Source organism: Actinocorallia aurea, from assembly GCF_054783995.1.
On sequence record NZ_BAAGPQ010000022.1, the window covers coordinates 1 to 57,472 of the forward strand.

General features: G+C 70.9%; 46 protein-coding genes, 1 other RNA gene and 1 pseudogene (1 of these 48 cut by a window edge). 28 read left to right on the forward strand and 20 right to left on the reverse strand.

The window, feature by feature from the left end; translation table 11 throughout:
* A partial coding sequence (locus ACYVOM_RS25630; protein ID WP_460306051.1) for a DNA polymerase Y family protein occupies nt 1–1,529 on the forward strand: 1,529 nt, incomplete at its 5' end.
* Between the two features lie 108 nt (nt 1,530–1,637).
* Nucleotides 1,638–4,880, forward strand: a complete 3,243-nt coding sequence (locus ACYVOM_RS25635; RefSeq protein ID WP_460306052.1) for an error-prone DNA polymerase — start codon at nt 1,638–1,640, stop codon at nt 4,878–4,880.
* 198 nt (nt 4,881–5,078) lie between these two features.
* Here the strand turns inward: ACYVOM_RS25635 and ACYVOM_RS25640 are convergent.
* From ACYVOM_RS25640 to ACYVOM_RS25650, 3 genes and pseudogenes are all read right to left on the reverse strand, one after another.
* Nucleotides 5,079–5,582, reverse strand: a pseudogene (locus ACYVOM_RS25640) (family 16 glycosylhydrolase); the annotation flags it as partial.
* Between the two features lie 775 nt (nt 5,583–6,357).
* The gene (locus ACYVOM_RS25645; RefSeq protein WP_460306053.1) at nt 6,358–7,962 is read right to left on the reverse strand and encodes a carbohydrate-binding protein; all 1,605 of its coding nucleotides are present in this window, start codon (nt 7,960–7,962) and stop codon (nt 6,358–6,360) included.
* A gap of 396 nt (nt 7,963–8,358) precedes the next feature.
* Nucleotides 8,359–8,877: a CAP domain-containing protein gene (locus tag ACYVOM_RS25650; protein WP_460306054.1), complete on the reverse strand. Its 519-nt coding sequence runs from the start codon at nt 8,875–8,877 to the stop codon at nt 8,359–8,361.
* Nucleotides 8,878–9,063: 186 nt separating this feature from the next.
* Here ACYVOM_RS25650 and hrpA point away from each other — a divergent pair, with 186 nt between their 5' ends.
* The 5 genes from hrpA to ACYVOM_RS25675 all read left to right on the forward strand — a co-directional run bounded on the left by hrpA (nt 9,064) and on the right by ACYVOM_RS25675 (nt 21,021).
* Entirely contained in the window at nt 9,064–12,888 is a 3,825-nt protein-coding gene (gene hrpA, locus ACYVOM_RS25655) for an ATP-dependent RNA helicase HrpA (protein ID WP_460306055.1), read from the forward strand.
* Between the two features lie 7 nt (nt 12,889–12,895).
* A complete protein-coding gene (locus ACYVOM_RS25660; RefSeq protein WP_460306056.1) occupies nt 12,896–14,467 on the forward strand; it encodes an ankyrin repeat domain-containing protein in 1,572 nt (523 codons plus the stop codon).
* 158 nt (nt 14,468–14,625) lie between these two features.
* Entirely contained in the window at nt 14,626–17,472 is a 2,847-nt protein-coding gene (locus tag ACYVOM_RS25665; protein ID WP_460306057.1) for a helix-turn-helix transcriptional regulator, read from the forward strand.
* A gap of 125 nt (nt 17,473–17,597) precedes the next feature.
* The gene (locus ACYVOM_RS25670) at nt 17,598–18,680 is read left to right on the forward strand and encodes an alpha/beta fold hydrolase (protein WP_460306058.1); all 1,083 of its coding nucleotides are present in this window, start codon (nt 17,598–17,600) and stop codon (nt 18,678–18,680) included.
* Nucleotides 18,681–18,684: 4 nt separating this feature from the next.
* Entirely contained in the window at nt 18,685–21,021 is a 2,337-nt protein-coding gene (locus ACYVOM_RS25675) for a GMC oxidoreductase (RefSeq protein ID WP_460306059.1), read from the forward strand.
* A gap of 4 nt (nt 21,022–21,025) precedes the next feature.
* On the opposite strand, the gene ACYVOM_RS25680 is transcribed toward ACYVOM_RS25675, so the two are convergent.
* Nucleotides 21,026–22,156: a hypothetical protein gene (locus tag ACYVOM_RS25680; protein ID WP_460306060.1), complete on the reverse strand. Its 1,131-nt coding sequence runs from the start codon at nt 22,154–22,156 to the stop codon at nt 21,026–21,028.
* A gap of 33 nt (nt 22,157–22,189) precedes the next feature.
* Complete coding sequence (locus ACYVOM_RS25685; RefSeq protein ID WP_460306061.1) at nt 22,190–23,938, reverse strand: RelA/SpoT family protein; 1,749 nt, start codon at nt 23,936–23,938, stop codon at nt 22,190–22,192.
* Nucleotides 23,939–24,244: 306 nt separating this feature from the next.
* On the opposite strand from ACYVOM_RS25685, the gene ACYVOM_RS25690 reads away from it, so the two are divergent.
* Complete coding sequence (locus ACYVOM_RS25690; protein ID WP_460306172.1) at nt 24,245–25,342, forward strand: alpha/beta fold hydrolase; 1,098 nt, start codon at nt 24,245–24,247, stop codon at nt 25,340–25,342.
* A 96-nt stretch (nt 25,343–25,438) separates the two neighbouring features.
* On the opposite strand, the gene ACYVOM_RS25695 is transcribed toward ACYVOM_RS25690, so the two are convergent.
* Entirely contained in the window at nt 25,439–25,816 is a 378-nt protein-coding gene (locus ACYVOM_RS25695; protein ID WP_460306062.1) for a DUF6191 domain-containing protein, read from the reverse strand.
* A 149-nt stretch (nt 25,817–25,965) separates the two neighbouring features.
* Here ACYVOM_RS25695 and ACYVOM_RS25700 point away from each other — a divergent pair, with 149 nt between their 5' ends.
* The 4 genes from ACYVOM_RS25700 to ACYVOM_RS25715 all read left to right on the forward strand — a co-directional run bounded on the left by ACYVOM_RS25700 (nt 25,966) and on the right by ACYVOM_RS25715 (nt 29,045).
* Nucleotides 25,966–26,769: a Nif3-like dinuclear metal center hexameric protein gene (locus tag ACYVOM_RS25700; protein WP_460306063.1), complete on the forward strand. Its 804-nt coding sequence runs from the start codon at nt 25,966–25,968 to the stop codon at nt 26,767–26,769.
* Entirely contained in the window at nt 26,766–27,509 is a 744-nt protein-coding gene (locus ACYVOM_RS25705; protein ID WP_460306064.1) for a zinc ribbon domain-containing protein, read from the forward strand. Before ACYVOM_RS25700 ends, ACYVOM_RS25705 begins: the two co-directional genes overlap by 4 nt.
* Nucleotides 27,506–28,624, forward strand: a complete 1,119-nt coding sequence (locus ACYVOM_RS25710; protein ID WP_460306065.1) for a bifunctional RNase H/acid phosphatase — start codon at nt 27,506–27,508, stop codon at nt 28,622–28,624. The genes ACYVOM_RS25705 and ACYVOM_RS25710 overlap by 4 nt, the downstream gene beginning before the upstream one ends.
* Before the next feature lie 97 nt (nt 28,625–28,721).
* Nucleotides 28,722–29,045, forward strand: a complete 324-nt coding sequence (locus ACYVOM_RS25715; protein ID WP_460306066.1) for a hypothetical protein — start codon at nt 28,722–28,724, stop codon at nt 29,043–29,045.
* Here ACYVOM_RS25715 and ACYVOM_RS25720 read toward each other — a convergent pair.
* The 3 genes from ACYVOM_RS25720 to ACYVOM_RS25730 are packed head-to-tail and all read right to left on the reverse strand — an operon-like array spanning nt 29,032 to nt 33,391.
* Nucleotides 29,032–32,742, reverse strand: coding sequence for a Scr1 family TA system antitoxin-like transcriptional regulator (locus tag ACYVOM_RS25720; RefSeq protein WP_460306067.1), 3,711 nt, complete (start codon nt 32,740–32,742; stop codon nt 29,032–29,034). The two genes, ACYVOM_RS25715 and ACYVOM_RS25720, sit on opposite strands and share 14 nt — an antisense overlap.
* Nucleotides 32,733–33,002, reverse strand: coding sequence for a helix-turn-helix domain-containing protein (locus ACYVOM_RS25725; protein ID WP_460306068.1), 270 nt, complete (start codon nt 33,000–33,002; stop codon nt 32,733–32,735). The genes ACYVOM_RS25720 and ACYVOM_RS25725 overlap by 10 nt, the downstream gene beginning before the upstream one ends.
* Nucleotides 33,003–33,022: 20 nt before the next feature.
* Nucleotides 33,023–33,391, reverse strand: coding sequence for a hypothetical protein (locus ACYVOM_RS25730; RefSeq protein ID WP_460306069.1), 369 nt, complete (start codon nt 33,389–33,391; stop codon nt 33,023–33,025).
* Nucleotides 33,392–33,873: 482 nt separating this feature from the next.
* Between ACYVOM_RS25730 and ACYVOM_RS25735 the strand changes: the two genes are divergently transcribed.
* The 4 genes from ACYVOM_RS25735 to ACYVOM_RS25750 all read left to right on the forward strand — a co-directional run bounded on the left by ACYVOM_RS25735 (nt 33,874) and on the right by ACYVOM_RS25750 (nt 37,577).
* Complete coding sequence (locus ACYVOM_RS25735) at nt 33,874–34,386, forward strand: RNA polymerase sigma factor (protein WP_460306070.1); 513 nt, start codon at nt 33,874–33,876, stop codon at nt 34,384–34,386.
* Nucleotides 34,383–34,970, forward strand: coding sequence for a permease-like cell division protein FtsX (locus ACYVOM_RS25740; RefSeq protein ID WP_460306071.1), 588 nt, complete (start codon nt 34,383–34,385; stop codon nt 34,968–34,970). Before ACYVOM_RS25735 ends, ACYVOM_RS25740 begins: the two co-directional genes overlap by 4 nt.
* Nucleotides 34,971–35,679: 709 nt before the next feature.
* Nucleotides 35,680–36,588 carry a transporter substrate-binding domain-containing protein gene (locus ACYVOM_RS25745; protein WP_460306072.1) on the forward strand — a complete coding sequence of 303 codons (909 nt, stop codon included), beginning with the start codon at nt 35,680–35,682 and terminating at the stop codon, nt 36,586–36,588.
* The gene (locus ACYVOM_RS25750) at nt 36,585–37,577 is read left to right on the forward strand and encodes a hypothetical protein (protein WP_460306073.1); all 993 of its coding nucleotides are present in this window, start codon (nt 36,585–36,587) and stop codon (nt 37,575–37,577) included. Before ACYVOM_RS25745 ends, ACYVOM_RS25750 begins: the two co-directional genes overlap by 4 nt.
* A 95-nt stretch (nt 37,578–37,672) precedes the next feature.
* Here the strand turns inward: ACYVOM_RS25750 and ACYVOM_RS25755 are convergent, their stop codons facing one another.
* From ACYVOM_RS25755 to ACYVOM_RS25765, 3 genes are all read right to left on the reverse strand, one after another.
* Nucleotides 37,673–38,131, reverse strand: a complete 459-nt coding sequence (locus ACYVOM_RS25755; protein WP_460306074.1) for a DUF3592 domain-containing protein — start codon at nt 38,129–38,131, stop codon at nt 37,673–37,675.
* 1,103 nt (nt 38,132–39,234) lie between these two features.
* Nucleotides 39,235–39,543, reverse strand: a complete 309-nt coding sequence (locus tag ACYVOM_RS25760; protein ID WP_460306075.1) for a 4a-hydroxytetrahydrobiopterin dehydratase — start codon at nt 39,541–39,543, stop codon at nt 39,235–39,237.
* Nucleotides 39,543–40,715, reverse strand: a complete 1,173-nt coding sequence (locus tag ACYVOM_RS25765) for a helix-turn-helix domain-containing protein (RefSeq protein WP_460306076.1) — start codon at nt 40,713–40,715, stop codon at nt 39,543–39,545. Before ACYVOM_RS25765 ends, ACYVOM_RS25760 begins: the two co-directional genes overlap by 1 nt.
* Nucleotides 40,716–40,843: 128 nt before the next feature.
* Between ACYVOM_RS25765 and ACYVOM_RS25770 the strand changes: the two genes are divergently transcribed.
* From ACYVOM_RS25770 to ACYVOM_RS25785, 4 genes are all read left to right on the forward strand, one after another.
* Entirely contained in the window at nt 40,844–41,155 is a 312-nt protein-coding gene (locus tag ACYVOM_RS25770; protein WP_460306077.1) for a hypothetical protein, read from the forward strand.
* On the forward strand, nt 41,134–41,418 hold the full coding sequence (locus tag ACYVOM_RS25775; RefSeq protein ID WP_460306078.1) for a hypothetical protein: 285 nt from the start codon (nt 41,134–41,136) through the stop codon (nt 41,416–41,418). The genes ACYVOM_RS25770 and ACYVOM_RS25775 overlap by 22 nt, the downstream gene beginning before the upstream one ends.
* Complete coding sequence (locus ACYVOM_RS25780; RefSeq protein WP_460306079.1) at nt 41,415–41,804, forward strand: hypothetical protein; 390 nt, start codon at nt 41,415–41,417, stop codon at nt 41,802–41,804. Before ACYVOM_RS25775 ends, ACYVOM_RS25780 begins: the two co-directional genes overlap by 4 nt.
* A 217-nt stretch (nt 41,805–42,021) precedes the next feature.
* A complete protein-coding gene (locus ACYVOM_RS25785; RefSeq protein WP_460306080.1) occupies nt 42,022–42,492 on the forward strand; it encodes a hypothetical protein in 471 nt (156 codons plus the stop codon).
* A gap of 137 nt (nt 42,493–42,629) precedes the next feature.
* Here the strand turns inward: ACYVOM_RS25785 and ACYVOM_RS25790 are convergent, their stop codons facing one another.
* Nucleotides 42,630–42,881, reverse strand: a complete 252-nt coding sequence (locus tag ACYVOM_RS25790; protein ID WP_460306081.1) for a hypothetical protein — start codon at nt 42,879–42,881, stop codon at nt 42,630–42,632.
* A complete protein-coding gene (locus ACYVOM_RS25795; protein ID WP_460306082.1) occupies nt 42,878–43,075 on the reverse strand; it encodes an HNH endonuclease in 198 nt (65 codons plus the stop codon). The genes ACYVOM_RS25790 and ACYVOM_RS25795 overlap by 4 nt, the downstream gene beginning before the upstream one ends.
* 1,055 nt (nt 43,076–44,130) lie before the next feature.
* Between ACYVOM_RS25795 and ACYVOM_RS25800 the strand changes: the two genes are divergently transcribed.
* The 3 genes from ACYVOM_RS25800 to ACYVOM_RS25810 all read left to right on the forward strand — a co-directional run bounded on the left by ACYVOM_RS25800 (nt 44,131) and on the right by ACYVOM_RS25810 (nt 46,907).
* Nucleotides 44,131–44,727 (forward strand): hypothetical protein, encoded by a 597-nt coding sequence (locus ACYVOM_RS25800; protein WP_460306083.1) that lies wholly within the window; start codon nt 44,131–44,133, stop codon nt 44,725–44,727.
* Nucleotides 44,728–44,802: 75 nt separating this feature from the next.
* Nucleotides 44,803–46,155, forward strand: coding sequence for a hypothetical protein (locus tag ACYVOM_RS25805; RefSeq protein WP_460306084.1), 1,353 nt, complete (start codon nt 44,803–44,805; stop codon nt 46,153–46,155).
* Nucleotides 46,156–46,244: 89 nt separating this feature from the next.
* Nucleotides 46,245–46,907, forward strand: a complete 663-nt coding sequence (locus ACYVOM_RS25810) for an HAD family hydrolase (protein ID WP_460306085.1) — start codon at nt 46,245–46,247, stop codon at nt 46,905–46,907.
* Here the strand turns inward: ACYVOM_RS25810 and ACYVOM_RS25815 are convergent.
* Nucleotides 46,888–48,156: a serine/threonine-protein kinase gene (locus ACYVOM_RS25815; protein WP_460306086.1), complete on the reverse strand. Its 1,269-nt coding sequence runs from the start codon at nt 48,154–48,156 to the stop codon at nt 46,888–46,890. The genes ACYVOM_RS25810 and ACYVOM_RS25815 overlap by 20 nt on opposite strands.
* A 264-nt stretch (nt 48,157–48,420) precedes the next feature.
* Here ACYVOM_RS25815 and ACYVOM_RS25820 point away from each other — a divergent pair, with 264 nt between their 5' ends.
* Together ACYVOM_RS25820 and ACYVOM_RS25825 are read left to right on the forward strand one after the other, a co-directional pair.
* Nucleotides 48,421–48,684, forward strand: coding sequence for a hypothetical protein (locus ACYVOM_RS25820; protein WP_460306087.1), 264 nt, complete (start codon nt 48,421–48,423; stop codon nt 48,682–48,684).
* Nucleotides 48,677–48,979 carry a hypothetical protein gene (locus tag ACYVOM_RS25825; RefSeq protein ID WP_460306088.1) on the forward strand — a complete coding sequence of 101 codons (303 nt, stop codon included), beginning with the start codon at nt 48,677–48,679 and terminating at the stop codon, nt 48,977–48,979. The genes ACYVOM_RS25820 and ACYVOM_RS25825 overlap by 8 nt, the downstream gene beginning before the upstream one ends.
* A gap of 143 nt (nt 48,980–49,122) precedes the next feature.
* Here the strand turns inward: ACYVOM_RS25825 and rnpB are convergent.
* The 4 genes from rnpB to ACYVOM_RS25845 form a co-directional block, all read right to left on the reverse strand.
* An RNA gene (gene rnpB / locus ACYVOM_RS25830) (RNase P RNA component class A) lies at nt 49,123–49,509 on the reverse strand.
* A gap of 57 nt (nt 49,510–49,566) precedes the next feature.
* Nucleotides 49,567–49,800 (reverse strand): type II toxin-antitoxin system HicA family toxin, encoded by a 234-nt coding sequence (locus ACYVOM_RS25835; protein WP_460306089.1) that lies wholly within the window; start codon nt 49,798–49,800, stop codon nt 49,567–49,569.
* Entirely contained in the window at nt 49,797–50,024 is a 228-nt protein-coding gene (locus tag ACYVOM_RS25840; RefSeq protein ID WP_460306090.1) for a type II toxin-antitoxin system HicB family antitoxin, read from the reverse strand. Before ACYVOM_RS25840 ends, ACYVOM_RS25835 begins: the two co-directional genes overlap by 4 nt.
* Before the next feature lie 113 nt (nt 50,025–50,137).
* Entirely contained in the window at nt 50,138–51,511 is a 1,374-nt protein-coding gene (locus tag ACYVOM_RS25845; RefSeq protein ID WP_460306091.1) for an NAD(P)/FAD-dependent oxidoreductase, read from the reverse strand.
* A 296-nt stretch (nt 51,512–51,807) separates the two neighbouring features.
* Here ACYVOM_RS25845 and ACYVOM_RS25850 point away from each other — a divergent pair, with 296 nt between their 5' ends.
* The 3 genes from ACYVOM_RS25850 to ACYVOM_RS25860 all read left to right on the forward strand — a co-directional run bounded on the left by ACYVOM_RS25850 (nt 51,808) and on the right by ACYVOM_RS25860 (nt 56,804).
* A complete protein-coding gene (locus ACYVOM_RS25850; protein ID WP_460306092.1) occupies nt 51,808–52,389 on the forward strand; it encodes a YbhB/YbcL family Raf kinase inhibitor-like protein in 582 nt (193 codons plus the stop codon).
* A 179-nt stretch (nt 52,390–52,568) separates the two neighbouring features.
* The gene (locus tag ACYVOM_RS25855; protein ID WP_460306093.1) at nt 52,569–54,488 is read left to right on the forward strand and encodes a hypothetical protein; all 1,920 of its coding nucleotides are present in this window, start codon (nt 52,569–52,571) and stop codon (nt 54,486–54,488) included.
* 87 nt (nt 54,489–54,575) lie between these two features.
* Nucleotides 54,576–56,804 carry a SulP family inorganic anion transporter gene (locus ACYVOM_RS25860; RefSeq protein ID WP_460306094.1) on the forward strand — a complete coding sequence of 743 codons (2,229 nt, stop codon included), beginning with the start codon at nt 54,576–54,578 and terminating at the stop codon, nt 56,802–56,804.
* Here the strand turns inward: ACYVOM_RS25860 and ACYVOM_RS25865 are convergent.
* Nucleotides 56,801–57,472, reverse strand: the end of a protein-coding gene (locus ACYVOM_RS25865) for a PH domain-containing protein (RefSeq protein WP_460306095.1). Its footprint extends 975 nt past the window's final position; 672 of the gene's 1,647 nt are visible here — the last part of the coding sequence; the start codon falls outside the window, past its right edge; the stop codon is at nt 56,801–56,803. The genes ACYVOM_RS25860 and ACYVOM_RS25865 overlap by 4 nt on opposite strands.

Consider the following 57,472-nt stretch of genomic DNA (forward strand, 5'->3'; position numbering starts at 1 on the left):
GCTCCTTCGCCGCGCTCCCGGTCGCCGAGCGGGTGGCGGTGCTGGAGCGGGTCGCGGGCTCGGAGCGGGTGGCGGCGTGCACGGCGGCGGCTCGGGGGGCCGGGGTGCGGCGGGGGCAGCGGCGGCGCGACGCGCAGCGGCTGTGCCCGGAGCTCGTCGTGGTCGAACGCGACCTCGACGCCGAAGGGCGGGCGTTCGAGGGGGTCGCCGCGGCGGTCGCCGAGCTGACTCCGCGGGTGGAGGTGGTCCGGCCTGGGGTGTGCGCGATCCCCGCGCGCGGCGCGGCCCGGTTCCACGGGGGCGAGGAGGCGCTGCGGATCACGGTGCAGGACGCCGTGGTCGAGGCAGGGCACGACTGCGGCGTCGGGATCGCCGACGGGCTGTTCGCCGCGGAGCTGGCGGCGCGCAACGGCGGGGGCGGGCTCATCGTGCCCGAGGAGGAGGCCGCGGGATTCCTCGCGCCCTTCCCTCTCGGCGTGCTCGCCGGGACGGTCCCGGGCTGGGACTCCCTGGCCGATCTGCTGGTGCGCCTCGGCGTCCGGTCGCTCGGCGAGTTCGCTGCGCTGCCCGCCGGCGACGTCGCGGGCCGGTTCGGCGCGGCAGGGACGCTGGCGCACCGGCTGGCGCAGGGCAGGGAGCCCCGGGACGTCGCGCCGCGGGCCGGTCTGCCCGACCTGACGGCGGTCCGCGCGTTCGACCCGCCCGCCGCCCGCTCCGACGAGGTCGTGTTCGCGGCCAAGGCGCTGGCGGACGGCCTGCACGAAGGACTCGCGGCCGAGGGGCTGACCTGCGTGCGCCTCGGCGTGGAGGTCGAGTTCGCCGACGGCGGCGTGTCCGAACGGCTCTGGCGGCACGACGGGATGCTGTCGTCCCACGCCGTCGCCGAACGGGTGCGCTGGCAGCTGTCGGGCTGGCAGCCGCCGGCCCACGACGGCGAGGAGGCGGTGTGGGGCGGGGTGAGCGCGCTGCTGCTCGTGCCCGACCAGGTGGTGCCCGACACCGGGACCCAGCGCGCGCTGTGGGGCCGCGACGGCGACGGCGCGCGCGGTGAGCTGCCGGAGCAGGTGGCGCGGGCCGCCGACCGGGTCCAGGCGATGCTCGGCCACGGCGCGCTCACCCGCCCTCATCTGACGGGCGGGCGCGGCCCGGGCGAGCGGGTGCTGCGGGTGCCCGTCGGCGACATGCCTCTGGAGACCCGTCCGGAGGGGCCCTGGCCGGGGGCGCTGCCTACCCCCGCGCCCTCGGTCGTGCCGCCGGAGGCGCGGCCGGTCGCCGTCCGGGCCGCCGACGGCTCCCCGGTGACGGTCTCGGCCCGCTGCGTCCCCTCGGCGCCGCCGGCCGTGGTCGTGCTGCCCGACGGCACCGGCCACCGCGTCCTGTCCTGGACGGGCCCGTGGCCCGCCCACGAGCGCTGGTGGGATCCCGAGGAGGCCCGCCGCCTCGCCCGCTTCCAGGTCCTCACCCCTCGCGGAGCCCACCTCCTCATCCTGCAGAACGGCGCCTGGACCTTGGAGGCCTCCTATGAATGACCCGCACGCCCGCACCCACCAGGCCGCCGACGACCCGCGTGCGGTGGGCCGTGCCGTGCGCGGCGGAGAGCGCTCGGCGAGGACGAAGGACGCGGGGAAGGAGGGCTGATGGGGTTCAACAATCCGGCGGTGCCGTGGAAGGAGTTCGCGGACCGGGTCGCGTGGGGCGGCGCGGGGGCGGCGGAGCGGGCGGCGGCTTCTTCCGGCGCGTCGCGGGCCGAGGAGTTCGTGCCGGGAAAGGTGGAGTGGGCGGAGCTGCACTGCCATTCGTCGTTCAGTTTTCTGGACGGGGCGAGCGATCCGGCGGCGCTGGCCGAGGAGGCGGCGCGGCTGGGGGTCGGGCATGTGGCGATCACCGATCACGACGGGATGTACGGGGCCGTGCAGTTCGCGGACGCCGTCAGGGCGGCGGGGATCCGCGGGGTGTACGGGGCCGAGCTGAGTCTGGAGATGCCGGGGAAGCGGGCGGGGGAGGCCGATCCGGGCGGTTGGCATCTGCTGGTGCTGGCGCGCGGGGCGGAGGGCTACCGGCGGTTGTGCGGGGCGATCACGCGGGCGCAGCTGCGCGGCGGGGAGAAGGGCCGCCCCGTCTACGACCTCGACGAGCTGAGCGAGGCGCACGGCGGGCACTGGGCGGTGCTCACCGGCTGCCGCAAGGGCCCGCTCAGCAGGGGCATCGGCCTGGCGGAGCTGGGCGAACGGTTCGGCCGCGAGAACGTCTTCGCCGAGCTGATCGACCACCGCATGCCGGGTGACGATCCGCGCAACGACGCCCTGTACGCCGAGGCGCGAAGGCTCGGGTTCGGGGTCGTCGCGTCCAACAACGCGCACTATGCGGCGCCGGGTCCGGAGGCGCGCCTCGCCCAGGCGCTCGCCGCGATCCGCGCGCGCACCCCGCTGGACGAGATGGAGGGGTGGCTGCACGCGGCGGGCACCGCCCACCTGCGGACGGGCGAGGAGATGGCGCTGCGCCTGGCCCGCTTCCCCGGGGTGCGGGAGGCGACGGTGGATCTCGCGAAGGCGTGCGCGTTCGACTTCAAGGCGGATCCGCCGGGCCTGCCGCGCCGGCCGGTTCCCGACGGCCACACCGAGGCCTCCTACCTGCGGAAGCTGACGTATGAGGGGGCGGCCGAGCGGTACGGCCCTCGGGAGGCGGAGAAGACCCCGGGCGCATGGGCGCAGATCGACCGCGAGCTCGAGGTGATCGAGGGTCTGGGGTTCCCCGGCTATTTCCTCATCGTCCACGACATCGTGGCGTTCTGCCGCCGCGAGGACATCCTGTGCCAGGGCCGGGGGTCGGCGGCCAACTCCGCGGCCTGCTACGCCCTGGGCATCACCGGGGTCGACGCCGTCCACCACAGGCTGCTGTTCGAACGCTTCCTGTCGCCGGGCCGGGACGGGCCGCCCGACATCGACCTCGACATCGAGCACAAACGCCGAGAGGAGGTCATCCAGTACGTCTACGACAAGTACGGGAGGGAGTGCACCGCGCAGGTCGCCAACGTCATCTCCTACCGGCCCAAGATGGCCACCCGCGACGCGGCCCGCGCGCTCGGCTACTCGCCGGGCCAGCAGGACGCGTGGTCCAAGCAGGTCGACTGGCGCGACCCGGTGAACAGGGAGGTCATCCCCGACCAGGTCACCGATCTCGCCGTCCGGATGTCCAGGCTGCCCAGGCATCTGGGCATCCATTCGGGCGGCATGGTCATCTGCGACAGGCCCGTGGGCGAGGTCTGCCCGATCGAGTGGGCGAGCAAGGCAGACCGCAGCGTCCTGCAGTGGGACAAGGACGACTGCGCCTCGGCCGGGCTGGTGAAGTTCGACCTGCTCGGCCTCGGCATGCTCTCCGCGCTCGCCGACTGCTTCCGCCTGGTCGCCGCCCACCACGGCGAGTCCTACGACCTGTCGTCCCTGCCGCAGGACGACGTGGCCGTCTACGACATGCTGTGCGACGCCGATTCCGTCGGGGTCTTCCAGGTGGAGTCCCGCGCCCAGATGGCGACGCTGCCGCGGCTGCGCCCCCGCACGTTCTACGACCTGGTGATCGAGGTCGCGCTGATCCGTCCCGGCCCGATCCAGGGCGGGTCGGTGCATCCCTATCTCAAGCGCCGCAGAGGCGACGAGCCACCGGAGATCCCGCATCCGCTGATGGAGAACGCGCTGCGCCGGACCCTGGGCGTCCCGCTGTTCCAGGAGCAGATGATGCAGCTCGCGGTGGACTGCGCGGGTTTCTCCCCGCAGGAGTCCGACGCGCTGCGCCAGGCGATGAGCTCCAAACGCGCGCCCGAGCGGATCGAAAGGCTGCGGGCCCGCCTGCTGGACGGGATGGCCGAGCGCGGCATCTCCCGGGAGGTCGCCCTCGACGTCTACGACAAGATCCTCGGGTTCTCCAGTTTCGGGTTCCCCGAGTCGCACTCGCAGTCGTTCGCCCATCTGGTCTACGCGAGTTCCTGGCTGAAGCGGCATTTCCCCGCGGCGTTCACCGCGGCGCTGCTGCGCAACCAGCCGATGGGCTTCTACAGCCCGCAGTCCCTGCTCGGCGACGCCAAACGGCACGGGGTGACGGTCCGGCCGGTCGACATCAACGCCTCGGCGGCCCTCGCGACGCTGGAGGAGCCGCTGCCGCCGACGCGGGCGCACAAGCACGGCCCGTCCCGTCCGCAGCCCGCGATCCGGGTGGGTCTCGGCTCGGTCCGCGATCTGGGTCCGGAGGTGCTGCGCCTGCTGGAGGAGGGCAGGCCGTATGAGTCGATGGAGGATCTGGCGCTGCGGGTGCCGCTGTCGGCGGCGGCGTTCGAGGCGCTGGCGACGGCGGGCGCGTTCGACTCCTTCGGCCTGTCGCGGCGTGAGGCGATCTGGAGCGCGGGCGCGCTGGCGGGCACCCGCCCGGGCCAGTTGCCGGGGACGGCCCCGGGCGCGCGCGCTCCGGAGCTGCCGGCGATGACCGTCGTGGAGGAGACGCTGGCCGACCTGTGGTCCACCGGGATCTCCGCGACGCATCCGATGGAGCATGTGCGGCCGATGCTGGAGGAGTACCGGGCGCTGCCGGCGGCGGCGCTGCGCGGCGCCCGCCCGGACTCCAACGTGCTGGTCGCCGGGCTGGTGACGCACCGCCAGCGCCCGCCGACGGCGGGCGGGATCGTCTTCCTCAGCCTGGAGGACGAGACGGGCACCGCCAACGTGATCTGCCCGGCGCCGGTCTGGGACCGGCACCGGGCGGTCGGGTTGTCAGCGCAGGGGCTGCTGGTCAACGGGCGTCTGGAACGGCGGGACGGCGTGGTGCACGTCCACGCGACCCGGTTGCGCAGGCTTCCCGTTCCCGGCCGGGTCCGCAGCCGGGACTTCCACTGAGACCGCGACCCGGTCGACGAGCATGGACCGGCCGGGTTCGGTGGCGGGTCCGGCGTCGGCGCCGTGGGCCTTCGGCATGCTGCCGCCCATCGCCACGTTGAAGACGACGAAGAAGCCTTCCCCGGAGGTCATGGCGTCCCAGGCCTTGCGCCACCGCTTGCCGGGGACGTCGCCGGGCGGGGCGCCGCGGGCGACCCGGTGCACCTGCTTGCCGTCGAGGTACCAGCGCATCTCCTCGGCCTCGGTGCGCCGGTCGAACTCCAGCCGGTAGGTGTGGAATCCGGCCTGGCAGGAGACCGGCGCGCAGTCGGCGGACCCGCCCCGCCCGACGGGTTCGCGGCACGGCCCGCCGACGGAGCCTTCGCCGCGGACGCCGCAGTGCAGGGAGAAGTGGGCGGTGTTCTCGCCGTTGACGTTCTCGACGATGTCGATCTCGCCGCCGGACGGCCAGTTGCCTTGGTCGGGGTGGAGCCGCTGGGCCTGGTTGAGCAGCCAGAACGCGGGCCAGTAGCCGCCCGCGCGCACGCCGCTGATGTCGGGCATCCTGATCGAGGCCTCGACGGCGGTGCGGGTGCCGTCGGCGAACGTGAAGACCTTCGCGCTGTTGATCCGCGCGGACGTCCAGGCGGTGCCGGCGCGGCGCGGGGTCAGCGCGAGCCTGCCTTTGCCGTCGGTCGAGACGTTCCGCGGGTCGTCGGTCATCCGGGCGATCTCGCCGGTTCCGAACCGTTCGGGGCCGAGGCCGCCGAGCGGTGAGCGGGTGCGGTGGCCGAGGTCGGGCAGCCAGCCCGGCCCGGGGCCCGCGCCCTTGGCGCCGGAGAAGTCGTCGGAGAAGACGGTCCGCCAGCGCGCGCCCCCCGCCGGGGCGGGCGCTTTCGCGGGTGCGGCGGTCGGGGTGCGGGCGGGTGACGCGGCCGACTTCTGCGTCAGCCGCGGGATCGGCGGGACGGCGGGTGCGGGTGGTAGGGCGGGCCCCGGCAGTGCCGGCGCAGAGGGCAGATCAGGTGAGGCGGGCACTTCCGGCACGGCCGGAGCACCGGGTACGGCAGGGGCACCGGGCAGGGCCGGAAGGCCGGGTGAGACCGGGACATCGGGTACCGCCGGGACCGAAGGCGAGGCCGGAAGATCCGGTGACGCGCCGGGCAGCGCGGTCGGCGCCGCGGGCACCTCGGGCACGGCGGGCGGGTCGAGGGACGGGGTGGGCAGGACGGGGACGTGCGCCGCGCCCAGGGCGGGCCGGGGCGCGGGCCGGTCGAGGGGGTCCTCCGCCGCGGCGGGTGCGATGGGCGCGGCGGGCAGCGAGTGCGGTCTCGCCTCCGCGACGGCGGCGAAGAGTGCGGTTCCGCCGACGACCGTGCAGAGCACGGCGGCGGCGCGGCGGGTTATGTGTCCTTCGTTGATGGCTTCCTCCCGGGCAGGACGACGACGAGTGGACCGCCATCACCCTGCCCGAGAGTAGTCACGTTGACACGTTACGTTACGGCAGGAAAGTGAACCAGTTGACGTTCATGAACTCCTGGTCGTGGTCGGTGACGAACTTCAGGTGCACGTCGTGGACGCCCTTGGTCGCGGGGATCTCCGCGAGGACGTCCTCCCACTCCTGCCAGCCGCCGGTGTTCGGGATCTTGACGGTGGCGACGGGCGCGGCGTCGGCGGAGTCGAGCCGCACTTCGAGGGTGCCGCCGAGGTCGCCGCCCGCGCCGCCGGAGATTCGGGCGAGGAACTTGGTGGAGCCGCCGGGGCCGAAGTCGACGTCGTCGTACCGGGCCCAGTCGCCGTCGGCGATCCAGCCGATGAACTCGGTCTTGCCGATGTCGTCGGCCTTGTCGGTGCGCAGGCCGGACTGGGCGGAGTAGCCCTCGGCCTGGACGAACGGGGGGCTCCACGCGGCGGGGGAGTCGGGGTCGAGCGTCGGCGAGGGGGTCGCCGTGGAGGAGGGCGCGGGCTCTTCCGGCTGCTCGCTCGGCGTCTCCGCGGGAGCCGGTGCGGACGGGGCGGGCGAGGACGGGGCAGGGTCCTCGGGCACCTCGGGGGCGACGTCGTCGTCGGGCGCTCCGGCGCCGCGCGCCATCACCTTGACGTAGTCGACGAGCATGGGGCGGCCGGGCGCGGTGGACGCGGCGATGTCGCCGCCGTTGCCGCGGGGCATGTCCCCGCCCATGGCGACGACGAGGATGACGAAGAACCCGTCGCCGCCGGTCATGTTGTCCCAGGCCTGCTTCCACTGGCCGCCGTCGGCGCCGTCCGGCGGGTTGTCGCGCTCCAGCCGGTGGGTGAGGCGGCCGTCGAGGTACCAGCGCATCTCCTCGGCCTCGGTGCGCCGGTCGAACTCGAACCGGTAGGTGTGGAATCCGGCCTGGCAGGAGACGGGCGCGCAGTCGGCGGCGGTGCCGCGCCCGTTGTGCTCGTTGCAGGGGCCGCCCTGGTCGCCGCCGCCCTTGACGCCGCAGTGCAGGGTGAAGTGGGCCTGGTTGCCGCCGTTGACGTTCTCGACGATGTCGATCTCGCCGCCGGAGGGCCAGTTGCCCTGCTCGGGGTGGAGGCGCTGGGCCTGGTTGAGCAGCCAGAAGGACGGCCAGTAGCCGAGGGCCTCGGCGCCCGCCACGTCCGGCATCTTGATCTTGGCCTCGAAGGCGGTCTGGCCGCCGTCGGCGAACTTGAAGACCTGCCGGCTGTTGATCCGCGCGGACGTCCAGCCGCCCGCGCCGTCGGCGCGGGGGGTGATCGCGAGGTTGCCCGCGCCGTCGGTGGAGACGTTGGCGGGGTCCTTGGTCATCGCGGCGACCTCGGTGGTGCCGAAGTTCATCGGCCCGTTGCCCGCGCCGATGGGCGAGACGGTGTGGTGGCCGAGGTCGGGGAGCCAGTGGTCGCCGGGGTAGGTGTTCTTCTCGCCGCCGAAGCCGTCCTCGAAGAGCACCTTCCACCCGTCGTCGGGGGCGGCCGCCGCGGTGAGGAAGATGCTGCCGGACCGTTCGGCGACGCTCCACACGGCGAACACCCCGGCGAGGACGCCGAAGACCATGCCCGCGGCGATCATGAGCTGGTAGCGGTCGCGGTAACGCAGCTTGGTGCGTCGTGCCATGGGCTGCTCCTGACGGTCCGGGCAAGGCGCGTGGGACGTGCGGGCCTGGGGGGCTCCGCGGCTCACTATGCCCGAATGGCAGCGACAACACGCCGAGAATTGTCGATGTCAATAAATGTCATGATTCGGTGCGGCCGAAAAGGCGATCACCCCGATCCACTACCTCTTCCTGAGGTGGTATCGGTTCCTTTTCCGCAACGGAGGAGCTTTACCGGGCGAAAGCCTCCGGTGTCAGGACCGGCCGAGGTCCTGGGCCCGGTAGCCCCGTGCTCTCCGACGCCGACGCCGACGCGAAGCGCGGCGCCACCGTCCCGGCCGCGGGCAGGGACGGTGGCGCACCGATGCGGGCAGAAGGCGCGGACGGGAGGAAGGGGGCCTCCCGTCCCCGTCCGAGGGCTACTTCCAGCCGAAGTCCTGGGTCCAGTAGTTCTTGTACTGGCCGACGCCGAGGGCCTTCAGTTTGCAGTTGAGAATGTTCGCCCTGTGGCCGGAGCTGTTCATCCAGCCCTTCATCACGGCGGCCGCGGTGGGGTAGCCCGCGGCGATGTTCTCGGCTCCGGGGTACTTGTAGCCCTCGGCCTTGATGCGGTCCCAGGGCGAACGGCCGTCCAGGGACGTGTGCGAGAAGTAGTTGCGGACCTTCATGTCCTTGGAGTGCTTGCGCGAGGCGCGCGTGAGCTTGGCGTTGGCCTTGAGGGGCTTGCATCCGGCCTTGGCGCGGGCCTTGTTGACCAGCGTGAAGACCTTGTACTCCTTCTTGCCCATCTCGCCCTTCGCGGCCTTGGCGGCGGCGTCGGCGAGGCGGACCTGGGCGGGGGACGTGCGCGGCGCGGCGTCGGCGGCGGTGGCCGATCCGGTGACGGCGAGGAGGGCGACGGCGGACGCCGACAGAGCGAGAGTGATCTTCGGGGGCATATCATCTCCAATTACAACGAAGCGGTAACACGATAGGCGCGCTTCGGTCATGCGTGGTCCATGAGCGGCGAGGCTCCGTCTAGAGGGGGTCGGGCCGGGGCAAAGCCGGTCAAGGTGGTCATGTTGGGCAGCGTTGCGGATAATGCTTTGCGTCACTGCCCGGGGGGCCGCCTATCCTTGGCGGTTGTGAGTTCTCCGCCCGTCCCCCAAGCCGACCTGCGCCGACGCCTGGACGGCCTCATGACGCGCGACGCGGCCCGGCTGCGCCGCCGCTGGGACGGCACCCGCAAGATCCGGGACACCGCCAAACGGGCCAAGGTCCAGGCCGACGTGCTGCGCTTGGTCGACCAGGCCGAGCTGCGCGTGGTGAACCGGGCGGCCGCCGTCCCCAAGATCACCTATCCGGAAGCGTTGCCGGTCAGCCAGAAGAAGGACGAGATCGCCGAGGCGATCCGCGACCACCAGGTCGTCATCGTCGCGGGCGAGACGGGCTCGGGAAAGACCACCCAGCTGCCGAAGATCTGCCTGGAGCTGGGCCGCGGCGTCAAGGGCCTCATCGGGCACACCCAGCCGCGCCGCCTCGCCGCCCGGACCGTCGCCGAACGCATCGCCGAGGAGCTGAACACCCCGTTCGGCGGGGCCGTGGGATACAAGGTCCGCTTCACCGACCACTCCAGCGACGACACGCTCGTCCGGCTGATGACCGACGGCATCCTGCTCGCCGAACTCCAGCACGACCGCGCGCTGGAGGCCTACGACACCATCATCATCGACGAGGCGCACGAGCGCAGCCTCAACATCGACTTCATCCTCGGGTACGTCAAGCAGCTCCTGCCGCGCCGCCCCGACCTCAAGGTGATCATCACCTCGGCGACCATCGACCCCGAACGGTTCTCCCGCCACTTCGGCGACGCGCCCATCGTCGAGGTCTCCGGGCGCACCTACCCCGTCGAGGTCCGCTACCGCCCGCCGGAAGACGACGTGGACCAGGCCGAGGCCATCTGCGACGCCGTCGACGAGCTCCGCCTCGAGGCGCCGGGCGACATCCTGGTCTTCCTGTCCGGCGAGCGGGAGATCCGCGACGCGGCCGACGCCCTGGCCAAGAAGCAGTACCGCGACACCGAGGTCCTCCCGCTGTACGCGCGGCTGTCGAACGCCGAGCAGCACCGGGTGTTCCAGGCGCACCGGGGCCGGCGGATCGTGCTGGCCACGAACGTCGCCGAGACGTCCCTGACGGTCCCGGGCATCAAGTACGTGATCGACCCGGGCATGGCCCGTATCTCGCGCTACAGCAGCCGCCTGAAGGTGCAGCGGCTGCCGATCGAGGCGGTCTCCCAGGCCAGCGCGAACCAGCGCAAGGGCCGCTGCGGCCGCACCTCCGACGGTATCTGCATCCGGCTGTACGAGGAGGACGACTTCGTCTCCCGGCCGGAGTTCACCGACCCGGAGATCGTGCGCACGAACCTGGCCTCGGTCATCCTCCAGATGACGAGCCTGGGCCTCGGCGACGTCGCGCAGTTCCCGTTCATCGACCCGCCGGACCGCAGGGCGGTCAAGGACGGCTTCGACCTCCTGCACGAGCTGCACGCGCTCGACGGCGAGCGCACCCTCACCGACATCGGCCGCAAGCTGGCCCGCCTCCCGGTCGACCCGCGGATGGGCCGGATGATCCTCGAGGCCGACAAGAACGGCTGCGCCAACGAGGTCATGGTGATCGCCGCGGCCCTGTCGATCCAGGACCCGCGCGAGCGCCCTTCGGACAAGCAGCAGGCCGCCGACGAGAAGCACGCCCGCTTCAAGGACCCGGTGAGCGACTTCTCGGCCTACCTGAACCTCTGGGAGTACGTCCGGGAGAGGCAGCGGGAGCTGTCGGGCAGCCAGTTCCGCAGGACCATGAAGAACGAGTTCCTGCACTACCTGCGGATCCGCGAGTGGCAGGACCTCGTCGGCCAGCTCAAGCAGGTCGGCCGCGACCTCGGGATCACCGCCAACACCACGCCGGGCGACCCGCTGAAGGTCCACGTGTCGCTGCTGAGCGGCCTGCTGTCGCACCTCGGCCTGTTCGACGCCGAGAAGCGCGACTACCTGGGCGCGCGCGGCGCCCGCTTCGCGATCTTCCCCGGCTCGGGGCTGTTCAAGAAGAACCCGCGCTGGGTCGTCTCGGCCGAGCTGGTGGAGACCTCGCGGCTGTGGGCGCGGGTCAACGCCAAGATCGAGCCCGAGTGGGTCGAGCCGCTGGCCGAGCACCTGGTGAAGCGCTCCTACAGCGAGCCGCACTGGGAGAAGAACCAGGCGGCCGTCATCGCCCTGGAGAAGGTGACGCTCTACGGCGTCCCGCTGGTGACGAACCGCAAGGTCAACTACGGCAGGATCGACCCGGAGACGTCGCGCGACCTGTTCATCCGGCACGCCCTCGTCGAGGGCGACTGGGAGACCAGGCACCGGTTCTTCCACGCCAACCGCAGGCTGCTGGCCGAGGTGGGCGAGCTGGAGGAGCGGGCGCGGCGCCGCGACATCGTGGTGGACGACGAGACCCTCGTCGACTTCTACGACCAGCGGCTCCCGGCCGACGTCGTCTCCGGCGCGCACTTCGACTCCTGGTGGAAGAAGGCGCAGCGGACCGAGCCGAACCTGCTGGACTTCGAGAAGTCCATGCTGGTCCACGACACCGCCGCCGAGGTCACCGAGCAGGACTATCCGGACACCTGGACCCAGGGCGACCTGCGGTTCAGGCTGACCTACCAGTTCGAGCCGGGCGCCGACGCCGACGGCGTCACCGCGCACGTCCCGCTCCACCTGCTCAACCAGGTCGAGGAGGACGGCTTCGACTGGATGGTGCCGGGCCTGCGCCAGGACCTCGTGACGGCGCTGATCCGGGCGCTGCCCAAGCAGACCCGCGTCAACTTCGTGCCCGCCCCCGACTTCGCCCGCCGCGCCCTGGAGCGGATGGCGCCCCGCCAGGGCTCGCTCCTGGACTCCCTGGAGGACGTGCTGAAGGCGCTCACGGGCGTCACCGTGGCCCGGGAGGCCTGGAACCCGGAGGGCATCCCCGACCACCTGCGGATGACGTTCCGGGTCGTCGACGAGCGCCGCAAGCGCCTGGCCGAGGGCAAGGACCTGGCGGCCCTGAAGCGGAGGCTCGCGCCCAAGCAGCAGGAGACCCTCGCCAAGTCCACCGGGATCGAAAGGCAGGGCCTCACCTCCTGGGACTTCCCTGAGCTGCCCAAGCTGCACGAGCAGGGCAAGCTGAAGGCATACCCGGCACTGGTCGACCAGGGCGCATCCGTGGCGATCCGGACCTTCGGCACCGAGGAGGAGCAGCGGGCCGCGATGTGGCCCGGCGTGCGGCGGATGCTCCTGCTGAACGCCCCGTCCCCGGCCAAGCACCTGGAGCGCGGGCTGACCAACCAGGCCAAGCTCACCCTCGCGCACACCCCGCACGGCTCGGTCGCCAAGCTGTTCGCCGACATCACCGACGCGGCGGCCGACAAGCTCATGGCCGACCACGGGGGCGTCCCGTGGAACGAGGCCGACTACACGCGGCTGTACGACGCGGTCCGGGCCGATCTCGCCGACACCGCGGCCCAGATCCTGCACTGGACGGAGCGGGTCCTCGGCGCCTACCAGGCGGTCCAGCGCAAGCTGAAGGGCACCACGAGCCTGGTGCTCGTCCCGTCGCTGACCGACATCAGGGCCCAGCTCGACGAGTTGGTGCATCCCGGGTTCGTCACCGAGACGGGGCTGGCGAGGCTGCCTGATCTCCTGCGCTACCTGCGGGCCGTCGAGTACCGGCTGGACCGGCTGCCGGAGAGCCCCGTCCGGGACCGCCAGCTGATGGCGCAGATCGCCGGGGTGCGCGGCGACTGGGAGCGCGCCGGGAAGCCGGACGAGGTCCGGTGGATGATCGAGGAGTACCGAGTGAGCCTTTACGCCCAGTCCCTCGGCACCCGCTTCCCTGTATCCGACAAACGGATCAGGAAGGCGATTACCGAAGCACGGCCCCGGAAATGACTGAGGCATGTCGGGGGAAGAGTCGCTGGTCGAGGCCGCCCGGGCGGGCAAGCTCGACCGGCTGAACGAGCTGCTCGCCGAGGGGGCGCCGCCGGACCATGCCGATGCCGAAGGCACCACCGCGCTTTACGCGGCGGCGGTCGCCGGGCACACCGAGGTGGTCGGCGCGCTGCTCAAGGCGGGCGCCGACCCGAACTTGGCGAGCCTCGGCGACAGCGACGGCCTGCCGCTGTGCGGGGCCGCCTGCTGGGGCCACGACGCGACGGTCGCCGAGCTGCTGGCGGGCGGGGCGGATCCGAACCGCACCGAGTCCTTCGACTGGACCCCGCTGAAGTGGGCGGCCTCCGGCGGCCACACCGGCTCGGTCTCGCTGCTGCTGCGCCGCGGCGCCGACCCCGATCTGGGCGCCCGGACGCCTCCGCTGCACCTGGCCGCCGGGCGCGGCGCCGTCGACATCGTGCGGCTGCTGCTGGAGCACGGGGCCGATCCCGCCCTTCGCGACGCCGAGGACCGGACCGCCCTCGACGCGGCCCTGCGCTGGGCGGGCGTCGACATCGAGGCCGAGCTGCGCCGCCGCCAGACCGAGATGTTCACCGAGCCCGGCTACGAGGTGGTCGTCACCCGGACCGAGCAGGACGACGAGACCGAGCTGATCAGCGTCTCGGCGGGGCGGCCCGGCGAGTTCGACGGCGCCGAGAGCGAGATGCAGACGGGCCACGGCGCCATCGCGACGATCCTGGAGCAGCGGCTCGGCATCCGGACGCCGGTCGAGGAGCTGGTCCGGCGGGCCATGGAGTTCCGCTACCTGCGCCCGACGGCCGCCGAGGCGCGCCGGCACGCCACGGAGCGCCCCGCCTGGCGCGAGACCGTCCGGGTGCTGCGCGAGCGCGGCGACGCCGAGACCCTGGACCAGGCGATCGAGCTGACGCACGACCCCGACCCGCTCTACCGGACGCTGGGGGTGGACGTGCTCGCCGGGCCCGGGTTCCGGGCCCGGGCGCTTCCGCTGCTGCGCCGGATGGCCCGGGAGGAGACCGACCCGGTGCTGCTGCGCGCGGTGGTGCTCGCGCTCAGCGACCACGGCGACATGGTGGCGCTGCCGGAGCTGCTCGGCCACGCCAGGCACGCCGACCACCGGGTCCGCGACGCCGTCGGCTACGCCCTGACCAGGGTGCTGCCCCCGGAGGATCCGATGGATACCTCGGAGCTGGTCCGGCTCACCGAGGACGAGCACGAGTACGTCCGGGACTGGGCGACGATGTCGCTGGGCCTGCTGGAGGCCGACAACCCGGAGATCCGCGAGGCGCTGGCCAGGCGGCTGGACGACCCGTCGCCGGTGGTGCTGGCCGAGGCGGTCCGGGGCCTCGCCGAGCGCGGCGACGGGCGGGCCGCCGCCGGGATCCGGCGGCTGCTCATCGATCCGGCCCTCGACAACTACACCCTCGACGTGGCGCTGGAGTCGGCGGCGCGGCTCGCCGATCCGGCGCTGCACGCCGACGTGCTGCGGTGCCGTCCGCTCGCGGAGTCGCACGGCCTGCAGGCGGCGTGGCGGGAGGCGTTCCAGTCCACGATGGGCTGACCCGAAGGTCCGGATGCCGCGCTTAACGCAAACCTTATGAACATCTGCGTCATACGACACTACTCAGGCACCTCGGGTGCGGTTAGATTGATCTTTCAATTCACGTAGCCGCACCGCCGTGTGCCGCACGTCCGCCCCGCCCCCTCCGGAGCAGACAGGTGCCCTCCGACCATCCCTCGCCGACTGCCGACCGCCTGGTCGGCAGAGCCGACGCGCTGACGGCCTTCGCCGAGGTCCTCGACCGGCCGGGCTTCACGTTCCTGTCCCTCCTCGGGGACCCGGGTGTGGGCAAGTCCCGCCTGCTGGCCGAGCTGGCCGCCTCCGCGCGCGGCCGCGGCAGGCTCACCCTGTGGGGCAGGGCCGCGGAGTTCGACGAGGAGATGCCCTACGGCGCCGTCGTCGACGCCCTCGACGACCACCTCGAAGCCGCCCCCGACGTCTCGCGCAGGCTCGGCCCGGGAACGGTCCGCCTGCTCGGCACGATGTTCCCCGCGCTGGAGGACGCCGCGGGCGAGGGCACGGGCGCGTCCGGCCGCTACCGCCTGCACAAGGCGGCCCGCCAGCTCATGGACGAGCTGGCCCGCGCCGAAGGCCTCGTGCTGATCCTCGACGACCTGCACTGGGCCGACCAGGCCACCGTGGAGCTCCTGGACCATCTCGTCCGGCATCCTCCGCGCGGCCAGGTCCTCGTCGCGATCGCCTACCGGCCCGTCCAGGCGATGCCGCGGCTGGGCGCGCTGTCGGAGTCCGGCGAGCGGATGACCGTAGGGCCGCTCTCCCTGGCCGAGGCCGGCGAGCTGCTCGGCCTGGATCCGGGCGGCGAGCGCTGCCGCCGCCTCTACGAGGCCGCCGGGGGCAACCCCTTCTACCTGGACGCCCTGGCCCGCGGCGAGCACGCCGGAGGCGACGTCGAGGAGTCCGACGAGCTGCCCGGCCCCGTCCGCGCGGCGCTCCAGCTGGAGGTCAGCCGCCTGTCCGCGGGCGGGAAGGCCGCCGCGCAGGGCGCCGCCGTGGCGGCCGAGGAGTTCGATCCGGTCCTCGTCGCGGTCGCCGCCGACATCTCCGAGGACTTCGCCCTCGCCGCGATCGACGAACTCGTCGCGCGGGACGTGGTGCGGCCGTCGGCGCCGGGCAGGTTCCGGTTCCGGCACCCGCTGGTCCGCCAGGCGGTGTACCTGCAGGCCGCCGCCGGCTGGCGCCTGGCCGCGCACGGCCGGGTCGCCGCCCATCTCGCCGCGCTCGGCGCGCCCGCGGCGCTCCGCGCCCGGCACGTGGAGCGGTCCGCGCGGTTCGGCGACCAGGGCGCGATCGACGTGCTCGTCGAGGCCGCGCGGGCCGCGGCGGGCCCCGCCCCGGCGACGGCCGGGTACCGGCTCCGTTCGGCGCTGCGCCTGATCCGGCCGGGCGACCCGCAGCGGGTGGCCCTGCTCGTCGAGCTGGTCCGCGCCCAGCTGGCCAGCGGCCGCCTCGAAGGCGCCCACCGGACCGCGACAGAGGTCCTCGGCCTGCTCGGCGAGGACGACCATGTGATGCGCGCGCACGTGGTGCGGGCCATGGCCCTGGTGGAGCGCCAGCTCGACCGGCCCCGGCAGGCGCGCGCGGTGCTGCTCGCCGAGCTGAAGCGGCTGCCGCGCCAGCAGGCGGCGCTGGCGATCCCTTTGCGTTTGCGGCTGGTCGCCGAGAGCCTGCTGCGCAACGACAAGCGGGCGGCCCAGGCCGTCCTGGACATGATCCCCGACATCGGACGCGACTGGCCGCCCGGCCTGGAGGTGGCGGTGGCGGCGCTGCGCGGGCTGCCCGCGCACGCGATCGGCCGCACCGAGGAGGCGCGGCGGTTCATGGAGGTCGCCGCCCAGCAGCTCCTCCTCACCCCGGACGAGCACCTGATCGACTGGATGGACATCCTCACCTGGGCGGGCTGGACCGAGACCCTGTTCGGCCGCCCGGCCCGCGCCGTCGCCCACTTCTCCCGGCTCGTGGCGATCGCCCGGCCGCACGAGATGGGCTACGTCGTGGCGAACATGCTCGCCGGGCAGGCCCGCGCCCTGGCGATGTCCGGCTCGCTGGCCGAGGCGTCCGCGCTGGCCGAGGAGGCCGCCGACATCGCCCGGATGATCGGCTCGGGCATGCAGCTCGTGTTCGCCCGGACCCAGGGCTGCCTCGCGGCGGCCTGGGCCGGGGACACCGCCCGCGCGCTGGAGCACGCGGCGGAGGCCGAGGCCACGGGGACGGGCGACGGCGAGGTGTGGGGGTCGATGTTCCGGCACGCCCACGGCCTGGCGCTGCTCGCCGCCGGCCGGACGCACGAGGGTGTGGCCCTGCTCCGCGCGGCCTGCGACGACTTCCGCGACCCGGTGCTCGACCCGGCGACCCTGCTGTCGTGCGCGGAGCTGCTCGCCTGGGCCGAGGCGGGCCGCGGGGCCTTCGCCGAGGCGCGCCGCTGGTCCGACCTCGCGGCCGGCGCGCTCCAGGACGACTGGGACTACGGCCGCGGCCTCGTGGAACTCGCCGCCGCGCACGCCGAGCGGTCCGCGCCGCGCGCCCGCGAGGCAGCCCGGCTGCTGGAAGGGCATCCGCTGGAGCAGGGCAGGGCCAGGCTCACCGCCGGATCGCTGGAGCCGGACCGCGACGCCGCGCTCGCCGACCTCGCCGAGGCGGTCGGAGTGTTCGCCGCGCACGGCGCGGAGGGCCTGCACGCGCTGGCCGTCCGGGAGCAGCGGGCGCTCGGCATCCGGGTGCCGGTGCAGCGCAGGGGCCGGGCGGGCGGCCCGGGCGGCCTGTCGCGCCGTGAGCTGGAGGTGGCCCTGCTCGTCGCCGAGGACCACAGCAACCAGCAGATCGCCGACAAGCTCGTGATCAGCGTGCGGACGGTGGAGACCCACCTGTCGAACATCTTCGCCAAGCTGGAGGTGACGTCCCGGGTGGGCGTCGCCGGCGCCGTCCGCGACCTGCCCGCGGGGCACGCGCCCGCCGCCCGGGAAGGTACGGGCTCCGTCTCTGGGTAGGCGGATCGGTACGTACCCAGACTTAAACCCACAAGCTCAGTGTTTCCCCCGATGTCCCCCGGGCCGGGTGTGCGGGAAGGTGGTCACCGGCGGGAGACCGCCGCACCCTTGCGAAACGAGGAGAGATGACCGACCGGATACCCAGGTTCACCCTTCAGGGGGTGACGGGCACGGAGATGTCCGAGCGGCTGTTCGCCACCGAGGACGGCCTGGGCCTCAGCCTGACCCGGTTCCACCGCGCGGACTGCGACGACGTGGTCCTGCTCATCCACGGTCTCACCCTGTCCCGGGACATGTTCATCATGCCCGAGCACACCAACCTCGTCTCGTACCTGCTCGACTCCGGGTTCACCGACGTGTGGACGCTCGACTACCGGATGAGCAACCGCTTCCCCTACGACATGGAAACGCACCGTCATACGCTTGACGACGTCGCCGCCTTCGACCACCCCGCGGCGATCGAGGCGCTGCGCGAGGTCGTCGGGGACCGCAGGATCCACGTGATCGCGCACTGCCTCGGCTCGGTGACCTTCATGGCCGGCCTCTTCGGCGGCAAGGTCGACCAGATCACCAGCGTCGTCGCCAACAGCGTCTCGCTGCACCCGCGGGTGTCCAAGTGGGCCGGCCTGAAGCTGCGGTTCGGTCCGGGCCTCGCGGAGTACGGGCTCGGCATGCCCGTCCTCGACCCGCGGTTCGGCGACGCCCCGTGGTTCACCCGGCGCAGGGCCTTCTCCCGCGCCGTCTCGCTGTTCCACCGCGAGTGCCGCGACTCGGCCTGCCACATGCTCAGCTTCATGTGGGGCGACGGCAGACCGGCGATGTTCTCGCACGAGATGCTGCACGAGGCCACCCATGAGCGCATGGAGGACCTGTGCGGCGCCAGCGGCGTCCACTACTACCGGCACGTCGCCAAGATGGCCGCGGCCGGGCACATCGTCCCCTTCGACGACACCGACACCCGCCTGCCCGACGTCATGGCCGACCTCGGCGCGGTGGAGACCCCGATCCTGCTCCTGGCCGGGACCGCCAACCACGTGTTCACCGACAGCAACATCGTCACCCATGCGGCCCTGGAGCAGGCCGCCCCCGGCAGGCACGAGCTGGAGCTGCTGCCCGGCTACGGCCACGTCGACCCTTTCATCGGGAAGAGGGCGCATGAGGACGTCTTCCCCCGCATCGTCGAGTTCCTCAGGAAGAAGGCGGTCTGAGCCGATGGCAGGCGATCAGGTGGAGACCGTCGACGCGATCGTCGTCGGCTCCGGGTTCGGCGGCTCGGTCGCGGCGCTGCGGCTGGCCGAGGCGGGCCTTTCCACGGTGCTGCTGGAGCGGGGGCGCTCCTACGCACCGGGGGAGTTCCCGCGCAGGCCGTCGGAGCTCTCCCGCGCCTTCTGGGACCCGGCCGAACGGCTCTACGGGATGTTCGACGTCTGGCGCTTCAAGGGCTTCGACTCGGTCGTCTCGGCGGGCCTCGGCGGCGGGTCGCTGATCTACGCCAACGTGCTGCTGCGCAAGGACGAGCACTGGTTCGTGCACGAGCAGGGGCTGCCGGGGGGCGGCTACGAGCACTGGCCGGTGACCCGCACGGACCTCGACCCGTTCTACGACGAGGTCGAGCGCATGATCGGAGTGGCGCCGTACCCGGTGGAGCACCCGCCGTACGCCGCCACCCCCAAGACGCACGCGATGCAGGACGCGGCCGCCGAGCTGGGGCTCGACTGGTTCCGTCCGCCGCTCGCGGTGAGCTTCGGCACGCACACAGGGGCCGTGCCGGAGCCGGGCGCACCGCTGGCGGAGGGTCCGTACCCGAACCTGCACGGGGTGCGCCGCACCACGTGCAGGCTCTGCGGAGAGTGCGACATCGGCTGCAACGACGGAGCCAAGAACTCCCTCGACCACACCTATCTGTCGGCGGCCGCGGCTCGGGGGGCCGAGCTGCGGACGCTGCACGAGGTCGAGGGGATCCGGACGCGGGAAGGCGGGGGCTACCTCGTCGACTACGTCCGGCACGACCCGGAGACCGGCGGCAGTGCCAAGGGGACGCTCGGGTGCGCCCGGCTCGTCCTTGCCGCCGGGACGTTCGGGACCACACGGCTGCTGCTGCGCTCGGCGCTGCCGGGCATCAGCCCCGCGCTCGGCACGCGGCTGTGCGGGAACGGCGACCTGCTCACCTTCCTCACCGGCGTCAAGGACAGCGACCGCTCCGGGCCGCTGGACGTCGCCAAGGGGCCGGTGATCACCAGCACGATCCGGCTCCCGGACCAGCTCGACGGGTTCGGGACCGGGCGCGGTGCCTACATCGAGGAGGGCGGCTTCCCGGGTTTCGTCGACTTCATGGCGGCCGGCCTGGACATGCCGGGGCAGTTGACCCGCGCGGTCAAGCTGCTCTGGGAGCGGTTCACCGACTTCCTCACCGGCGACGGCGACACCAACATGTCCGCCGAGGTGTCGCAGCTCCTGTCGGGCAGGTCGCTGTCGGCGCACGCGCTCCCGCTGCTCGGCATGGGCCGCGACGTCCCTGACGGGGTCCTCGCGCTCGACCGCGACGGGAACCTCACCGCGGACTGGTCGGTGGAGACCAGCCGGGAGTACTTCGATCGGCTCCGCACGACGATGCGGCGGATCGGCGACGTCCTCGGGGCGGACTACGTCGACAACCCGCTGTGGCTGCGCAAGCGCGTGGTGAGCGTGCACCCGCTGGGCGGCGCACCGCTCGGCAGGCACGCGGGCGAAGGCGTCTGCGACCCGTTCGGCGAGGTGTTCGGCTTCCCCGGTCTCTACATCGCCGACGGGGCGGCGATGCCGGGGCCGGTCGGCGCGAACCCGTCGCTGACGATCGCGGCGCTGGCCGAGCGGATGAGCCGGCAGATGCTGCACGGCGACCTCGCGGCGGAGACGGCGCAGGGGCCCGCCTCCGTCCGGGCCGCGGCCTCGAACGGCGGACGGCCCCGGGGGAGCACGGCGCTGTCGTTCACCGAGGAGATGAAGGGCGGCTACGTCGCGGGGGCGAGCGAGCCGCACGGGGGCGAGGCGGGCGAGAAGCTCTCCTTCCGCCTCACCATCACCGCCGACGACGTCGACCGCTTCCTCGCCGAGTCTTCGCACCTGGCGAGTGCCGAGGGCTGGATCGACGCGGCGTCCTTCGGCGGCCGGCGCCGGGTGGAGAAGGGCTCGTTCAACCTGTTCGTGGTGCCGGGCGCGCGGGCCGACCGCCGCGAGATGCGCTACCTCCTGCACTTCACCGACGTGCACGGGGAGCCCCGCACCCTCGCGGGCTGGAAGGACATCCAGGTGGGCCCGCCGACCCACATTTGGCCCGACACGACCACGCTCTACTACCGGATCCTCGCCGGCCACACCGACGCCGACTCCGGCGCCGCCGTGCTCGGCGCGGGCACCCTGCACATCCGCCTCGCCGACTTCCTGGAGCAGCTCACCACGTTCCGCACCGAAGGCCCCGACGACCTCAGGGCCCTCACCCGCTTCGGTCGCTTCTTCCTCGGCGAACTCTGGGACGTCTACGGCTCCGGCGACCCGGCCCCGGCCCTCTGAGCCCTCAGCGGTCCAGCCGCCACACATACCGGGGGCCGGGGGCGAGGAAGGAGGGGACGGCGCTGACGAAGACCGTTCCGTCCCGAGCCACGGTGACGTCCCGATAGGAGAAGCCGTCGGGAGCGGGGCGGTAGGGGTAGCGCGTGAGCCTGCCCCTCTTGTCGAGGTGGACGACCACGCTTCCTCTGTCGGGGTCCTGCTCGACCGCCCACAGGCCGCCGGCCCTGTCGGAGACGGCGCTGTGCACCCAGTGCCGGTGGTCCTTGCCGAGTCGCTTCCACGCCTTGCCGTTCCAGCGCAGCACCCGCCAGCGCGGCTTGAGCGGCTCGATGTCCTCGCTCTCGACGGAGATGTCATAGGTGACGAAGACGCTCTTCTTCGACACCGCGACGATCTCGCCGTAGGAACTCGGCGGGCACTTCTCTCCGCCGCAGGAGAGCACCGACGCGGGCGGCACGACCTTGTGCCAGCGGGTTCCGTCGAACCTCTGGATCTCGCGGGGGAAGACAGGGGAGCGTTCTGACAGGCCGAGGGCCCACACGTCGTCCGGCGCGGACCCCGAGGGCATCAGGAGTTCCCGGCCGCGCCAGGTCTTGCGCTTCGCGGTCCCGCCGCCGAACGTGAGGGTGTCGGTGCGGCCGTTGCGGTGGTGGAAGATCCGGGCGCGGTCCTTGCCGAAGGCCACCAGCCCGCCGGGGAGGAAGGCGCTGCCGAGGGACTGCCGCCGCGCCTCCGACCACGCCTTGCCGTTCCAGCGCAGCACCCCGTCGTAGGAGGAGTCTCCGGTCCAGATCTGGGCCCAGATGTCCTTGGCCGAGCCTGCCGCGATCCCTCCGACCAGGCCCGTCACCTGGGCGGGCACCGGGAACTCCGTCCAGGAGGCGCCGTTCCAGTGGTGCGCGCGGGGAGTCGCGGGATCGGCCTCGGCCGAGGCCTCGGTGAACAGCCAGACGTCGTTTCGACCGAAGGCCTGGATCTCGCCGGGGAACCAGGGGCTGTCGCCGCCGATCCTCATCAGGGGCGTCCAGCGGTACGGGGCCGCCGACGCGGGCGCGGCGGGCACCGCGAGGACGGAGGCGAGCAGCACTCCCGCCGCGGCTCCCGCCGCCCAAAGGGCCTGAACTGTACGTCGCATCGCTCGCTCCATCCGTGGGGGTGATCGCGGAGCTTAGCGATCCTTCGGCGGTTCGGGAGGGTCTGGGGTGAGGTCTCGGGTGGCGAAACGGGACAGGGCGTCGGGCAGGGGGAGGGCTCCGTCGGCGAGGGCCAGGTAGAGGGATTCGGGGCTGCTGTGGCCGAGGGAGCGGGCGACGCCCAGGGAGTCTCCCGCGGTCTCGGCGGCCAGCAGGTCGACGCCCTGGGCGGCCAGGGCCGCGTTGAGCGCCTCCCGGCCGGCCCGCGCCCGCTCGTCGGCGGCCTGGGCGTCGAGGAAGCCCTGGATGTGGACGCGGGCCTGCGCGGTGCGCGCGAACTCCAGCCAGTCGGGGCCGGGGCAGGCGTCCGGCGCGGTGAGGATCTCCACGACGTTGCCGAGCCGCACCTCGGCCGAGAGCGGCGCGAGGCGGCCGTTGATGAGCGCGCCGATGCTGTGCTCGCCGGTCTCCGGGTCGAGCGCGTAGGCGTAGTCCAGGGCGGTCGAGCGGGGAGGAAGCGGGACGATCAGCCCTTCGGGGGTGAAGATCGGCATGTTGCCCTCGCGCAGGTCGGTGCGCAACCCGTCGAGGAACGCCGCCGACGGGGCGTCGGACTGCCACGCCAGCAGCCGGGCCAGCCAGGCGAGGTCCCGGCGGCCCGCGAACTCCTCGGCGGCCTCGTCCCCGTTGCCCTGCCGGATGTGCGCGATGAGGCCGTATTCGGCCACCTCGTGCATGCGCCGGTTCCGGATGATCACGTCGAGCATGTCGCCGTCCGGGCCGATGAGGACGGTGTGCAGACCCCGGTACAGGTTGAAGCGGGGGATCGCGATGTAGTCCTTCACCCGCCCGGCGATCGGATGCAGCGCCCCGTGGACCGCGCCGAGCGCCACGTAGCAGTCCTGCTCCGAGCCGTCGACCAGGACGAGGAATCGGATGACCTCGCTCGGGCGCAGCCCCGAGATGTCGCCGGGAAGCGTCTTGTGGACGCTGTGCAGATGGCGCGGGCGCAGCTCCACTTCGGCGAGCACCCCGCTGTCGGCGAGCGCGCTCCGCAGCATTGCGGCGGCGGGGCCGAGCTCGGCCTCGACCTGCGGAAGAACCTCCCGCACCTTCTGCTGGGTCTCGGCGAACGCCTCGGGGTCGAGGGTGGCGAACGCGAGATCGTCCATCTCGCGCTTCAGGACGTGGATGCCGAGCCGGTCGGCGAACGGGATGAGCAGGTCGAGCGTCGCGCGGGCGATCCGCTCCCGCTTGTGCGGCGGCTGCGCGCCCAGCGTGCGCAGGTTGTGCAGCCTGTCGGCGAGCTTGATGATGAGCACCCGCAGGTCGGCGGCCGCGGCCAGGACGATCTTGCGGAACGTCTCGGCCTCCGCGGTCTCCTTGCCCCAGCGCGCCCCGTCGAGCTTGGTCACCCCGTCGACGATCACCGCGACCTCGTCGCCGAAGTCCGCGCGCACCTCGCCGAGCGTGTAGGCGGTGTCCTCGACGGTGTCGTGCAGCAGCGCCGCGATCAGGCAGGTCCGGTCCATGCCGAGCCCGGCAAGGATCGTCGCCACCGCCAGCGGGTGGGTGATGTAGGGGTTGCCCGACTTGCGCATCTGGCCGCGGTGCATCCGCTCGGCCACTTCGTAGGCGCGCCGCAGCTCCGCCGGATCGGCCGCCGGGTGGGCCGCCCGGAACGCCGCGATCAGCGGCTCCACCGCCTGGACGGGGCCGGATGCGGCCCTTCCCGGGACCTTGCCGAACACGCCCCACCGCGGGACGCCCGGCTCCTTCGCCATCGGTCTGATGATCGTCAAAGACACCGTCCGGAACATGATCAGTGACTGGCCGTAGCTGTCATTATGCGGCCGTCCGGGCGGCCTTGCAGGGCGGACCGGCCGATAGGTCCGGATGTGACCGGGGCCGGACCCTTTCTGGGAACGGTCCCGGCTACCGTCCGCTCCGGGAGGTCGATTTAACGCGGTCGACATGGCCGTGTGATAAGCGACACGAATTTTCCTGATAGGTAAGAGTAAGCGCAGGTCGCAGGTGTCCGGGTTCGGTCCTTGAAATCGGCTCGTGATTGGTCGTGGAATACTGTGGTGATGTTTCCCTCCCCGAAAAAGATCCGCGACGCGAGTGTCAACGCCGCGCACCGTCTGCGGCACGGGGCGCTCGCCGACCTGACCCCGGCCCCGTCCGATCCCGTCGGCGGCTCCGGGGCGCTGCTCCGGTACCGTCCGGCCGCTTCCGTCATCGCCACGGGACCGCCCGTCCTGCTCGTCCCCCCGCCCGTGCCGGGCGCCGCCTGGGCGTTCGACCTACGCCGCGGCGGCAGCCTCGCCGCCCATCTGGTGGCCACCGGAAGGCGCGTCCACCTGCTGGATCTCGCCCCCGCCGACACCGCCGAGCGCCCGAGCGGGCCCGCCGCCTGGATCGGCGAGGCCCTCCCCGACGCCGTCCGGCGGATCAGCCGCGACGCCGGGGGCCAGCCCGTCCAACTGGTCGGCTGGAGCCTCGGCGGCCTCCTCGCGGTGCTCGCCGCCGCGGCCGACCCGACACTGCCCCTGGCCTCCCTCGCCACCATCGCCGCACCCGTCGACCGCACCGCGGTCCCCGTCGGCGCCGATCTGATCACCCATGTCTCGGGAAGCCGCGGAGCACTCCCCGGCGCCGTTCAGAGAATTGCGCCGGAACCGCTGCTGCGCGGTTATGAGATGTGCGATCTGGATGCACGTCTGACGCGTCCGATGAAAATGCTGATGCATCTCGACGACGCGGACTTCCTCGCCCAGGCCGAGGCGCGCGAGGCGTTCGCCGCCCGCGTGTCGGCCGCCGACCCGGCCGCCGCGCAGGCCGCCGCCCGCTTCTTCCACCGCGGCGACCTCGCCTCGGGCGCCGTGCTCGTCGGCGGGCGGCGCGTCGCCCTGTCCGACGTCCGCGTCCCCGTCCTGGTCCTCGCCGGCCGCGACGACGCCTTCGCGCCGCTCGCCGCCGTCCACCCGCTCACCCGTCTGCTCATCGGCAGCCCGGAGGTCAGGTTCGCCACCGCCCCCGGCAGCCACCTCGGCGTCCTCACCGGCCGCGCCGCCCGCGCCACCACCTGGCCGCGGCTGGGCGCCTGGCTCGACGAGGCGACGCTCCAGCACGGGCTCCGCCCGGCCCGCAAGCCCCCGGAGGCGGCCGCCCGGACGCGCCGGTGACCCTCGCCCCCGGACACGACGAAGCCCCCGCACACGGGCCCTCACGGGCGTGTCTGCGGGGGCCGGAAGATCACGGCGCCAGGAGCGGCGGCCGGATCAGCTCTCGTTCGGCTCCTCGGCGGACGGGGCCCGCCGCGGGGTGATCCTGATCCGCCCCGAATCCAGATCGGGCCGGACGCTCTTGGGTGCGTCGCCCTCCTGCTCGTGGTCGTCGACACGGCGGAGCTTCTCGGCCTCCTGCTCCTGGAGTTGGATCTTCTTCGCGCCGCTGAACGCGGCGTGCAGATCCTCGAAGATCCCGGCGCCGAACCCGGCCCCGGCCTCCCCGTCACCGCGCAGCGCGGACATCAACCCGCCGCCCCCGGTGCCCTCGTGGGCCCACTCGGGCACGGCCATCTTGGCCTCCAGCTTCGCCTTGCGGCGCAGCTCCTCGGCCTTCTTCGACCGCTTGCGGCGGCGGAACGGTGACTTCACGAACACTCCAACGATCCCACGGCCGAGTTTGATCCCCTTGATCGCGTTCGATCCCCGTGCCCACCGTCTCTTCCGAGACGTAGCGTGCACGGTAGCGCTCCGGCTCGGATCCAGGAAGACCGGTGCGAAACCACGATAACCTTTCGGACGTGCGTCTCTCCGAACTGATCCGCCGGATCGAGGGCCGATACGACCCGGCTTGGGCGGAGGCCTGGGACGCGGTGGGACTCGTGTGCGGCGACCCCGAATCCGAGATCGGCTCGGTGCTGCTGGCCGTCGACCCCGTCGCCGCCGTGGTGGACGAGGCGATCGCCGACGGCGCCCAGCTCCTCATCACCCACCACCCGCTGCTCCTGCGCGGCGTCCACGGCGTTCCCGCGAACACGCCCAAGGGCCGGACGGTCCACCGGATGATCGGCTCCGGCGTGGCGCTCTACACCGCGCACACCAACGCCGACGTGGCCGACCCCGGAGTGTCCGACGCCCTGGCCCGCGCCGTCGGCGTCACCGGGGCGCTCCGCCCGCTCAGCCCCTCGCCCGCCGACCCCCGGCGCGGCCTCGGCCGGATCGGGGAGCTCGCCGAACCCGTCGCGCTGCGCGAGTTCACCGCCCGCGCCGCCGCCGCGCTGCCCAGGACCGCCTGGGGCGTGCGCGCCGCCGGCGACCCCGACCGCGTCGTGCGGACCGTCGCCGTCTGCGGGGGAGCGGGCGACTCGCTGATCGACACCGCCCGGGCGGCGGGAGCCGACGTCTACCTCACCGCGGACCTGCGCCACCACCCCGTCTCCGAGTCCCTGGAAAGCGGGCCGATGGCGTTCGTGGACGCAGCGCACTGGGCGACCGAGTGGCCATGGCTGGCCGATCTCGCCGCCTTCCTCACCCCGCACGTCAAGACCCGGGTGTCCACGCTCGTCACCGACGCCTGGACCCACGCCGCCGAAGGAGCCCAGTGAAAGCCGCACCCCGAGACCAGATCCGTCTGCTCGACCTCCAGGAACTCGACTCCACCCTCGACCGGCTCGCGCACCGCCGCCGCACCCTTCCCGAGATCGCGGAACTTGCGGCCCTGGAGGGCAGGATCGCCGAGCTGCGCGACAAGCTCGTGGGCGCCCGCACCGAACTCGGCGACCTCGACCGCGAGCAGACCAAGGCAGAGCAGGACGTCGACCAGGTCCGCACCCGGGCCGACCGCGACGCCAAGCGGCTGGACTCCGGCATGGTGACCTCGGCCAAGGACCTCGCCTCCCTCCAGTCCGAGATCGCCTCCCTCCAGCGCCGCCAGAGCGACCTCGAGGAGGTCGTCCTGGAGATCATGGAGCGGCGCGAGGAGGCCGAAGGCCGCGTCGCCGCCGTCGAGGGCGACCAGCGCGAACTCGACACCACGCTCGCCGACCTGAACGAGCGCAAGGACAAGGCCGAGCAGGAGATCGCGGGCCAGGCCGCGCTCACCGCCGACGCGCGCAAGGGCGTCGCCTCCGACATCCCCGCCGACCTCCTCGGCCTGTACGAGAAGCTGCGCGACCAGTTCGGCGGCGTCGGCGCCGCCGCGCTCACCCGCGGCCAGTGCCAGGGCTGCCGGCTGGCGCTCAACACCTCCGACCTGAACCGCATCCGCGCCGCCGCCGCCGACGACGTGGTCCGCTGCGAGGAGTGTCGCCGCATCCTCGTCCGCACCCCCGAGTCCGGCCTGTGAGCCGGAAGCTGATCGTCGAGGCGGACGGCGGCTCGCGCGGCAACCCCGGCCCTGCCGGGTACGGCGCCGTCGTCATCGACGGGGTCACCGGCGAACTGCTCGCGGAGGCCGCCGAGGCCATCGGGCGTGCCACCAACAACGTCGCGGAGTACCGCGGCCTCATCGCGGGGCTGCGGGCCGCCGCCGCCCTCGACCCCGGCGCGCGGGTGGAGGTCAGGATGGACTCCAAGCTCGTCGTCGAGCAGATGTCGGGCCGCTGGCAGATCAAGCACCCGGACATGAAGCCGCTGGCGCTGGAGGCCCGCGACGCCGCGTCCGGGTTCGCCGCGATCTCCTACACCTGGATTCCGCGCGCCCGCAACACCCGCGCCGACGCTCTGGCCAACGCCGCCATGGACGCCGCCGCGCGCGGGGAGATCTGGTCGCCCTCGACCCCGGTCGCGGAGGCCGCCGAGCCCGCCGAGCCGCCGCGCAAGGGCGGCTGGGTGCCTCCGACCACCCAGCCGACCCGCACCCTGCTGCTCCGGCACGGCCAGACCCCGCTGTCGGTCGAGCGGCGGTTCGCGGGCGTCGGCGACATCCCCCTGACGGACGTCGGCTTCGCCCAGGCAGAGGCCGCCGCCCGGCATCTGGCGAACGCCGGGATCGACGTGATCGTCGTGTCCCCGCTGCGCCGCGCCCAGGACACCGCCAAGGCCGTCGCGGCCGTCACCGGCGCGGAGATCCGCACCGACGAGGGCTTTCGCGAGACCGACTTCGGCGCGTGGGAGGGCCACTCCTTCGCCGAGGTCGCCGAGCGCTGGCCCGATGACCTCGCGGCCTGGCTCTCGGACTCCGGCTACCCCCCGACCGGCGGGGAGAGCTTCACGTCCGTCGCCCAGCGGGTGGCCGTCGCGCGGGACAAGCTGCTCGTGCGCTACCGGCACCAGACCGTCCTGGTCGTCTCGCACGTCACGCCGATCAAGACGATGCTCCAGCTCGCCCTCGACGCCCCCGACACGATCCTGTACCGGGTGCATCTCGACACGGCGTCGCTGTGCACCGTCGACTGGTTCGACGACGGGCCCGCGGTGGTCAGGTCGATGAACGAGACGCACTATCTGCCGAACGCGTAGCGGACTATTTAGCTGTTCATCCGGTATTGGGCTTTTGTCCTATTCGACGTGTGCGTTAACGTACATCGCACTTGCCGCGATACGGGAGGATGAGCGCATGGTGAGCATGACGTTCGACACCGGGCGGGACATGGACCCGGTCGCCACGGTGAAGCTCTGCGGATCGGGCTGGGAGATCAACGTCCGCGCGATCCCCGCCGAGTTCGCCCGGCTGGCCGCGCTCCGCGACACCGACTGGGAGACCTCGGGTTCCATCGGCGCCGGCACCTGCGCCGGCGCCCCCGCCTTCTGGGTCCAGCACGAGGGCAACGCCGTCATCCTCGTCGGCCAGGACGACGAGACCTGGGACTTCGCCGTCACCGTCCCCCTCGAAACCGTCGACGAGATCGCCCAAGCCGCCCAGGCCCTCACCCCGGTCTGATGCCGGCGGCCGACGACCGCAGGTCGTCGAGGATGCCGGTCAGGATCGTTTCGGTGTTTTCGGGCGGACAGGCCTCCAGGGCCAGGTTCTCCATGACGGCCAGGTACCTGTCGGTGTCGTGCCTGCGGTCCAGGTAGATCGCGCTGGTGAGCTGCTCCAAATAGACGATGTCGGGCAGCTCAGGCTCGGCGAAGCGCAGGATGTCGAACGAGCCGGCCACGACCGCGCGCTCGCTGGGCATGAGCGGCAGGACCTGCACGATGACGTTCGGCAGTTCGTTCAGCTCGATCAGCCGCCGCAACTGGGCGCGCATCAGCTTCCGCCCGCCGCGTCGGGAGAAGGCGCGGCGCAGCACCGCTTCGTCGATGATCGCCCAGTAGTGCGGGGCCTGGTCGGACTCGAGCAGGCGCTGCCGCTGGGTGAGCACCTCGATGCGCCTGTCGATCTCGGCCGGGGGCAGCTGGCGGTTGTTGAGCCGGATGGCCTGCCGCTCGTAGTCTTCGGTCCGCAGCAGGCTCGGGACGAGCTGCGCCTCGTACAGGCGGATGCGGATGGCGGAGTCCTCAAGGCCGATGTAGTTCTCGAACCAGCGCGGCACCACGTCGCGGTAGTCGCGCCACCAGTTGCGGGCGTTGGAGAGCTTCGCGAGCTCCGTCAGCTCCTTGCGCCTGGGGGGGTCCATCACGCCGTACAGCGAGAGAAGGTCGACGACTTCGCGTTGCCGGATGACCACCTCGCCGTGCTCCATCCTGCTGATCTTCGAGGCCGAGGCGCGGATGGCCCGCCCGGACTCCACCCGGGAGATGCCCCGGATCTCGCGAAGTGCGCGCAGCCGAGCGCCGAGCAGTGCCCGCACAGCCGGCGAGCCGGCGGTGGACAGCTTGCCTTGCGGGAGCTGGGAGAGCCCCAGCCGGTCCGTCCAGCGGGCGAGGTCGGCTTTGAGGGTGAGGGTGTCGGGGTGATTGTGGGCGAGGAGGCGGAGTCGTTGGGTGAGGAGGTCTTCGGCGGCGGTGATGGCTCCGGTGATGTTGCCGGCTTCGGCTCTCCATCGGGCGAGGTGGTGTCGGGTGGTGAGGGTTTCGGGGTGGTCGGGTCCGAGGATGGTGATGCGGTCGGCGAGGAGGCGTGCGTAGGTGTCCGCGGCGGCTTTGGGGTCGCCGGCCTTGCCCGTCCAGTGGGCGAACGCATCGCGGCTGGCCAAGACGTCCGGATGCCTGTCTCCGAGGAGGCGCAGGCGCTCGGCGAGGACGAGGCCGTGCTCGGTGGCGGCACGACGGGCGTCGCCGAGCCTCCCGGCCCACTGGGCGAGGTGGTGCCGGGTGGTGAGGGTGTCGGGGTGGTCGGGTCCGAGGACGCGCACGCGATCGTCGAGCAGTGTCGAGGTGAGGGATCGCGCGCCCGCCGCGTCCCCGGCCTCGGCCGTCCAGCGGGCGAGGTCGGCTTTGAGGGTGAGGGTGTCGGGGTGGTCGTGGGCGAGGAGGCGGAGTCGTTGGGTGAGGAGGTCTTCGGCGGCGGTGATGGCTCCGGTGATGTTGCCGGCTTCGGCTCTCCATCGGGCGAGGTGGTGTCGGGTGGTGAGGGTTTCGGGGTGGTCGGGTCCGAGGACGCGCGCGCGATCGTCGAGCAGGCGTGCGTAGGTGTCCGCGGCGGCTTCGGGGTCGCCGGCCTTGCCCGTCCAGTGGGCCAGGTCGTCTTTGACGCCGAGCGTGTACGGATGGTCTGGGCCGAGATGGTCCTCAGCGGAGGCCACGGCCCTGGCGCACTCGATGCGGGCGGCGAGCACCTCGCCGGCCGCGCCGAAGCTCGCGATCGAGCGCGCGACCACCGGATGAGCTCCGCCGTGCCGCCAGAGCACCGCCCCGGCGACCGCGCCGAGCGCCGCCGTGCTCTCCCGCAGGGCTCTGGCCAGGGGATGCTTCTCACTCGACGGCCAGATCTCCTGCAGCGCGTCCGCCGCGACCAGCGCGGCCTCGGTGAACCGCTCCGTGCAGAGCCGCTCGCGAACGGCGCGCTGGAGCAGCCGGTGGAGGCCGATCTCCAAGTGCGGGGCCTTGGTCCCTTCGGCGATGGTCACCAGGCCGAAGCGGTACAGGACGCGCAGCGCTTCGGAGGCCGCGTCGGCGGGAGGCGAGGCGGAGTCTTCTGACGCGGAGTCACGGGCGGCGAGGTGGTCGCGCAGCCTGGAACTGCGAAGGATCTCCATGGGGACGCCCGAGGGCGCGAGCATCGCCAGGACGTTCAGCAAGGGGCGCGCGGCCCCGGCGGGACGCGCTCCGTCCGCGAGGCCGATCGAGGAGTCCCAGACGGTGTCGACCGTGCGGTCATGGTCGTCGGGAAGGAGGTCGGGCACGGGCAGCAGTTGCGCAAGGCGCAGCCTGGGGTCGGAGAGCCTGGTCCGGTACGTCGCGCAGTCCTGATCGCGTTCGAGGAGGACGTTCGACGCCTGCGCGAGGGCCATGGGCAGAAGGCCCAGGTCTTCGGCGAGGGCCTCCATCTCGCCGGGGGAGTCCTTGCGTCCCCGGCTGGCGAGCTGTGCCGTCAGATGGCGCCTGGCCTCGTCCGAGGTGAAGACCGGCACGTCGACGGACTGCCGCCCATGCCCGGACAGCGCGGCGTCACGGCGGCGGGTGGTGACGATGACCCGGTGGGGAGGCGCCGCGTCGGGCCAGAGCCCGCGCAGATCCGCGGGATCGCGCAACCCGTCCAGGATGATCAGGCACGGCCTCGCCGAGGTCTGCAGCCATTCGAGGAAGGCCTGCGCCCCGCGGTCGGGATCATCGGCCGAGCGGAGATCGAGCCTCTGGGCGGCGGCGGCGTAGCCTTCCAAGATCGTCGCGCGCCGGGAGGCGTCCACCCACAGCAGCGCGTCGGCCGTTCCGTTCTGCCAGGCGTGTCTGGCGCAGGCGACCGCGATCTGCGTCTTGCCGACCCCGCCCATGCCGGTGAGCACCTGGGTCGGAGCGGTGTCGGCCCGCGAGAGACGCGCCTCGAACTCCGCGGCGATCTGCCTGTCGATGAAGGCGCCCGCGAGCCGCGGAAGGACGCCCACCCGGAACCGGATGGGTGAGGAGACGGTTTTTCCTTCAGCCCGGCATTCCCGCCACAGACGCCGCCATTCCTCCGCGTCCAGCAGTTCCTCGAACTCCGGCCTGAGCGGGATTCCGGCCTGGGCTTGCACCAGACCGAGCGCTCGGACGAGGGAAAGAAGGGAACTCAGGTCCGTGGGAAGGGAGACGCCTCGGCGCCAGTCGCTGATCCGCTGCACGCTGAGCTGCGGCTCCCGTCCTGGGCGCAGATGCTGGCTGCGCGCGATGACCGTGCGCATCGGAGGGGAACCCGCGAGGGCGAACAAGCGGCTCAGCCGTGCGGCGAACAGCTGCCTGGGACTGTCGCTCCGCACCGTCGTCCTCAGCCCGAACTCGTTGCGGAGCGAGCGCGCGTCGACCCAGCGCCGGTGCCAGATCTCGAACTCGCCGGGATCGACGGCACAGGCCCGCAGGAAGCCTTCGACGATCTCCCAGGTGGGCAGCCGGTCTTCGCGCGTCACCGTGGCGAGGCTGGACGCCGAGTAGTTGGCCAGCTTCGCCATCGTGCGGTACGGCGGCGCTCCGGCCTTCTCCCGAAGCGCCCGCAGGTCCCGCGCGAACGCGGCGATCGACCTGCGGGCGTCGGCGGATCCGGGATCCGTCACGGACATGGGCCGGCGTCCTCCCGCCGTCGCTGCCACAGGGGGAGGTCGGAGTCGGGCACACCGCACGCGGTGAGATACGCCGCGGCGAGGGGCCAGGTCGGCAGCCGCTCTCCGCTGGCGGCCTGGCTCAGCGAGGTGACGCCGTAGTTGCAGAGGGCCGACATCTGCGCGTAGGTGATCCCTGCCCGGTGGCGCTCGGCGCGCAGACTCCTCGCGAAGCGCGCCGCGGGCTCGTCACCCTCGATGGGTTTCTCTGGACGGGCCATGAGGGGCTCGGCGGGCCCGGTCAGGCGGAAGGGATCGCGCGGGGCGCGGCGGTCCCGGCCGCGGTGAGCCGCCGAGCGGCCCCGGCCACCGCGTCGGCGGTCGCGAGGAGGCCCAGGACGGCGATGAGCGGAGGGCCGCCGGCCGCGATGAGACCGACCACGAGCACGAGGACGAGGATCACGACCGTGATCCTCATCCTGATCCGCCGCGAGGGGCCGGTGGCCCGGCGGGCGACCTCGACCCCGCCCACCACGCTCGCCATGACGATGATGAAGGACTCGCCGAGCGGCGTTCCCGAGCGGGTGAGGACGCCGCCGGCCGCCGCGGCGAGGACGAGGAGGCCGAGACCGACCCGGGGAATGACGGCAGAGCACATCGAAGCACGCATGAAGCCACACCTTTGTAGTTCATTGAGCCGGACATTTAGTTACTTTTTGGGCAGCGGGCATGATTCCCGGAGGTTGGCGCCATCCAGGTCCCGTCCCGGATCAAGGATCCTCCGAAAGGTCATCAGAACCAAATCAACTAGGATTTTCCGAACAATTCTCGTTCGGCATTTTCCGCGGCTTCCGATCCGGAAAATACCGAACGCTCCGATAGGCCCCAGGTCAAGGCTCCATCCGGACGAGGATCCAGGGGCCCGCACCCGCCGCGATTCGTGGACAGAGCCGAGGAGAACCACAGTGGGCTTGGCCCCGTCTCCAACGGCGGGGCGGCGACGCACGTCTGTTGAGCCGGACGCCGTCACCCGAGAAGGCCCTCCTGTTGGCGCAGGGGGCCTTCTCCGCCCGGCCCCTCCGCTACCGCTGACGCGTTCGGGAAATTCCACTCGGAGAGGCAACCTCTGGGCCTTCACCGCGTCTCTGGGACATGACCACTGAAACGACGATCCCTCCCCGTATGGACAAGGGGTCGTTCTCCTCGCTCTACCGGGAACACGCCTTGGGGCTCACCCGGATGGCGTTCCTCGTGGTCGGCGACAGGGAAACGGCCCAGGACGTCGTCCAAGAGGCGTTCCTTGGGCTTTACAGACGCTGGCCATCCTTGCGGGACCCGTCGAAGGCGCTGCCTTACGTGCGGTCCGCCGTCCTCAACCGGTGCCGTTCCGTTCTGCGCCGGAGGCGGCTCCCGTTCGTCGGGGCGCACGAGCCGCCCGCCTGGTCGGCCGAGGCGGAGGCGATCCTCGGGGAGGACCGCCGAGAAGTCCTCGCCGCCCTCCACCGGCTGCCGCCGCGCCAGCGCGAGGCCCTCGTCCTGCGCTACTTCCTCGACCTGACCGAGGACGAGACCGCCACCGCCATGGGCGTCAGCCGCGGCACCGCCAAATCCACGGTCTCCCGAGCCCTCACCTCCCTCTCCCGCCACCTGGAGCCTTCGCGATGACCCCCACCGAGACCCGGCTCCGCGACGCCCTCACCGCCGCCGCCGAAACCGTCGACCGCGTCCCCGACTTCGCGGCCCCCGCCCGCCCGTTCCGCCTGCCGCACATCCCACGCCCCCTCGCCGCGGCCATCGCCTCTGCCGCCGTCGTCGGCACCATCGCCTACCTCGCCGCCCCCGACCCCGTCCCCACCGAGGCCGTCGCGCCGCCTCACGACAGCTTCCAGCTCAGCGTGTACCTGTGCGCCGAGCAGTCGAGCAATCCGTCCTGCGCGAAGAAGGACGCCACGGCCGCCCAGCGTCAGACGATCTCCGAGACCCTCCTGTCCCTCCCGGAGATTCGCTCCTTCGACTACGAGTCGAAGGATGAGGCCTATGAACGCTTCCGCACCCTCTTCAAGGACACCCCGGGCCTGCTGGCCGTCGCCGAACCCGGCGACATCCCCGACTCCTTCCGCATCCGCACCGACCCCACCTCCATCCCCGCCGTCGAAGCCGCTCTCACCGCCCTCCCCGGCATCGACCAGATCGTCAACGAAGTGCAGGTCGGTGCCCCACACCCGCAGAAGCGCCCGGACACCCCCTGAACGCCCCACGGCCCCGGGGCCCCGTAGTGACCAGCGGGTGGAGTCCGGCGCAGGCCCCCGGAGTTCGCACTGCCCCTCCCGCCAGCGGTATCTCCCCGAACGCGGGGAGTAGATGTCCGGGCACGGACGTCAGGAGGCGGAGGCACCGGGGGCCGCCCCGCTCGAAGGAGCGCCGCTCCGAAGCCGCGGTCCTCGCCGATGAGCCGATCCCCGTGGAGGTGTTCGGAGGACTCCTCCGCGCGGTGGTGCGGACGGGAAGGGCGGCCGGCGCAGAGGCAGCGCGCCTGCGCCGCGACCCACCAGACGAGGAAGCCGCCCTCCGGCCTCCTGATCTGTGCGCGAGCCGGCACCGCCCTATGGGGCTCCGGCGAAAAGGGCGTTCCTGAGGGCCGCGCTCTTTTCGCGCTTGCGGCATTTCGGCTGGCCGTCTTTTCGTCGCACGTGGAGTACCACCTCGCCGAAATCTCACCCGGATACCGTTTCGTCCCATCATTGACCGGACCGGAGAATCCACATTTGTCCCGTGAAGTTACTATCTGGGCGCTACGCTGACCGGCAATCGCCGCGTCAGGCGTCCGGAGTTCTCGCATCGGCAGGTGGTGGAATGGCGTCGCGTGAGGAATGGGGACACCGGACGGGATCGGGCGGCTGGGCGCCCGGCCGCTGGTCCGTACCCCCAGGTCGTGGGAGGGCCGCCTGGACGAGGGTCGTGGCGCTGTTCGTCCTGCTCGCCGCGCTGCTCGTCGTCGGCGCGTGTCAACTGGTGCGGTCCGACGTCGAGTCCGTCCAGGAACTGCACGTCAAGGCCGGGTTGCAGGGCAAGCCGCGGATCCTTCTGGGCATTCGCGACGACATTCCGGGCATCGCCCTGAGAACCGCCGACGGCGGCTACAGCGGGTTCGAGATCGACCTCGCGCGGGCCGTCGCGCGCGAACTCGGGTTCCGGAGCGAAGAAGTGGTCCTGCTGCCCATCGAGATCGAGTCGCGCGCCACGATGCAGGCCCGCGTCCCCGATGAACTGCGCGCCGTCGTCGGCAACAAGGAGTTCGTCAAGGTCGACCTCGTGGTGTCCAGCTTCAGCATCACCGACGAACGCAAGGCGCAGGGCGTCAACTTCTCCTCGGCCTACCTGACGACGACGCAGGCGGTCCTCACCCGTCCCGGCTACACCGAGACGCTCCAGTCCACCGCGGACCTGGAAGGCAAGAGGGTCTGCACGACCGGCACGTCCACCGCGATCGAACCGCTGCTGCAAGTGGGGATCATCGCCAAGGCCAGACACCACATCAGCGACTGCGTCGCGGACCTGAAGAAGGGCGACTTCGACGCGGTGCAGACCGACGCGGCGATCCTCGGCGGATTCGTCCACCAGACCCCCGACGAACTGGAGATCCACGACATCGCGATCGGCCCGCCGGAACGCTGGGGCATCAACGTCGGGGAGAACCCGGCGATGGGCAGGCTCGTGGAACTCGCGCTGCACGACATCGTCGCCGACGGCGAGTGGAGCCGGCTCTACGACGAGCACATCGCCCCGATCCAGCGCACCGTCGGCGGCCACCAGCAGATCGCGTTCGCCGACCCGCCGCGCATCGACCGGCCCGAGGTCCGCGAATGAGCGGCGGCGAGCCCCCGGCCGGGGGCCACCGGCGCGAATGGGCTCTCGCCCTCCTGCCCGCAGTGCCGCTGCTGCTGCTCACGGTGCGGGTCTGGCGGATCAGCGGCGAGAACATCGACACCACCCAGCTGCTCATCCAGAACATCAGCCCGGTCGCCTGGGGAACCGCGCTGCTGCTGACCCTGGCGTGGACCCTGCCCGCCGCCGTCCTCGTGCTGCGGCTCGTCGCGTCGCTGCTGCGGTTGAGCGTCCCCGACGCCGAAGGCTCCGCGCTCGTCAGGGCGGGCGGCTCCATCCCGCTGCCGGTCGCCGCGTTCGCCGCGCTCGTCGCGGTGCTGACCTGGAAACTCCAGTTCCTGCCGATCCTGCTGCTCGTCGCGCTCATGCTGGTGTGCGTGGAACTGCGGCTGCGGTTCCCGGCACACCCGAGGACGGTCACCGCCGCGTCCCTGGTCCTCGTCGCGGCGGTCTGCGCGGTCTTCGCCGCCGCGACGAGGGAGGTGGCCCGCGACGCGCTGGAGCAGGGCGACCACCTGGTGCTGCTCCTGCTGGCCCTGCCGCTGTTCGCCCTCATCCTGAACGGCCCGCTTCCCGCGCGAGCCGCCAAGCCGGTGCTGCGCCTGGTGACCTCGGTCTTCGCCCTCGTCATGTCGGCGGTGATCGTCTCGGAGTTCCTCAGGGTGCCGCTGCTGCCCCTCACCGCCGTCGAGATCGGCGAAGGCGACCACACCGAACGCGTCCTCAGCGGCTACATCGTCGCCATCGACGAGCAGGTCATGACCTTCCTCGACCTCAAGGGCACCCTCCACTTCGTCCCCAACGACGACGTCCTTTCCCGAACCCTCTGCCGCGACTACGCCCGCGCCCCCTACACCCGCCTCACGTTCCACGGCCGCAACCTCGAATCCTCCCTCTTCGGCCCCCCGGCCACCTCCCCCCGAGGCACCGCCCTCGACCAGCGCTGCTACGGCCGCACCACCTCCAAGTAGCCGACCGCGCAGCCGGGTCCGGGCGCGGCGGCGACGCTGCCGCCCGATGTGACTGCGTGCCCATGTGGGAACTCGACATGGGCGATCGGCCGCCCTCAGAACGGGTCGCGGTACCAGCCGACGGTGAAGAAGATGCCGAAGATCAAGAAGGCGACGCTGAAGAGGATCGCGAACACCCCTTCGGCGATCCCTCCGTCGTCGACGGCGGAGGCGGCCCGGACCTTCCCCGGCGCGTCCTTGTCGTAGACGACGTCGACCTTCTCGCCCGCACGGTACTCCCCGGTGATCTCCTCGACGACTTTCTCGGCGTTCCGTGTGAAACCGACCTTCGTGTAATGCACCGTGTGGGTGGACCCGGGTGTGTAGGAGACACTGCCCGTAAGCGGGTCCGTATGGCTGCTGCCGGGAGTCGTCCACGTCTCCGACCTGGTCTCCAGCGCGACTGCCTCGGTGCGCACCCCGTCCTCCCGCAGTGCCAGCACCTCCCGCAGATCCGCGACCGCCCCCCACGTGAAGAAGACCGACATCCCGAGGAACACCACGAAGAACGCCACCGACCCGATCCCGTGAAACGGATCGAACACCCTGAACCGCCGCCGCCCCACCACCGTCCACCCCCGATCCGTCCGGCCCTCCCGATAATGAGCCGCCCCGAGCCTCCGGGCAACTCTCAAAACGCCCCCGGACCGCCCACAGGACAAGCCCCTGAATTTCGCGCCAGGGGCCGTGTGGGCCCACGGACGAGCCGCCCCACAACCCGCGAACGAAGCCCCGACCCACAGTCCCCGCGCTCGCGCCGGTTCAGACCGGCATCGTCTCCGTGCTCATCGTGTGGCTCGATGCTCGACGGCCCGACGAACCCCGAGCCGGGACGGGGCCTCGCACAAATGACCCAACAGGCGTTGATGGTCTGCGGGAGGGCCGGGCGCGGCAGCGAACCGCCCAAGAACTGCGCGCGTGGATCACAGAGCGCCCAGAGGGCGATCGGTGGTTCGGAGCAAGGCGGCAGACGAGGCGGCCTGTAAGCCGGGAACGCCACGAGATCGTCCATGTCGACGAGGCCGTCGCCGCAGGTCAGAAGCCCATGACGGACCTCGACTCGGCCATCGTTTCGACCCGCTGATCGGGGCGGAAGGTCGCGGAGGTCATGGCCGAGTTCGGGTCTCGAAATACCGCATCGGCAAGGCGATGAAGGCCGCGTGCGCGGCGTGAACCACCGGTCCGAGCCCGGCGGTTGCCGGGCTCGGCCTGGTACCTGCACCGGGCCGCGCTGATCGCCGTATGGACCGCCCACGGCGACAGGGCCCTCGCCGAGCAGGCCGAGCGAAGGCCACCCTCGACGCCGTGCGGACCCTGCTCTCCCAGGGCTGGACCACCCGCGGCGCGGGCAAGGCCCTGAACCTGTCGCACCAGCGGATAAGCCAGCTCGCCCCCGGCGGCACCGCCTAAGCTGAAAACGTCCTTTCAACCTCTTGCCTGGTTGGGACGAGCCGCCGCCCTCGGGCTGGTTACCCGAACCACGGGCGGCGACCAGAGCCCCCGCTGGCCACGCGCTGGCGGGGGCTTCTGCATGCCCTGCGAGATCGAGCGGACCGCCGAACGAGCGACACCCTGCCGGCTTCCGAACGGCAGGGTGTCGGCGCTGGTGCGCGCGGATTCAGGCTATGGGCTCGGCGCCGTGCGTCGGGGCGATTGCGACGATTCGGCGGGCGAGCTCAACGTCGTGCTCGGCGACGCGTCCGCCGAGGTCTGAGGAGCTGATCGTGAGCGCCACGGTCTTGTAGCCGAGGGTGGCATTGGAGTGGTGGCCGAGGTCGTCTTGGATCGCGGCGATGTGCGAGATGAAGGCGGCGCCGCGGATGTGCGGGATGGAGTAGACGGCCTCGATCTTGCGGCCGTCGGTGCTCCAGCCGGGGAGATCGGTGATGCGTTCCTCGATCTCCTGCTGGGTCAGTGGTTCGGCCATCATGCCCCTTTCACCGGTGCCAGGATCTCGGCCAGTTCCCGGCCTTCGGGCGCATCCTGCCACGGCGCCATGGCGGCTTCGAGGTCGGCCAGCTCCCGGAGGGCGCGCGCTGAACGGGTCGAGCGGACGATGGGGACGGCGGTGCGGGCGAGGTCCAGCGCGTGATCGGCGGTGCCCGCACGCGCCCGCACAACGGCATGGCGCGCGGTCCAGACACCGACGTCACGGCGGGCCCGTCCGGTGTCGGCGGGGATGAGCTGCTCCCACAGGCGCGCGGCGTCGTCGAGCAGGCCGAGCCTGCCGTAGCAGGTGGCCCGCTGGATCTCGACGTAGTCCGGGGTGCGTAGGCACGCGGTGCCCCACTGCTCGACCTCGACCCGCGCGACGGCGGCGCCGGCCTCATCGAGAACCCTGTCGAGTTCGGTCCGGTCGTCGGAGGGGAGCAGGGAGAGGCCGTGCGCCTGCTGTTGAAGGGCGAACACCTGCACCTCGGGACTCAGCCGCCGCGCGTCGGTCAGGGCGCTGGCGCACAGGTCGACGACGGCGCCGCCGCGACCCTGGTCGGTGTGCGCCATGGCGAGGTCGACGAGGGTGCAGGCGACGGCGTCGCGGTTCATGGAGCGGTGCGCCAGTTCCAGAGCGGCGCCATGCCACACGGCCGCGGACGGGGCGTCGCCGGCGTCGAGGTGCAGCCACCCGATGAACGCCCGGTAGGCCGTCCCGACCTCGGTGAGCCGCTGCCTGACGGGTCCGCCCGCAGCGTTGAGGAGTTCGGTCAGCAGGTCGCTTTGGGCGGTCACGGTGCCGATGAGCGCCCGCGGCCCCAGCATCATGTCGGCCTGATAGTGCCCTGCGAGCTGACCGGCGAAGTAGTCGACGAGTTCGGGCGCCACAGGCCCGTCATGCCGCACCGGGGCGGGGAGACCCGTGACAACATTTGTTGTCACGACGGTCTGGCCTGCGCCGAGGAGCTGGCCGAGAAGCTGCTGATACAGCCTGCTCGGCTCGGATACCCGCCCGTTCTCCCACTGCTTGATCATGTCGGTGAGGCTCGCGACCGAGGGAAGCAGCGTCGGCGACACGGCCCGCAGCTCCCGCGCGAGGCCGGGCCGGGACCACCCCTTGGCCTCGCGTCGCTCCCGCAGGACGGCGCCCGTGATGATGTCCGGCATGGCGCGCACCCTTCGCCACCGGGAGGGGGAGAGATACCCCTCGCACTCCCCCCAGTCTCCCCTTCCGCACGACATCCGGACGGGGATTCACTGAGCGCAATGTATCCGTGACGACAGGGAGGTCCGCGATGGTGCGCGCGGAATCCGCAGAACAGACGATCCTCGCCGAGCTACAGGCCACGTATCCGACCTACAACGTGTGGAGGGCGGAAGGCGGCGAGGCGTCATGGATGGCCACCCGCAAGGCCCCGAGGACGGCCGAGCAGTTCGAGGCCGGGATCTCGCCGACGCTGATGGACGACACCGACCGGGGCTTGCGTCAGCAGCTCGTCGTCGAGGCGCGCACTGACGAGCACGTCGCCGCCGGGCACGCCTGCCATGTGCAGCTCGTGCGGGCCCATCTGGACAAAGGGCGTCCGTGCTGCGGGGCCGCGCGGTGACCCTGGCCGAGTCGCGGGCGCTGGCGGCGCTGCTGACGTACCTGAGCAGGGACCGGCCGGCCTTCCCGCTTGAGCTGGTGGCGCCGTTGCTGACCGCCGGGATGGTCACGGTCACGGCCGACTCGCACGGGGATTCCGTGCGGCTCTGGGCGGGCGGGGACGTGCTGCTGTGCGACACGGCGGACGAGGGGTGGCGGGAGGAGGCGGAGGCGCGTCTCATCGCGCTTCAGCGGCCCGCGGGCGGCGCGGGGGCGGAGTCATGATCGCCGAGTTGCACCACCCGGACGTGGTCGGCCTCGACGGCGTTCGCCCGTACCTGCGCGTCCTGGTCGACCTCGCGGCCGCGGTCGGTGCCGACCCGTCGAGGCGGGGGCAGGTGCTGCACGCGCTTGCGCGGCATCCCCACCTCGTCGAGGCGGTGCCCGACGACGGGGAGCGGCTGGAGATGGTCGCGCGCCACCTGGCGGAGTGGGGAGCGATCGAGGCCCGGCTGTGGGAGTGGGACCGGCTGACCGCTCTGCTCGTCGAGGTCGTCGAGGCGGTCGACGCCGCGCAGGACCCGCGGCTCCGGTGGTGGTGGCAGGAACAGCGGGACATGGGCCGAAGTGCGTCAGGTACTCCGGGGCCCGTCTCTAGCCGCCCGAGGTAGTCGAACATGCGTTCGCTATGACCCACCTACAAAGCCAGGGGAGGCGGGCCGCCATCGTCTGCGACGGAAACGGCCTCGATCCGGGGTCGACGGTGATGGCCTGGGCGTAGTGCTGCCTAACGCCGATCTTCGATTCCCTACCCCTGTTCAGCATGGATTGCCGGATATTGTCCAACTGCCTAGACAAGTCGCGGCTATGGGCCCTAGGTTTCTCGTCGTGAGTCACTTCGAAGCGATCTTTGATGAGCCGGAGTTCGAAGGCCCCGGCGAGCCGATCGACACCAGCCAGGTCAAGTTCACGACGTACCGGGCCGCGCTCGTGCGCGACGGCAAGTGGTGGACTGCGACCGTGCGCGACCTCCCCAACGGCGGGGTGGTGGTGGCGCAGGGGTCGACGTGGGCCGAGGTCCACCGCAACACGCACGCGGCCGTGATCTCCTCTCTGGGGGTGGAGCCCTACGCCGTCGGCATCAACCTCGTCACCGACGACTCGGAGGTCGAGGACGCGCTGCACGCGGTCGTGGCCGCGCGGGTGGCACGCGGCGAGGCCGAGGAGGCGGAGCGGGCGGCCGTCCGGCACGCCGCGCAGCTCCTGACGGGCAAGGGCTGGAGTACCCGCGACGCGGGCGGGGCGCTGAACCTGTCGCATCAGCGGATCTCTCAGCTGGCCCCGCGCGCGAGCGCATAGCCTGGACCTGTTCCTTTCGGCTGGAACGGCGCCGTCTCCCGGATTTGACTACCCGGACCACGGGACGGCGCGAGCCCCCGCCGGTTCCTGCTGGCGGGGGCTCTGCATGTGCTGGAGGGGTTTTCGTGAGGCGGGGCCTATCCTCCGGTCGGGCGGGGCGGGCGCTCGTCCTTGAGCATCTGGAGGACCGTCTTGCCGTTGGCGGCCGCCCACTCCCGCCGTGCATCCATCCATCGGCGGCGGGCGCGGAAGACGTGGTACGGGTACGTCTCGCCGGGCCTTTTCCATGACTCGGGGATGGGCTCGGACTCGTCCGCCCAATCCTCGTAGCGGAACTCCCGGACGCAGGCGTGCTCCCACTCCGAGACAACATCGGGATACCTCGTCACCCGGGGCCCTCGCCCGCCCCAGCGCCCCTGAGAGGCAGCCGCTCGCAGGTGTTCCGTCCTCCGCCGTAGTTGAAGCTCGCATGCTCTGCGCGCAGGTTGCTCGGGTCGTTCGTCCCACCATCTGTGCGGGCCACGATGTGCCCAGCAGTCAGGGGGTCGTTCACCGTGCCGGGCAGCCCGCACACCGCGCACACGGTGGTGCTGGCGAGCAGGACGCGGTGTGCCCGGTCGTACTCGCTGTTGAGTCCGTGCTGGTGGCGGTTGCCACGTAGTGCGTGGCGCGCGGCTGAGTGCGCTGGTGCAGCGCGTGCGCAGGCTCAGCGCTCCGCAGCTGAGACAAGGTCGCTTCGGCAGCCAGGCTTGGGCACGCGACGATCGCCGAGACGATGGATACGTGTGGTCACCCGTTCTCCGATGACGAAGACCTCGGTCGGGTGCGATCGAAAGCCTGCTCGGGGGAGTGGCAGAACCACGGCAGAACTCGGCGGGGGTCTGAGGGCCAAGCCCCAGGTAGAAAGGGTGGCGGCGGACGAGGCGGCCTGTAAGCCGGGAACGGAGATCCTCAACCCCCTGACCAGCCAGTACACCCCCTAACCAGCCCGAACGCTCCTCCTCATTTCGGGCCAGTTCTCATCGTTTCCCGCCTCCTCGCGCCCTCATGTGCACGAAATGTGCACTGATCTTGGTCGGTCGACTCCCCGGGTGGAATGCTGGTCGGGTCCCGACGACAGGCACCGCCGGGGTGCCCGAGGCCGAGTGCCGAACCGCTGGGAGTAAGAGGTGCCTCACGGGGCGGTCGCACGCGTGGCGCACGATCGGCGTCCTGAGAAGACCCCGGCGGAACCCGGCACGAACCTCCCCGAGCCCAGTCCTCGGTCCAGAGCGCTCATCCGCGCAACGGCGAGAAGCCGTGACAGAGAGCAGAGCGCGGATGAGTGCTCTGGGATGGCGGGGTCTGGGGGCGCCTGAGCCCCCAGCGAGGATCCCGCGTCCGTAGTCCCCTGCGCCTCGGTCCACCGGCCCTGAGACGAGTTGGGCCGCCCCCGTCCGCCGCTGAGGGACCGGCGCCCACGCCGCACGCCCGAAGCGGCGTGCGGGGGCGGCCGGCGGCGGCGAAGCCGCCGCCCTTGATCCCAAACAGCCAAACTCGGCAATACCAGTGAGTATAAAGATAACGGTTGTGACTCTAGATATATAGATTCGAGGACGGCCATGGTCAGCTGAGGTACCTGAGAGTTACTCTTGGCACATGTCGGGCGAGGAGACGCAAGCTAAAGGAGCTGATGGAGCTCGGAGAGCACGGAATTGGCTCGATGCCACTACACGTGTGAACGTTCAATGGGTTAACCCTGAACCGGTCGCAATACCTAAGTTGAGTTTTCATTGGGAGAACCATAAGGAGCCGTTCTCGTTCGATCTAGGGGGGATTCTCCTCGGGGGAGAGCTTCAGGGGCAAGAATTTCTCGCAGAATGCAAGAAATATGCAACGGCTTCCGATCAGGGCAAGCATTATATAAAGTACCTTGCTCAATGCTATCAGGCCCTGAAGTCGAGGCCCGATAGGTGTGATAATTTTATGTGGATCACCTGGTCTCCTTTTAATGTCACGGAATGGGACCAGCAGATGACTCCGCTGAAGGTTAGATCTTCGGTGCTTGATTACCGAAAGTTCCTCTTTGGGGAGGATGATAAGAACGTAGCCGGCGATCTTATCTCGGATGAGCTGTGCAAAGATGTTGCTGATCGCCTTTGGATGATAGTGCTTTCGGACCGTCAAGAAACTCTCACACTGACAAGGGAGCATCTCGGGGTAATTCGTCGGTATGATACAGAAAAGAGGGTGTGAGAATTGTCCGAGAGTTATGCTAGTAGGGTTAATCAGGCACTCGCATTGGCCGAGCCAAGAGATAGTGTTCGAATGGTGAAGGCTACGATTACAGACGAGCTCAAGGCGCTTGATTCGAGAATCTCAATCAAGCAAACCGAGTACTTTAATCACTCGTTTGTTCCTGATCTTGTAGCCTCATGGCCACATGATCCTACGGTTTCTGAGCGCTATGTCTATCTCCGTATAGCGTCTAGGTCGGACTACCTTCTCGAAGACATCGGTCTTGTGGCTGATCATCGTCCAATAATGTTCGCTCTAGGGGGCCTGGAGCCGGGTTTTGGTGATCGCTCGGAGGAGATAAATCACATCTCGGCTGAAACAAATACGCTGGTAGCCGATCCGGCAGGTGTCGAGAGTCTTATTGGTGATCGATCTTCAGAATTTCTGGCGCTCGTCTCTACCGCTGTAACGCAAGGTGGCCGGGGAGCAATTGATAGCCTTACCGGAATTTCAGCGTCTCGGACGCTTCATGCTGGCTTTGAAGGTGCGCTACGGATAAATAAGTCTGCAACTGGTGATGCTGCGCAATTGCTGGGATCGATTCTTGATGACCGGCATGCTGGAAGAGTCATGCGTCTCCTTCAAGCCGCTTGGGTTGGGGCTGGGGGAAGCATGGAGAATTTTCCAGGATCTCGGACATTTAGCGGAGATATCTCAGATGAGGCTCTTCAATTTCTCCTTGAATATAGTTCTATCCCAAATCTAGATTTTTGGGCCAGGCTCGGCCGGCACGTTGGCCTTGGGCAACTCTGCCGCCTTAGTTTGCCCGAAGGGTCATCCAATCTGGATAAGTTCATGCTGGCTAATATTAGTTCCGTCTGGGGGCGATCGTGCCGAGTAAGCCGGGATCAGCCGAGACTTGATGACTCCGAGTCGGGGCCGGAATATAATTGGGCAATCGATAGAAAGCTTCTTGCCCTCCGCGGTCCGAGATTTACCGCCTTTGCTGCTGAGACTGTAGATGAAATCAATAAAAATGTCGAGGCGGACCGTGCTGATGGTCTTCCCATAAATGAGTTCATGAGCAGGGCATCGGAGTTTGCGGTCGACGAGGTTGAAGTGGGCGTTAATGGTGGAACCATTAAGTATACCCCTACCTCTGTGGTGCCGATATCCGAAGACAAAACATTCCGTGGACTTTCTCGAACGCTCGGATTGTCTGCGATGATAAAAAGGGTCGGGGTGGTAATTGCGAATGGTCGGCATTTGTCTTGTGATTTGACTAGCTCTACGGGAACGGCGCGAACGAATAGCAGGCTTGAGCTTGCGCATCTGATTAGGGCAACGGTTCTAATCACACAAGATCTGACTGGTGCGGCTCAGGATTGGCTTAGTGGGGTGTTGGCGGCTGGAAGTATTGAAGAACCAGAAGACCGGCTATTCTAATTCTTAGAGATGTGGCGTTACATCTGAGATGCGGCGTCGGTGGTCGCACTGAATTAGGCCTGCCTGAAGAGCAGTCGTAAGCTAGGCGCATGGTGATCAGGGCTGTCGTGTTCGATGTTGGTGAGTGTCTGGTTGATGAGACCAGGGAGTATGGGACGTGGGCGGACTGGTTGGGGGTGCCTCGGCATACGTTCTCGGCGGTGTTCGGGGCGGTCATCGCGAGGGGGTTGGACTACCGGGAGACGTTTCAGGTGTTCCGGCCTGGGTTTGAGCTGTATGAGGAGCGAGAGAAGAGGGCGGAGGCGGGGCAGCCCGAGTGGTTCGGGGAGGGGGATCTGTATGCGGACGTGCGGCCGGCGTTGGGGAAGCTGCGGGAAGCTGGGCTGTGGGTGGGGATCGCGGGGAACCAGACGGTGAGGGCAGGGGGCATTCTGCGGGAGCTGGAGCTTCCGGCGGACTTCTTGGCGACGTCGGATGACTGGGGGGTGTCGAAGCCTGATCCGGAGTTCTTTCGGAGGGTGGTGGAGGTGGCGCCGTGTGAGGCGCACGAGATCTTGTATGTGGGGGATCGGCTGGACAACGACATCCGGCCGGCGGTGGAGGTCGGGTTGAAGACGGCGCTGATTCGGCGGGGGCCTTGGGCGCAGATCCAATGGGAAGACCCGGAAGCTCGGAGTGTTCCGACGATGCGGATTCACTCGCTGGGGGAGCTTCCGGGTCTGGTGGAGGCGTTTAACGCTGGAGGGTGCTGAGGGTGGTCTGCCACCCATAGAGGCGGTCGTCTAGGCGTTGGACGCATTCGTTGTCCTGCCAGGGCTGGAGGGCTCGGCGGACGTCGTGGATGCGCTCCATGCCGGTGGCGTACCAAGTGAGGGCCAACTGGTCGAGGGCCTGTTCGGCGTAGGTGCAGGCGGCTTCGGGGTTCTTGCGGGCGGCTTCGACTGCGGCCAGGTCGCCTAGGACCACTACGCGCTGCTTGCCGGCTTCCTCGGGAAGGTCGGCCAGGACGGCGGTCAGAGTTTCGTGGGCCTGGGGGTAGTGGCCTGCTACGAGCTGGGTGTTGCCCTTGAAGGCGGCCAGACGGACGGGGGAGAACCAGTCGAACCACGCTGGGTCCTCGTGGTGCGGGGCCGTAGTGAGAATCTGTTCGCCGTGGTCGATGAGGCGGAGGGCTTCGCGGGGGTGGCCTGAGCGGGTTTCGCATTCGGCTTCGACGGCGTCGAGCCATGCGAGGAACTGGGCGCTGGCGCCTGCGCGGCGGGCGTAGGTGCGGGCGGCGCGCATGCGTTCGGTGGCTTCTTCGCGGCGGCCTGCCCAGCCGGGGACGAATGCGGCGTGGGCGAGGATGGCGGCGCCGAGGAGGGCGTCATCGGCTTCGCCTGCGGCTTGGAGGGCGCGGACCAAGGTGGCGTCGGCCTCGTCGGGTTGGCGGAGGTCGAAGAACTCGATGCGGCCGGCCATGAGGAGGGACTCGGCCAAGGCGGTGGCGAGGATGCGTCGGGACACTCCGCTGGTCTCGCCGAGGAGCTGCGTTCCGAGGCGGGCGTGTTCGGTGACCGCGGGGTGCATCTGGGCCGGTTGGACCGTCCAGTAGAGGCGGCGGTGGGCGGTGGTGATGGCGGCGTAGTCGCTGCCTGCGGTGGAGGGCTGCACGCCGGTCGACGCTTGGGGGAGGGGGAGCGGGACGCCTTGGGCCGGGGCGGTGTGGGGCGTCGTCCTGGTGCTCGTCGGCTGGGCGGCTTCGGTGCTCCACGGTGCGGTGAAGCCCAGGTCTTCGACGGGGCGTTGCAGGACGTGGACCAACAGGCGCTGATGGTCGGCGCGGGGCCACGGGGGAGTGCTGGACTCCCAGCGGCGGACCTGGCGGGCGCTGATCTCCATGCGGCCGAGACCGAGTTGCGGGGCGGCTCGGGTCAGCGCATCGGCGAGTGCCTGCTGAGAGGCGAACCCGGCGTGCTGCCTGGCGGCCTTCAACCTCGTGTTGCCGACTGGACGTGACATGCGGTCCTTCCTCCGGACGTACGGGCCGTTGCTGGCTCGACTGTAGCTCTTCAACGGACTTTCAAAGGACTAACCGGACACAGGTTAGCTAGAAAGGCCGCTAAGAGTCCTCTTGATGGCCTCAAGAGGACCTTTGATGGGCCGTTTGGCTCGTCCACCCTTGACGCAACGCAGTCCAGCGTGTGGAGGGCTTGATGGCAAAGCAGGACGGCTCCGGGTCCGGGCGTTGCACTGGGAACAGTGGCCGACGCGGGAGGGGTGAGCATGGATCGTGAGGAGAAGACGGCGGTGCTTGGGCGGCTGTGCCGGGTGCTGGCGCCCTCTGGAGTGGGACTGCAGTTGCGGGATGCGGTGCCGCGTCTGGTCGTGAGTTCTGCCGCAGCGTCCGTTGTGGTCTGGGTCGGGGATGACGGGCTCGTCGCGTGGGGGCCGGGCGGTTGCAGGGGTGAGCCGGAGCGGATCTATCACGTCGCCGCCGAAGTCCTGGCGCTGCTCGCCCATGGCCGTGAAGAGCACCGCGATGGGTGAGGCCAGTGACGTCGCTCAGCTTGTGCCGCTTTCGATGTCGTTGCGGGCGAAGGGCATGAGCACTCAGATCCGGGTCGAATTCGGGTCTGTGTTCTTGCGGGTTTGGCATCCGCGGCTCGCCGGGGTCGGTCTCTGCGTCGAGGTGTGCCCGCGGCCCGGGGCGGGCGAGCTGGTCGAGGCCTGGTTCGAGTCGAATGGCGACCTGCTGGCCCTGTGCTCGGAGTGGGATCGGGCTGCGGGCGAGGTCGTCAAGCTGATGTGGCCGATCCTGGCGGTCGTCGCAGGGGCGCAATGAAGTGCACCGCGCTCCAAAGAACGCTCGGCCTCGTTGGCTGCGGTATGCGCGCGGCCTCGTGGCGTGTGAACCGGGGAGTGGCGGAACCACAGCAGAACTGGGCTGGGGCCTGAGGGGAGAGCCCCCGGTAGAAGGGGCGGCGGCGGACGAGGCGGCCTGTAAGCCGGGTTCTGTTCTGGAGGGTCGTTGCCGACGTCTCCTTGGCGGTCATCCATCTTGGGGGGCCGTTGCCGACTCCCTCTAGCGACCTACCCGCGGACTCGGGCGGGCAGCCCTCGGTCATCCGCTGTCTGGTCTTGCTCCGGGTGGGGTTTACCTAGCCGCTCGGATCACTCCGGGCGCTGGTGAGCTCTTACCTCACCGTTTCACCCTTACCCTGCGCCCCAGGGGGCGCAAGGCGGTCTGTTTTCTGTGGCACTGTCCCGCGGGTCGCCCCGGGTCGGCGTTACCGACCACCCTGCCCTGTGGAGCCCGGACTTTCCTCGGCAGGAGACCCGAAAGCCCCCCGACGCGACCGCCCGGCCGGCTCGTCCGCCGTAACACCGATCTTACCCTTGCCAAAGATTCCGAACGACTCGCAAGGGCGCTCACGGAAGGGCTTCGAGGAAGTCCTGGACCGGGACGCGGGCCTGCCGCAGGATCCCGTGGATCGTGCCCGTCTTCAGGTCTTTGCGGCCGTGGTCGGGGATCGTGACGGCCCGGCCGTCGGGGTGCCTGAGTCGGACGTGGCTGCCGGACTGGCGGACTCGGACGAAGCCCAGGGTGTCGAAGGCCTTGAGTACCGCACTGGCAGGGGTCGGAGGTATGACGCGCGGGCTCATGCGCTGAGCTGGACCTCGAAGGGAATGAGAGCGGGGGTCGGGTGGAGTTGGGCCGCGAGTTCCTCGGGGGTGAGGTCTCCGAGGGTGAGTTCGACCGCCTCTTTGATCATGGCGAGGGCGTGGTCGAAGCTGTCGCCTTGGCTGGTGACGTCCAGCTCAGGGCAGTGCACCACGTAGGCGTCGCCCTCCTGCCAGATCTGCGCGGTCAGGTGCAGCTTGCTCATGGAACCCAATCTACTTGGGGTTGTACGGGGAACCCGTACAACCCCGATCTCGCGCCGGGAAACGGCGAAGGGGCACGGTCCGGGTGGACCGTGCCCCTTTCGGGTGCCGGAGGTTACTTGGCGGCGCTCTTCACGACGGGGGCGGGGCGGTCGGTGGCGGCGGCGAGGGCGAACTCCTCGAAGGGGGCCTCGATGCTGCCGAGGGAGACGGTCTCGCGCTTGAAGAAGAGGGCGAGGGTCCAGTCGGCCACGACGCGGACCTTGCGGTTGAAGGTGGGGACGCGCGACAGGTGGTAGGTGCGGTGCATGAACCAGGCGCTCAGGCCGCGCAGCTTGGTGCCGTAGACGTGCGCGACGCCCTTGTGCAGGCCGAGGCCGGCGACCGAGCCGACGTAGGCGTGGCGGTAGACCTGGAGGGCCTTGCCGCGGTAGGCGGCCACGATGTTGTCGGCGAGGACCTTGGACTGGCGGACGGCGTGCTGCGCGTTCGGCGCGCAGGTCTCGTTCCCCTCCTTGGTGAGGTCGGGGATCGCGGCGTTGTCGCCCGCGGTGAAGGCCCGGACGGTGCCCTCGATCTGGAGGAACTCGTTGCCCTTGATGCGGCCGCGCTCGTCGATGGGCAGGTCGGTCGACTTGCCGAGCGGGTTGGCCTTGGCGCCGGCGGTCCAGACCAAAGTGTTCGTCGGGAACTTCTCGCCGTCCGAGAGCTCGATGACGTTGTCGACGGCCGACTGCAGGAAGGTCTTCAGCTTGACGTCGATGCCGCGTCCGCGCAGCTGCTCGGCGGTCCACTTGCCGAGTTCGGGGCCGACCTCGGGCAGGATCCGGTCCGCGGCCTCGACCATGACCCAGCGCATGTCGTCCTGGCGCAGGTTCGGGTGCAGCTTGATCGCGTCGCGGGCCATGTCCTCCATCTCGGCCAGCGCCTCGACGCCGGCGAAGCCGCCGCCGACGACGACGAAGGTGAGCGCGCGCTTGCGCAGCTCCAGGTCGTCGGTCGAGGAGGCGATGTCGAGCTGGCCGAGGACGTGGTTGCGCAGGTGGATGGCCTCACCGATGGTCTTGAAGCCGATGCCGTTCTCGGCGAGGCCCGGGATGGGCAGGGTGCGCGAGACGGATCCGGCGGCCATGACGAGGTAGTCGTAGGTGAGCCTCTTCGGCGGGCCCTCGACGGGCTGGATGATGGCCCAGCGCTCGGCGTGGGAGAGCTCGGTGACGCGAGCGGTGACGATGTTGACCTTCGGCAGGACGCGGCGCAGCGGCACGACCACGTGGCGCGGCGAGAGGTTGCCGGCCGCGGCCTCGGGGAGGAAGGGCTGGTACGTCATGTACGACTGCGGGTCGACGATGGTGATCTCGACCTCGCCGCGCTTCAGCTCGCTCTTCAGCTTCTTCTGGAGGCGGAGCGCGGTGTACAGGCCGACATAGCCACCCCCCACGATGAGGATGTGCGGGGCGTCGGGGTTCGCGTCAGGCCTAGTGGCCATCTCAAGCTCCTAAAGAGGTGTCACCTTGTGAAGACATTCACAATGTAGCGGACTTGTCTGGTCTAGTCCAAACAAGAACCAAGGAAGTTCCTCAAAAATTTCCAAGTTGGTAAAAGTGGACCGGTCTATAGCGGTGAACTACGACACAAGTTCTCTGTATCTCAAAACCTGACCACTCTTCATGACCAACGTCACATCTCCCGTGCCCCAAGGTCCGGTGAGGCCCTAGGGTTTTGCGGGGACCGCGCGCGAGCGCGCGTGCTCGCGTACGATCTCGACCCGGGAGTGCTGATCTGATGAAGAAGACCTCGGGACGGGCCGCCGTCCTCCGCGTGGCCCTGACGTCCCTTGCTGGGGCGTCCCTGATCTCGGGCTGCGGTGTCGTGGGCAGCGGCTCGGGAAGCGGCGAGCTGGCGGAGTTCACCGTCAGCAGCCCGGCGTTCGCCGACATGAAGGATATCCCCGACCGATTCAGCTGCGCTGAGCTGGGGGGCCAGGGCAAGATCCTGCCCCTGCACTGGTCCGGCGTGCCGGAGGCGAAGGCCTTCGCCGTCGTCGTCGACGACCCGGACGCGCGCGGCGGCACGTATATTCACTGGGTGCTCGCCAACCTGGACGGGACGACCGCCGACCTCGTCGAGGGAGTGGTCCCCGACCGCGGCGTGCAGGGCCGCAACTCCGCGGGCAACGCCTCGTACCTGGCGCCCTGCCCGCCCAAGGGGGAGCGGCACAGGTTCCGTTTCACGGTCTACGCGCTGTCCTCGCCCATTCCCGAGGACGAGGTGAGCGGGCTCAAGGACTCGCTGCCCGCGATCGCCGAGCGGACCGTCGGACGCGGACGCATCACCGGATACATCGGGCTGCAGCCGGCTTCGTGAGAGTTCCCGGACCGGTGGCCAAAACGAGAGAGATCGTGTGATGGTAGGGGTGCGCGAACGGATGGGCAGGCCGCGGTGAACAGCGGTACCGGGCACGTGCGGCCGCACCGGCCGACATCGACGGGGCCGGTTCTGTGCGCCGGGCCATGGCACTGGGTGGAGCGATGATCATCGTTATTGTGGGATTGGTCGTACTGGTCGGTCTCGTCGTGGTTCTCGTCGCGCTCGGCATGCGGGCGCAGCGCGAGCGCGACGACGATGACGACTGGATGAGCGACGACCCCGGACCCCGCAAGGACGGCGAGGAAGCGGGCCCCGACCGCAGGGTCGCCGGCGCTCCGCTGTCCGCGCCCACCGCCGGCGAGCCCGGCCGAGGCGGCCGTGCCGCCGCCCGCGGCAAGGGCAAGGGCGGCGACCAGATGGGCGACGACGACTACTGGGCGACGATCACCTTCGACAAGCCCAAGTTCCCCTGGCAGAACGGGGAGGGCGCCGAGGGCAAGGCCGCCGTGCCCGATCCGCTCGACTCCGTCGCACAGCCCGAGCCGGAGCCCGTCCACGCCCAGGCCGGCCAGGACGACCAGTACGCCGACGGCTACGGCGACGGCCAGTACGCCGACCAGCAGTACGCCGACGGCTACGGCGACCAGCAGCAGTACGGCGACCAGCAGTACGCGGACCAGCCCTACGGTGATCAGCAGTACGGCGACCAGCCCTACGCCGACCAGCCCTACGCCGACCAGCAGTACGGCGACCAGCAGTACGCGGACGGCTACGGCTACGCCGACGAGACCACCACCGCCTACTACCCCGACCAGGGCGACGGCCACGGCTACGACCCCGAGCCCGCGCAGCGCCCCCTGCGGCCCGATCCGCTGGAGCCCGCGGCCGCCGACTGGCAGAACGACCCGCTGACCCGCTTCGACCAGCCCCCGGTCCGCGGTTTCGACCAGTACGAGCAGCAGCCGTACGAGCAGCAGCCCTATGAGCAGGCGCAGCCCGCCGCGGCGGCCTACGAGGCGCCGCAGCAGCGCGTCCCGCAGCCCGACCCGCTCGGCCTGCCCGACCCGTTCGCCCGTCCCGCGCCCGCGGCGCAGCGCAGCGACCCCGAGGCGACCCAGGCCTATCCGGCCTCCCCGCTCGGCAACCTCGGCACGACCACCGGCCCGCTCGGCTCCTCCTCCTACGGCGCTCCGGCGCCGCGCTCCACCGGTCCGCTGCCCACGCAGGGCACCGGCCCGCTCTCGACGGGTCCCTCGATCCCGCCGTCGCCTCCCGTGCGCTCCACGGGCCCGCTGGGCACCAACCCGCTGGGCACCAACCCGCTGGGCACCAACCCGCTGGGCACCGGCCCGCTCGGCACGGGTCCGCTGAGCACCGGCCCGGCGTCCCCGCTGGGCGGTCCGCTCGGCGGCGGCACTCCCGCGGCTCCGCTGAGCCCGCCGCTAAGCGGCGCGCCGTCCTACGGCGCCCCGGCCGACGCCCCTTCGCCGAGTGAGAACACCGACGGCAACCGGCTGCCGACCGTGGACGAGCTGCTCCAGCGGATCCAGGCCGACCGCCGCAAGGGCGACCCGCCCGGCGCGGGATCCTCCTACAGCCCGTCTCCGTCGCTGGACCCGCTGACCGATCCGCTGAACGCGGGAGACCGCGACTACGGCTCGTCCTGGACGTCGTCGGGCACCGGCGGCTCCGACACGGCCGGTTCCTCCTACGGTTCGTCCTCCTACCCCGGCTCCACCGACTACCCGACGGCTCCCGCCTACGGGGCCGACCCGAGCCCGGCGCGCTACGACGACCCGCTCGGCGGCTACCCGTCGGGCACCGCGGGCACCGGCGGCTACCCGGCGGGGTCCTCCTACGGGCAGGGCGCCGAGGGCGCCGGACGCTACGGGGACTTCTCCGGCAGCAGCTACGGCGGCTCGGAGCAGTCGGGCGGGACGGGTTCCGGTTCCTACTACCCGGGGGAGCAGCCGCCGCTCAGCGCGCCGATCGACCCCGCGCAGCAGTATCCGACCCAGCAGTACCCGACGGCCCAGTACGCCGACCAGCCTCGGCCCACCGAGGAGTGGGACGAATACCGCGACTACCGGCGCTGAACCGCGGAGGTCACCGGCGCGAATGCCCGCCGGTGACCGAGCGGCTGTGATTCGATACGGCATGTGACCTTCGAACCACAGAATGTAGTGACGCGTTTCATCGCGCCCGGCAGGGATATTCCCGCGTCGTTCGTGGTGTTCCTGGTGGCGGTCCCGCTCTCGCTCGGCATCGCCGTGGCCTCCGGGGTGCCCGTGGCGGCGGGTCTGATCGCCGCGGCGGTCGGGGGCATCATCGTCGGTCTGATCGGGGGCGCGCCGCTCCAGGTGAGCGGCCCGTCCGCCGGGATCACCGTGATCGTCGCCACGATGGTCCAGACCTACGGGTGGCAGGCCACGTGCGCCGTCACCATCGGTGCGGGCCTGCTCCAGATAGGGCTCGGCGCCTGCCGGGTCGCCCGGACCGCGCTGGCGGTGTCGCCCGCGGTCATGTACGGCATGCTCGGCGGAATCGGCGCGGTGATCGTGCTGTCGCAGCTGCACATCGTGCTCGGCGGCAGTCCGCAGCACTCGCCGATCGCGAACCTGATGGACCTGCCGCGGCAGATCGGCGAGAACCGCTCGGCGGCGGTGCTGATCGGCGTGCTGACCGTGGTGGTGCTGCTGGTCTGGGAGCGGCTGCCGTTCCGCAGGGTGCCGGCGCCGCTCGTCGCCATCGCGGTGGCCACGCTCGCGGCCTGGGCGGGCGGGCTCGACGTCCCGCGCGTCGACTTCCCCGACGCGATCTTCGCCGGCTGGCGCGCCCCGGAGATGCCCGACGCCCCGCTGCCCGACCTCGTCGGCGCGGTCGTCGCCGTCGCGCTGGTCGCGAGCGTGGAGTCGCTGCTGTGCGCGGTCCTGATGGACCGCACCCGGCCGGTCGGGGTGGGGCGCAGCGATCTGGACCGCGAGATGATGGGCCAGGGCGTGGGCAACTGCGTGTCCGGCTTCCTCGGCGGCCTTCCGATCTCCGGCGTGGTCGTGCGCTCGACGGCCAACGTCCGGGCGGGCGCGCTCACCCGCGCCTCGACCGTCCTGCACGGGGTGTGGGTGGTGGGCCTGTCGGTGTCGGGCGCGCTGCTCCTGGAGCAGATCCCGCTGTCCGCGCTCGCCGCGCTGCTCGTGGCGCTCGGCCTGCGCATGATGGATCCCTCGCCGCTGAAGGGCGTACGGGCGCACCGCGAGACCTGGATCTACTGGCTGACCTTCGCGGGCGTGATCGTCCTCGGCCTCGGCGAGGGCGTGCTGCTGGGGATGGCCCTGGGGGCCTGCCTGGCGCTGCGGCGGCTGACGCGGGTGCTGCTGCGCACCGAGCAGCGCGAGGGCAAGTGGCATGTGGTGGTCGCCGGATCCCTGACGTTCCTCAGCGTGCCCAAGCTGAACGCCGCCCTCGCCGACATCCCGCCGGGCGTCCAGGTGGACCTCGACCTCGACGTCGATTTCATGGACAACGCGGCCTTCGACACGATCCACACCTGGCGTGTCTCCCACGAGAGGCAGGGAGGTAGGGTCGATATCGATGAGATACACGAGTCTTGGTATGAAAACGCTATGACAGGTGAAGCTGCACCCAAGGACAAGTCGTCCGGTGGCGTCCGCTGGTGGGCGCCCTGGTCGCGGCGTGAGCGCGGTCCCCTGCAGGACCTCGACGACGCGTCACCGCGCGAGATCCTCCTGGCGGGCGTCCGGGAGTACCACGGGCGGACCGCGCGTCTCGTGCGCCCCATCATGGCCGAGCTGGCCATGGCCCAGACCCCTGACCATCTCTTCATCACGTGCGTCGACTCCCGGGTGGTGCCCAATCTGATCACCTCCAGCGGGCCCGGCGACCTCTTCATCAACCGCAACGTCGGCAACCTCGTGCCGCGCTACGGCTCGCGGGTGTCCGACGACTCGGTGATGGCCACCGTGGAGTACGCGACCTCGGTCCTCAGCGTGAAGACGATCACCGTCTGCGGGCACTCCAACTGCGGCGCGATGGCCGGTGTGCTGGCGGGCGGCAGCGAGGTGGAGCACCTGCCGCAGCTGTCGAACTGGCTGAAGCACGCCAACTACAGCCTCGACAGGTTCCTGCACGAGCCGGAGGGCGAGGCCTCGGTGAGCCCGCTCACCCGGCTGTGCCAGGCCAATGTCGTGCAGCAGCTCGACAACCTGCTCAGCTACCCGTGGCTGAAGCGCCGCGTCGATCTGGGCGAGGTCGAGCTGGTCGGGATGTACCTGGACCTGGAGACCGCCCAGGTCCACATCCTCGACCCCGAGCAGGGGTCGTTCCTCGCGGTGCCCGATGAGGTGCCCGCCGAGGACGGCGACGGCCAGCGCGCGCCCGAGGCCACCGCCTAGCCCGCAGCCCCCAGCGAGTCTGCAGAGCCCCCGGACCACCGGCCCGGGGGCTCTTCGGCGCCCTGGGACGCCGACGCCTCCTGAACGAGCTGAGGGGCCCCGGGGGACCCCTCTCGGACGAGGAAGGGCTCGACCCACGCGGGGGTGACGGACCGGGCGAACGCCACGGCCTCGGCGGCGTCGGCGTCGATGATCGCGTAGCCGCCCTCGCCCGCGCCGACGGCGGCCGTCAGCGTGGCGACGCCGCCGCGCCGCTGGAAGACGCTCTGGCGCAGCTTCCACGCGACGACGGCCCGGTTCTCGATGATCTCCTGGTGCCGGACGAGGGATCCGGACCTGACCGACAGCAGCCGCCCGTCGGTGGAGTGGCCGAGCTGGCGGTACCTGTCGAGGCCGAGTGGGACGGCCAGGGCCGTCGCGACGGCGCAGAGCGCGGCGAGCCACGGATGCCCGGTCCAGGCGGCGAGCGCGGTGAGGGCCAGCGGCGGCCACACCGCCCGGCTGATCCGCCGGGTGCGGGCCGCCGGGGGATGCGCGGCCATCGGCGCGGTGAACGGCCCGGCGAGCCGCTCGACGACGCGGTCGGCGACCTGGCGGGGCGCGGTCGGAAGGAGCCGCCCGCGCTGCTCGGCGTCGCCGAGGCCGGTGACGAGCGCGGTCAGCCGCAC

What these genes read in the sequence shown, in the direction of transcription:
- ACYVOM_RS25635 (WP_460306052.1), top strand. Translation starts at nt 1,638, where the DNA reads ATGGGGTTCAACAATCCGGCGGTGCCGTGGAAGGAGTTCGCGGACCGG.
- ACYVOM_RS25645 (WP_460306053.1), bottom strand. Translation starts at nt 7,962, where the DNA reads ATGGCACGACGCACCAAGCTGCGTTACCGCGACCGCTACCAGCTCATG.
- ACYVOM_RS25650 (WP_460306054.1), bottom strand. Translation starts at nt 8,877, where the DNA reads ATGCCCCCGAAGATCACTCTCGCTCTGTCGGCGTCCGCCGTCGCCCTC.
- ACYVOM_RS25660 (WP_460306056.1), top strand. Translation starts at nt 12,896, where the DNA reads ATGTCGGGGGAAGAGTCGCTGGTCGAGGCCGCCCGGGCGGGCAAGCTC.
- ACYVOM_RS25670 (WP_460306058.1), top strand. Translation starts at nt 17,598, where the DNA reads ATGACCGACCGGATACCCAGGTTCACCCTTCAGGGGGTGACGGGCACG.
- ACYVOM_RS25675 (WP_460306059.1), top strand. Translation starts at nt 18,685, where the DNA reads ATGGCAGGCGATCAGGTGGAGACCGTCGACGCGATCGTCGTCGGCTCC.
- ACYVOM_RS25680 (WP_460306060.1), bottom strand. Translation starts at nt 22,156, where the DNA reads ATGCGACGTACAGTTCAGGCCCTTTGGGCGGCGGGAGCCGCGGCGGGA.
- ACYVOM_RS25685 (WP_460306061.1), bottom strand. Translation starts at nt 23,938, where the DNA reads ATGGCGAAGGAGCCGGGCGTCCCGCGGTGGGGCGTGTTCGGCAAGGTC.
- ACYVOM_RS25690 (WP_460306172.1), top strand. Translation starts at nt 24,245, where the DNA reads ATGTTTCCCTCCCCGAAAAAGATCCGCGACGCGAGTGTCAACGCCGCG.
- ACYVOM_RS25715 (WP_460306066.1), top strand. Translation starts at nt 28,722, where the DNA reads ATGGTGAGCATGACGTTCGACACCGGGCGGGACATGGACCCGGTCGCC.
- ACYVOM_RS25720 (WP_460306067.1), bottom strand. Translation starts at nt 32,742, where the DNA reads ATGTCCGTGACGGATCCCGGATCCGCCGACGCCCGCAGGTCGATCGCC.
- ACYVOM_RS25725 (WP_460306068.1), bottom strand. Translation starts at nt 33,002, where the DNA reads ATGGCCCGTCCAGAGAAACCCATCGAGGGTGACGAGCCCGCGGCGCGC.
- ACYVOM_RS25730 (WP_460306069.1), bottom strand. Translation starts at nt 33,391, where the DNA reads ATGCGTGCTTCGATGTGCTCTGCCGTCATTCCCCGGGTCGGTCTCGGC.
- ACYVOM_RS25735 (WP_460306070.1), top strand. Translation starts at nt 33,874, where the DNA reads ATGACCACTGAAACGACGATCCCTCCCCGTATGGACAAGGGGTCGTTC.
- ACYVOM_RS25740 (WP_460306071.1), top strand. Translation starts at nt 34,383, where the DNA reads ATGACCCCCACCGAGACCCGGCTCCGCGACGCCCTCACCGCCGCCGCC.
- ACYVOM_RS25750 (WP_460306073.1), top strand. Translation starts at nt 36,585, where the DNA reads ATGAGCGGCGGCGAGCCCCCGGCCGGGGGCCACCGGCGCGAATGGGCT.
- ACYVOM_RS25760 (WP_460306075.1), bottom strand. Translation starts at nt 39,543, where the DNA reads ATGGCCGAACCACTGACCCAGCAGGAGATCGAGGAACGCATCACCGAT.
- ACYVOM_RS25765 (WP_460306076.1), bottom strand. Translation starts at nt 40,715, where the DNA reads ATGCCGGACATCATCACGGGCGCCGTCCTGCGGGAGCGACGCGAGGCC.
- ACYVOM_RS25770 (WP_460306077.1), top strand. Translation starts at nt 40,844, where the DNA reads ATGGTGCGCGCGGAATCCGCAGAACAGACGATCCTCGCCGAGCTACAG.
- ACYVOM_RS25780 (WP_460306079.1), top strand. Translation starts at nt 41,415, where the DNA reads ATGATCGCCGAGTTGCACCACCCGGACGTGGTCGGCCTCGACGGCGTT.
- ACYVOM_RS25800 (WP_460306083.1), top strand. Translation starts at nt 44,131, where the DNA reads ATGTCGGGCGAGGAGACGCAAGCTAAAGGAGCTGATGGAGCTCGGAGA.
- ACYVOM_RS25810 (WP_460306085.1), top strand. Translation starts at nt 46,245, where the DNA reads ATGGTGATCAGGGCTGTCGTGTTCGATGTTGGTGAGTGTCTGGTTGAT.
- ACYVOM_RS25815 (WP_460306086.1), bottom strand. Translation starts at nt 48,156, where the DNA reads ATGTCACGTCCAGTCGGCAACACGAGGTTGAAGGCCGCCAGGCAGCAC.
- ACYVOM_RS25820 (WP_460306087.1), top strand. Translation starts at nt 48,421, where the DNA reads ATGGATCGTGAGGAGAAGACGGCGGTGCTTGGGCGGCTGTGCCGGGTG.
- ACYVOM_RS25825 (WP_460306088.1), top strand. Translation starts at nt 48,677, where the DNA reads ATGGGTGAGGCCAGTGACGTCGCTCAGCTTGTGCCGCTTTCGATGTCG.
- ACYVOM_RS25835 (WP_460306089.1), bottom strand. Translation starts at nt 49,800, where the DNA reads ATGAGCCCGCGCGTCATACCTCCGACCCCTGCCAGTGCGGTACTCAAG.
- ACYVOM_RS25840 (WP_460306090.1), bottom strand. Translation starts at nt 50,024, where the DNA reads ATGAGCAAGCTGCACCTGACCGCGCAGATCTGGCAGGAGGGCGACGCC.
- ACYVOM_RS25845 (WP_460306091.1), bottom strand. Translation starts at nt 51,511, where the DNA reads ATGGCCACTAGGCCTGACGCGAACCCCGACGCCCCGCACATCCTCATC.
- ACYVOM_RS25850 (WP_460306092.1), top strand. Translation starts at nt 51,808, where the DNA reads ATGAAGAAGACCTCGGGACGGGCCGCCGTCCTCCGCGTGGCCCTGACG.